47 protein-coding genes (1 of these 47 running past the window's edge) are annotated in these 57671 nt (G+C 65.4%); 30 read left to right on the forward strand and 17 right to left on the reverse strand.

Translation table 11 applies throughout. The features are described from left to right. Positions 1-362 precede the first annotated feature (362 nt). The 4 genes from NOF55_RS12425 (at position 363) to NOF55_RS12440 (ending at position 2741) form a co-directional block, all read left to right on the forward strand. Positions 363-800, forward strand: a complete 438-nt coding sequence (locus NOF55_RS12425) for an NUDIX domain-containing protein (RefSeq protein ID WP_306411701.1) — start codon at positions 363-365, stop codon at positions 798-800. 141 nt (positions 801-941) lie between these two features. Next, positions 942-1976, forward strand: a complete 1035-nt coding sequence (locus NOF55_RS12430) for an NAD-dependent epimerase/dehydratase family protein (RefSeq protein ID WP_306411702.1) — start codon at positions 942-944, stop codon at positions 1974-1976. Positions 1977-2106: 130 nt separating this feature from the next. After that, the gene (locus tag NOF55_RS12435; protein ID WP_306411703.1) at positions 2107-2340 is read left to right on the forward strand and encodes an AbrB/MazE/SpoVT family DNA-binding domain-containing protein; all 234 of its coding nucleotides are present in this window, start codon (positions 2107-2109) and stop codon (positions 2338-2340) included. Beyond that, the gene (locus tag NOF55_RS12440; RefSeq protein ID WP_306411704.1) at positions 2337-2741 is read left to right on the forward strand and encodes a type II toxin-antitoxin system VapC family toxin; all 405 of its coding nucleotides are present in this window, start codon (positions 2337-2339) and stop codon (positions 2739-2741) included. Before NOF55_RS12435 ends, NOF55_RS12440 begins: the two co-directional genes overlap by 4 nt. Positions 2742-2778: 37 nt before the next feature. On the opposite strand, the gene NOF55_RS12445 is transcribed toward NOF55_RS12440, so the two are convergent. Beyond that, positions 2779-3852 carry a D-alanyl-D-alanine carboxypeptidase family protein gene (locus tag NOF55_RS12445; protein ID WP_306411705.1) on the reverse strand — a complete coding sequence of 358 codons (1074 nt, stop codon included), beginning with the start codon at positions 3850-3852 and terminating at the stop codon, positions 2779-2781. Between NOF55_RS12445 and NOF55_RS12450 the strand changes: the two genes are divergently transcribed. Further along, positions 3851-4147, forward strand: coding sequence for a hypothetical protein (locus tag NOF55_RS12450; protein ID WP_306412228.1), 297 nt, complete (start codon positions 3851-3853; stop codon positions 4145-4147). The two genes, NOF55_RS12445 and NOF55_RS12450, sit on opposite strands and share 2 nt — an antisense overlap. Here the strand turns inward: NOF55_RS12450 and NOF55_RS12455 are convergent. Next, entirely contained in the window at positions 4105-5640 is a 1536-nt protein-coding gene (locus tag NOF55_RS12455; protein WP_306411706.1) for a S10 family peptidase, read from the reverse strand. The genes NOF55_RS12450 and NOF55_RS12455 overlap by 43 nt on opposite strands. Before the next feature lie 505 nt (positions 5641-6145). Between NOF55_RS12455 and NOF55_RS12460 the strand changes: the two genes are divergently transcribed. From NOF55_RS12460 to NOF55_RS12475, 4 genes are all read left to right on the forward strand, one after another. Next, entirely contained in the window at positions 6146-6670 is a 525-nt protein-coding gene (locus tag NOF55_RS12460) for an RNA polymerase sigma factor (protein ID WP_306411707.1), read from the forward strand. Between the two features lie 130 nt (positions 6671-6800). Continuing rightward, positions 6801-7829, forward strand: coding sequence for a FecR family protein (locus NOF55_RS12465; RefSeq protein ID WP_306411708.1), 1029 nt, complete (start codon positions 6801-6803; stop codon positions 7827-7829). Positions 7830-8001: 172 nt separating this feature from the next. Next, positions 8002-10878, forward strand: a complete 2877-nt coding sequence (locus tag NOF55_RS12470; protein WP_306411709.1) for a TonB-dependent receptor plug domain-containing protein — start codon at positions 8002-8004, stop codon at positions 10876-10878. Further along, positions 10851-13664: an insulinase family protein gene (locus tag NOF55_RS12475; protein ID WP_306411710.1), complete on the forward strand. Its 2814-nt coding sequence runs from the start codon at positions 10851-10853 to the stop codon at positions 13662-13664. The genes NOF55_RS12470 and NOF55_RS12475 overlap by 28 nt, the downstream gene beginning before the upstream one ends. Positions 13665-13668: 4 nt before the next feature. On the opposite strand, the gene NOF55_RS12480 is transcribed toward NOF55_RS12475, so the two are convergent. From NOF55_RS12480 to bcsN, 6 genes are all read right to left on the reverse strand, one after another. Next, the gene (locus NOF55_RS12480; protein ID WP_306411711.1) at positions 13669-14682 is read right to left on the reverse strand and encodes a sensor histidine kinase; all 1014 of its coding nucleotides are present in this window, start codon (positions 14680-14682) and stop codon (positions 13669-13671) included. Beyond that, the gene (locus tag NOF55_RS12485; RefSeq protein WP_306411712.1) at positions 14682-15386 is read right to left on the reverse strand and encodes a response regulator; all 705 of its coding nucleotides are present in this window, start codon (positions 15384-15386) and stop codon (positions 14682-14684) included. Before NOF55_RS12485 ends, NOF55_RS12480 begins: the two co-directional genes overlap by 1 nt. 45 nt (positions 15387-15431) lie before the next feature. Further along, positions 15432-16928 (reverse strand): DUF4153 domain-containing protein, encoded by a 1497-nt coding sequence (locus NOF55_RS12490; RefSeq protein WP_306411713.1) that lies wholly within the window; start codon positions 16926-16928, stop codon positions 15432-15434. A gap of 299 nt (positions 16929-17227) precedes the next feature. Further along, the gene (locus NOF55_RS12495; RefSeq protein WP_306411714.1) at positions 17228-19525 is read right to left on the reverse strand and encodes a cellulose biosynthesis cyclic di-GMP-binding regulatory protein BcsB; all 2298 of its coding nucleotides are present in this window, start codon (positions 19523-19525) and stop codon (positions 17228-17230) included. Beyond that, positions 19522-21711 (reverse strand): UDP-forming cellulose synthase catalytic subunit, encoded by a 2190-nt coding sequence (gene bcsA / locus NOF55_RS12500; protein ID WP_306411715.1) that lies wholly within the window; start codon positions 21709-21711, stop codon positions 19522-19524. The genes NOF55_RS12495 and bcsA overlap by 4 nt, the downstream gene beginning before the upstream one ends. Positions 21712-21777: 66 nt before the next feature. Continuing rightward, on the reverse strand, positions 21778-22743 hold the full coding sequence (gene bcsN / locus NOF55_RS12505) for a cellulose biosynthesis protein BcsN (RefSeq protein ID WP_306411716.1): 966 nt from the start codon (positions 22741-22743) through the stop codon (positions 21778-21780). 230 nt (positions 22744-22973) lie between these two features. Between bcsN and NOF55_RS12510 the strand changes: the two genes are divergently transcribed. The 11 genes from NOF55_RS12510 to NOF55_RS12560 all read left to right on the forward strand — a co-directional run bounded on the left by NOF55_RS12510 (position 22974) and on the right by NOF55_RS12560 (position 36396). Beyond that, positions 22974-25073: a cellulose synthase gene (locus tag NOF55_RS12510; protein WP_306411717.1), complete on the forward strand. Its 2100-nt coding sequence runs from the start codon at positions 22974-22976 to the stop codon at positions 25071-25073. 124 nt (positions 25074-25197) lie between these two features. Next, positions 25198-25935 (forward strand): NYN domain-containing protein, encoded by a 738-nt coding sequence (locus NOF55_RS12515; protein WP_306411718.1) that lies wholly within the window; start codon positions 25198-25200, stop codon positions 25933-25935. 468 nt (positions 25936-26403) lie between these two features. Beyond that, the gene (locus tag NOF55_RS12520; protein WP_306411719.1) at positions 26404-27924 is read left to right on the forward strand and encodes a 4-hydroxyphenylacetate 3-hydroxylase family protein; all 1521 of its coding nucleotides are present in this window, start codon (positions 26404-26406) and stop codon (positions 27922-27924) included. A 47-nt stretch (positions 27925-27971) separates the two neighbouring features. Beyond that, complete coding sequence (locus NOF55_RS12525; protein ID WP_306411720.1) at positions 27972-28493, forward strand: flavin reductase family protein; 522 nt, start codon at positions 27972-27974, stop codon at positions 28491-28493. Between the two features lie 24 nt (positions 28494-28517). Next, entirely contained in the window at positions 28518-28934 is a 417-nt protein-coding gene (locus NOF55_RS12530) for a RidA family protein (protein WP_306411721.1), read from the forward strand. Between the two features lie 18 nt (positions 28935-28952). Further along, a complete protein-coding gene (locus NOF55_RS12535; RefSeq protein WP_306411722.1) occupies positions 28953-29627 on the forward strand; it encodes a DUF1028 domain-containing protein in 675 nt (224 codons plus the stop codon). Positions 29628-29825: 198 nt separating this feature from the next. Further along, positions 29826-30776, forward strand: a complete 951-nt coding sequence (locus NOF55_RS12540; protein WP_306411723.1) for a LysR substrate-binding domain-containing protein — start codon at positions 29826-29828, stop codon at positions 30774-30776. Between the two features lie 185 nt (positions 30777-30961). Further along, positions 30962-32056 carry an ABC transporter ATP-binding protein gene (locus NOF55_RS12545; protein ID WP_306411724.1) on the forward strand — a complete coding sequence of 365 codons (1095 nt, stop codon included), beginning with the start codon at positions 30962-30964 and terminating at the stop codon, positions 32054-32056. 55 nt (positions 32057-32111) lie between these two features. Next, positions 32112-33176 (forward strand): ABC transporter substrate-binding protein, encoded by a 1065-nt coding sequence (locus tag NOF55_RS12550; RefSeq protein WP_306411725.1) that lies wholly within the window; start codon positions 32112-32114, stop codon positions 33174-33176. A gap of 84 nt (positions 33177-33260) precedes the next feature. Next, positions 33261-34592: an LLM class flavin-dependent oxidoreductase gene (locus NOF55_RS12555; protein WP_306411726.1), complete on the forward strand. Its 1332-nt coding sequence runs from the start codon at positions 33261-33263 to the stop codon at positions 34590-34592. Between the two features lie 28 nt (positions 34593-34620). Then, positions 34621-36396 (forward strand): ABC transporter permease subunit, encoded by a 1776-nt coding sequence (locus NOF55_RS12560; RefSeq protein WP_306411727.1) that lies wholly within the window; start codon positions 34621-34623, stop codon positions 36394-36396. A gap of 85 nt (positions 36397-36481) precedes the next feature. Here NOF55_RS12560 and NOF55_RS12565 read toward each other — a convergent pair whose 3' ends face one another. The 5 genes from NOF55_RS12565 to NOF55_RS12585 all read right to left on the reverse strand — a co-directional run bounded on the left by NOF55_RS12565 (position 36482) and on the right by NOF55_RS12585 (position 41141). After that, positions 36482-37765: a M20/M25/M40 family metallo-hydrolase gene (locus tag NOF55_RS12565; RefSeq protein WP_306411728.1), complete on the reverse strand. Its 1284-nt coding sequence runs from the start codon at positions 37763-37765 to the stop codon at positions 36482-36484. Further along, positions 37762-38733, reverse strand: a complete 972-nt coding sequence (locus tag NOF55_RS12570; protein ID WP_306411729.1) for an arginase family protein — start codon at positions 38731-38733, stop codon at positions 37762-37764. The genes NOF55_RS12565 and NOF55_RS12570 overlap by 4 nt, the downstream gene beginning before the upstream one ends. Positions 38734-38755: 22 nt before the next feature. After that, the gene (locus NOF55_RS12575; protein ID WP_306411730.1) at positions 38756-39421 is read right to left on the reverse strand and encodes an amino acid ABC transporter permease; all 666 of its coding nucleotides are present in this window, start codon (positions 39419-39421) and stop codon (positions 38756-38758) included. Positions 39422-39484: 63 nt separating this feature from the next. Next, on the reverse strand, positions 39485-40306 hold the full coding sequence (locus NOF55_RS12580) for an ABC transporter substrate-binding protein (RefSeq protein WP_306411731.1): 822 nt from the start codon (positions 40304-40306) through the stop codon (positions 39485-39487). A 34-nt stretch (positions 40307-40340) separates the two neighbouring features. Further along, positions 40341-41141 (reverse strand): amino acid ABC transporter ATP-binding protein, encoded by an 801-nt coding sequence (locus tag NOF55_RS12585; RefSeq protein WP_306411732.1) that lies wholly within the window; start codon positions 41139-41141, stop codon positions 40341-40343. Between the two features lie 145 nt (positions 41142-41286). On the opposite strand from NOF55_RS12585, the gene NOF55_RS12590 reads away from it, so the two are divergent. Together NOF55_RS12590 and NOF55_RS12595 are read left to right on the forward strand one after the other, a co-directional pair. After that, a complete protein-coding gene (locus NOF55_RS12590; RefSeq protein WP_306411733.1) occupies positions 41287-42183 on the forward strand; it encodes a LysR family transcriptional regulator in 897 nt (298 codons plus the stop codon). Further along, entirely contained in the window at positions 42173-43432 is a 1260-nt protein-coding gene (locus NOF55_RS12595) for a M28 family peptidase (RefSeq protein ID WP_306411734.1), read from the forward strand. The genes NOF55_RS12590 and NOF55_RS12595 overlap by 11 nt, the downstream gene beginning before the upstream one ends. Before the next feature lie 72 nt (positions 43433-43504). Here NOF55_RS12595 and NOF55_RS12600 read toward each other — a convergent pair whose 3' ends face one another. Together NOF55_RS12600 and NOF55_RS12605 are read right to left on the reverse strand one after the other, a co-directional pair. Continuing rightward, on the reverse strand, positions 43505-46621 hold the full coding sequence (locus NOF55_RS12600) for an efflux RND transporter permease subunit (protein WP_306411735.1): 3117 nt from the start codon (positions 46619-46621) through the stop codon (positions 43505-43507). Continuing rightward, positions 46618-47808, reverse strand: coding sequence for an efflux RND transporter periplasmic adaptor subunit (locus NOF55_RS12605; RefSeq protein ID WP_306411736.1), 1191 nt, complete (start codon positions 47806-47808; stop codon positions 46618-46620). The genes NOF55_RS12600 and NOF55_RS12605 overlap by 4 nt, the downstream gene beginning before the upstream one ends. 142 nt (positions 47809-47950) lie before the next feature. Here NOF55_RS12605 and NOF55_RS12610 point away from each other — a divergent pair, with 142 nt between their 5' ends. Then, positions 47951-48613, forward strand: a complete 663-nt coding sequence (locus NOF55_RS12610; RefSeq protein WP_306411737.1) for a TetR/AcrR family transcriptional regulator — start codon at positions 47951-47953, stop codon at positions 48611-48613. A gap of 177 nt (positions 48614-48790) precedes the next feature. Here the strand turns inward: NOF55_RS12610 and NOF55_RS12615 are convergent, their stop codons facing one another. Beyond that, on the reverse strand, positions 48791-49795 hold the full coding sequence (locus NOF55_RS12615) for a CobW family GTP-binding protein (protein ID WP_306411738.1): 1005 nt from the start codon (positions 49793-49795) through the stop codon (positions 48791-48793). A gap of 287 nt (positions 49796-50082) precedes the next feature. On the opposite strand from NOF55_RS12615, the gene NOF55_RS12620 reads away from it, so the two are divergent. The 6 genes from NOF55_RS12620 to NOF55_RS12645 all read left to right on the forward strand — a co-directional run bounded on the left by NOF55_RS12620 (position 50083) and on the right by NOF55_RS12645 (position 56551). After that, the gene (locus NOF55_RS12620) at positions 50083-51315 is read left to right on the forward strand and encodes a metal-dependent hydrolase family protein (protein ID WP_306411739.1); all 1233 of its coding nucleotides are present in this window, start codon (positions 50083-50085) and stop codon (positions 51313-51315) included. 55 nt (positions 51316-51370) lie between these two features. Further along, a complete protein-coding gene (locus NOF55_RS12625) occupies positions 51371-52618 on the forward strand; it encodes a metal-dependent hydrolase family protein (RefSeq protein WP_306411740.1) in 1248 nt (415 codons plus the stop codon). Then, entirely contained in the window at positions 52615-53448 is an 834-nt protein-coding gene (locus NOF55_RS12630; protein WP_306411741.1) for an ABC transporter permease, read from the forward strand. The genes NOF55_RS12625 and NOF55_RS12630 overlap by 4 nt, the downstream gene beginning before the upstream one ends. After that, the gene (locus tag NOF55_RS12635) at positions 53449-54507 is read left to right on the forward strand and encodes an ABC transporter ATP-binding protein (RefSeq protein ID WP_306411742.1); all 1059 of its coding nucleotides are present in this window, start codon (positions 53449-53451) and stop codon (positions 54505-54507) included. It abuts the gene before it with no gap. Between the two features lie 48 nt (positions 54508-54555). After that, positions 54556-55608, forward strand: a complete 1053-nt coding sequence (locus NOF55_RS12640; protein WP_306411743.1) for an ABC transporter substrate-binding protein — start codon at positions 54556-54558, stop codon at positions 55606-55608. Positions 55609-55684: 76 nt separating this feature from the next. Next, complete coding sequence (locus tag NOF55_RS12645) at positions 55685-56551, forward strand: ABC transporter permease (protein WP_306411744.1); 867 nt, start codon at positions 55685-55687, stop codon at positions 56549-56551. 20 nt (positions 56552-56571) lie between these two features. Here the strand turns inward: NOF55_RS12645 and NOF55_RS12650 are convergent, their stop codons facing one another. Next, positions 56572-57231, reverse strand: coding sequence for a GntR family transcriptional regulator (locus NOF55_RS12650; RefSeq protein ID WP_306411745.1), 660 nt, complete (start codon positions 57229-57231; stop codon positions 56572-56574). A 399-nt stretch (positions 57232-57630) separates the two neighbouring features. Between NOF55_RS12650 and NOF55_RS12655 the strand changes: the two genes are divergently transcribed. Next, a protein-coding gene (locus tag NOF55_RS12655) for a M24 family metallopeptidase (RefSeq protein ID WP_306411746.1) crosses the window boundary here: on the forward strand, positions 57631-57671 show its start. The gene runs 1177 nt beyond the window's last position; only the first 41 of its 1218 coding nucleotides appear in the window; it begins with the start codon at positions 57631-57633; its stop codon lies off the right edge, out of view.

The raw sequence follows: 57671 nt of genomic DNA on the forward strand, positions 1-57671 counted from the left end.
GGCCGTGACATCGTTGTGCTGGGCCAGAAGAATTGCGTTGGACAGACCGACGTAACCAATACCCGCAACGGCAATATTCACCATGACAATCCAATCTCCGATGACGATGACTGCTGGTATCCCGCAGTGCAACCGCACTTGTCAACCAACCCCGCCGCAAACAGACACACGGCTCGCCGCGATCCATACAACCCTTCCGTGACGGTTCGTTGGAGGGAGGAGGCAATATGTTCGCTCAAGGGCTTGAAATACAACGTGCGGAACCATTTAACCCGGGACGGAAATCTACACAGGAATATGCAACCATTGAAATTTCAGGGTTGCACGATATCTGTTTTGCATCATACCCTAAATTTAGGATTATGCGTATTTTTGAGGCATTGTTTCTGCGGGTTTTCTACATGACGCTGTGGCTGAAGCAGCGAACGACGCTCGGTGCCCAGATCGTCCTGATCGACAACCGCAAGATCCTGCTCGTCCGCCACACCTACAAGTCCGGCTGGCACCTGCCGGGCGGTGGCGTGGAGCCGCCGGAGCCTCCCGAAGCCACCGCTATGCGGGAATTGCGCGAAGGGGTTGGCTACGAGCTTCTCGACCACCCGGAACTCGTGGGCATCTTTCCGAATGTCTCCTCGGCGACGAAGTCCGATTATCTTGCCATTTTCGCCTCGACGGGCTTTCGCGCCGCCGCCGGCGAACGGCGTCACGCACTCGCGGAGGTGCGCTGGTTCGCCGTCGACGACCTGCCGCACGATGTCGTGCCGATCTGCCGCACGGTGGTGCGGGTCCTGATCGACTGAATTCCCGCTCGAAAAGGCAGTCCCGCCCGCGAACGGGATCGTTAAAATGCGAGTCTTTCATTTTAGGGGACCGCAATCGGTCGCATGCCATAACCCCTCGCAATCGTCGCGTACGGACGCATGAGGTGGAGGGTTGATGCAATGAGCGAAGCGATTGTCGTCTTTGGTGGGTCGGGCTTTGTCGGCACCCATCTCATCCGCAAGCTCGCAGCGGCCGGAGAGCGGGTCGTTTCACTGGACCTGAAGCCCCAGCGCGAAACGCTGGCGGGCGTCGATTATCGTATCGGCGACGTGCGCGACCTCGAGAACTTCCAGGTGGAGGGCCCGGTCAGGCGCATCTACAATTTCGCCGCGGTCCACACCACGCCCGGCCATCCCTTCTGGGAATATTACGACACCAACATCAACGGCGCGATCGAAGTGACCCGGTGGGCCAATGCGCACGACGTGCCGCAGATCGTGTTCACCAGCTCGATCTCGGTTTACGGTCCTGCCGAGGAGGTCAAGACCGAGGCATCGCAGCCAGCGCCGGAATCGGCCTACGGCTATTCCAAGCTGATGGCCGAAAGCGTTCACCGCATCTGGTTCGATGCCCGTCCGGGCCGGAAGCTGGTCGTTGCCCGCCCCGCGGTCGTCTTCGGTCATGGCGAGCGGGGCAATTTCACCCGCCTCGCCCGGCTTCTGCAAAAGGGCTTCTTCGTCTATCCCGGCCGCAAGGATACGGTCAAAGCCTGCGTCTATGTCGAGGACCTGCTGGACTCGATGGATTTCGCGCTGGCCGAGCCGGACGCCGCCATCACCTACAACGCCGCCTATCCGGAGCGCTACACGCTCGAGGAGATCGTCGACACGCTCCGGGCCGGCCATTTCCCCGCCGCCCGCACATGGATGATCCCGCGCATCGTCGTCGTCGGCGCGGCGGCGATCCTCGGCAGGCTCGGTGCGTTCAACCTCGGCATTCACCCGGAGCGGGTGATGAAGCTCGTGCGTTCCACCGATGTCTTTCCGGCCGTCCTGACCGGGCGGGGCTATCGTTTCCCTTTCAATCTCAAGGGCGGCCTTGCCCAATGGGCGCCCGTGACGGATGCCGCCGTCTGTCCCGCCGGGGCCGCGGCGCCAAGGCCGCGCGCCCGGCCGGGAAGCGGCAAGGCCAATCGCCCGGCGGATGCGTTCTGAAGCGGTGCGCGATGGCGGACCGGTTGAGAGGATATCGGCATTCTTCCGGTCGATGCATGGACCGCCGGGCATTGAAATCCGGCGGCCGAGGTAATACCTTTCGTAAATCAGGTATTACCGAGGTAGGACGATGACCACGATAGTCACGGCAAAGGGACAGGTGACGATCCCGAAACCGGTTCGCGATCTTCTGGGGATCACGCCCGGCAGCAGGGTCGATTTCCGCCGCGCCGCCGATGGCAGCGTGGTGCTGATACGTGCCGACGAGAAGCGACCTGCGAGCCGCTTCGCCAAACTGCGCGGGCACGCCGGCAAGGGGCTCGATACCGACGCGATCATGGCGCTGACGCGTGGCGAAAAGTGACGCTGGTCGACACCAATGTTCTGCTCGACCTTGTGACCGACGACCCGAAATGGGCGGACTGGTCGATCGCCCGGCTTGAAGCGGCCAGCCTGGCGGGACCGCTGCTCATCAACGATGTGGTCTATGCGGAACTGTCCGTACGGTATGAACGGATCGAGGATCTCGATGCGTTTCTCGACGAAGCGGGTCTCGAACGGGTTGCGATGCCGCGTGCCGCCCTGTTCCTTGCGGGAAAGGTCTTTGCGCATTATCGCAAGGCCGGCGGCTCGCGGACCGGCGTGCTGCCCGATTTCTTCATCGGTGCCCATGCCGCCGTCGAGGGGCTGTCCCTGCTCACCCGCGATATCGGCCGCTATCGCACGTATTTTCCTTCCCTGACACTCATCGCGCCGGAGCCGTAAACCCCGGCGACGGCGTCTTCCGGCCCGTTCGGGCCCGTCACATATGCGAGGGCCGTGGCACCGGTATGGGCACGGGAACGGTTTCCGTCACGGACACCGACCAGGTCCGGATCGCGCGGGTTTCGCCTTGCCCGGCCGGGCCGAGATAGCTCGTCTGTCCCGGCAGCCCCATCGGGTACATGGCCTCGCGCGTGCTTTCATAGGCGGCGGTCCGGTCGCTGCACAGTTTCATGCGCATGTCTTCCGGCTGGGTTCCCGCATCGTTCGGCAGATCGGACAGAACGGCGCCGACGGGCTGCAATTCGCCCGCGAATGCCTGCGTCAGGAACTGCGCGGCCCTCTCGTTGCGCTCGCGTTCGGTCGTGGCGCCGAGCATGACCACCATGACCTGCCGCCCCTGCCTTTCCGCAAGCGCCACGATGTTCTGGCCGGATGCGCAGAGGAACCCGGTTTTCATGCCGATGGCGCCCGGAAAGCGGGTCAGGAGTTCGTTGTGCGACTCCACTTCCTTGCCGTCGATGACGACGCGCGTCGTTCTGAAAAAGCGCTGATAATCGGGGAAGCGCCGGGCGACGGCGATGCCGAGGATCGCAAGATCGCGGGCCGACGAACGGTGCTCCCTGTCGAACAGGCCGTTGGGGTTGGCGAAATGGCTGGCGGTCATGCCGAGCCGGGCCGCCGCATCGTTCATCATCCCGACGAACGCCGCTTCGGAACCCGCGACCGTCTCGGCCACGGCGACGGCGACGTCGTTCGTCGATCCGACGATGACTGCGAACAGCGCATCTTCGAGCGTCATCGCGCTGCCGACGCGAAGGCCGGCATTGAGGAACCTCTGGTTCATCGCATTGCGGGAGAGGACGACGGTCGAATCCAGCGTGACGCGGCCGGCCCGCAGGCTTTCGAACACCACGAAGGCGGTCATGAGCTTCGTCGTCGATGCCGGATACCACAGGTGCCCGGCATCCTCGGAATGCAGCACCTGCAGCGTGTCCGCATCCACGACCAGGGCCGGCGTCGCGCGTGCGGGCGCGCCGGTGAGAAGCAGCGGAAGAAGGGCCAGGGCGATGCGCCGGGCGCACACGCGCGTGAAGGATGTTGTCTGTACCATGTCGCCAATTTACCGAACGAATTTGGAAATGTCGCTATTCCTGATTTCTTATCGGCTGCGAAGTCAACCGCCTTTCGACATCGCCCGGATGGACCGGATCGTGGAAGAAGGCCGGCCGGGTGAACCGGGCGCGCGCGACGGCCTGTTTGCCCGGCTGTGGAAGCGCCAGACCGGCGGTTTCATGGCCGCAGAGATCGGTGGGCCGAACGCCTTCCCCTCGCGCGCCTCCACCTCGTCCTTTGGGGCCGGCCCTCAGGAACGGGAGGGATGGCCTTGCCCGGCCAGCGCGCTGTAGAACCGTCGCACATCCTCCGTCATCTGCCGCCGGGAGGCGGGATCGACGTAGAACATGTGACCGCCGCGAAAGATCGCGAGTTCGGTGCGGCCTTCCGAAAGGGCAGGCGGCAGATGGTCGAGCACATAGCGGCTCGCTCCGTAGGGCGTCAGCACGTCGCTGTAGCCGTGATAGATCGCGACCCGGAACCGCGGGATGGTGGACAGGAGGTCGCGCAGGTTGCCGGAAGCACTGGCATTCGCCCGGCCCTCGCCGCCCCGGCCGTCGTTCCACTGCCAGCGGCGGTTCACGGCGGTATTGAGCAGGGAATAGGTCATGCCGGTGCGAAAGCCGAGTTCGTCGTGGGCATAGGCCGCGAAGGCGGCGCCGTAGGCGCGGGTGAAGCCGTCGAGGATCGGGTCGTCGTTGCGGTTCATGGTCGATTCCGGATAGGCGTCCGGCACCGTGTAGGCAGCGTCGTAGGGGCTGGCGACGCGCCCGCTGTCTTCCGACAGCCGGGCGTAGAGACCGCCCACGAAGCCCCGGGCCTTCGCCACCTCGTCCTTCGCTATCCCGGTGAGATCGGCGACGCGCTGATAGAAGGCGTCCGCTTCCGGGCCGGCGGGAGAAGGGCCTGCAAGCGTGACGAGATAGTCGGTCATCGCGAAGTGTTCCGCCTCCCGGAGCTTTCCGATATCGAAAGCGTCGCGTCGCTCCATCTCGGCGGCGGCAAGGGCCGGAAGCTGGAGGGCGGCGCTCACCGGGTCGTTGCTCGCTCCGCCAAAGATCAGGCGGCCCTCGACAAGCGGCGAGACCATCAGGATGCCGGAGACGAGAATGCCCTGCGTCTCCTTCAGCGCCGAGGCGACCTTGGCGGCCCGGAACCCGCCATAGCTCTCGCCGAGCAGATAGGCGGGGGAAGAGAGGCGTCCGTTCTTCTGCGTGTAGAGGGCGATGACCTTGGCGAGGCTTTCGGCATCCTGCTGCACACCGTAGAACCGGCCGGCCGCGTCGTCGCTGGCCGCGCGGCTCCAGCCGGTGCCCACCGGATCGATCAGAACGAGGTCGGTGAAGGGAAGCCAGCTATCCGGATTGTCCTTGAGGGACGGACGCGTGCCGTCGTCGCGGCTTTCCCCGAATTCCAGGACCCGCGGGCCGACGAGGCCGAGATGCAGATAGGCCGAGGCGGCACCCGGCCCGCCGTTGAAGACGAAGGTGATCGGGCGTTCCGGATCGCGCTCGCCGGCGACATAGGCGGTGTAGAAGACCTTGGCGGTCCGGTTGCCGTCCTGGCCGTAGAGGTCGAGCGTCCCGGCCGTCGCCGTGTAGGCGAGCGGGCCGTCCGGCGTCTCCAGCCTGTGTTCGGTGACGGAATCGTCGGGAATGAGGCTGAAAATGCCCGCTTCCGATGACGGCTGTCGTTGCGTCGGCGCGTCCGGCTGTTGGGCTGTGGCGGGAGAGGCGAGAACGGCAAGGTAAAGGCAGAGCCTGATGACGAAACGGGTAAGGGACAAAAGCTTCCTCCTGTGACGCTGCGAGGGGACCCACGCGGCGGCGTTGCAAACTCCGATGCGGTGCCGGTCCTTGGCGGCGGGCGCGGCACAAGGACGTCCAGACCCACGGACCGGAGCACGACCTTGCGCGGAATGTATGATGCCGCAGTCTGCTTGACGCCGAGAGGTGAGTCAAAATCTCTTGATCGGATCGTGTCCGGCGGGCCGCGACCGACGCCGGTTGCGATGTTTTGCCACGGCCTGCCGGAACACGGGCCCTTGAAGGCGGGGGAGGGCATCGAGGCACGAAGGGCGCCGCGGGAATTTCCCCGGTATTTTGAAAGGAGAACCGGCGTGACGGTCGCCATCCGCTGAAAGCGGCGGGAAAAGGGCCTCGCCCCGGGGGCGGAAGTTAAGGATTGCGCAACCGGAAGCGAGCGGATACTGAAACTTGATTTTTTGACTCCTGAATAAGCCGTTGCGGAGACACCGTGCTCACCGTCATCATCGAAGACCTCGTTTAGCAATGGACACCGACGCTTCCCGGCTGGACCTGGTTTTCCTCCAGATGCAGAAGATGCTTTTCCGCAGTGTGCTGCGCATCGTGCGCGATGCGCCGGTCGCCGAGGAATTGACGCAGGAGGTGTATCTGCGGGCCCGCAAGGCCGTCGAGACGACGGTTCCCACCCATATGGAAGCGTTTCTCTGGCGCACGGCGCGCAATCTTGCTTTCGACCACATCCGGCAGAACAAGGTCCGTTCGGCCTTCGAGCCGGCGGATTTCCCGGGCGAGGCGACGATGAACATCGCCGACGGCAAGCCTTCGGCCGAAGAGCAGGTCATCCAGAAAGACGATCTGAGGGTGTTTGGCGAGGCGCTGTCGAAACTTCCGCCGCGCACGCAGCAGGCCTGGCTGCTGAGCCGCGTCGAAGGGTGGCCGTATCCGAAGATCGCCGCCCATCTCGGCGTATCCCCGAACACGGTGTTCAACGATATCAAGATGGTGATGGGGCTTCTTTTCGATTTGCGCGCGAGGCTCGACCGGCAATGAACAGTCGCCTGATCTTTCACGTTCCGCCGATGCCGGCTCACTGTCGCGGCAGGAATTTTTGTGTGAATCCCGCCTTTGAAACGTCTAAACCTCTGGGGGCGCTCACAACCGGAAAATACGGATGGTGTCGATGAGTGAGGACAAGGCCGGCAATCACGACGTTTGCGAGGAGTATCGCCACGCCGATCCCGTCGTCGATCAGGCGCTGGAGTGGTTCGCGCGCCTGAATGCGGGCGAGACGGTCGATCCCGAAACGAGGTTGGCCTTCGAGGGCTGGCTCTCGGCCGGGCCGGATCACCGCATGGTCTGGGAGCAGGTCGCGGATGTATGGGCGGCGCCCGAGACGCTCCTCGCGTCGCAGCAGGTCGCGGCGCAGGCGCAGGCCGACAACGTCGTGAGGCTCGATGCGCATGAGAGACGTCCGGCCCCCGGCCGCCCGCGCTTTGGAGTCTATGCGATGGTCGCCGCCGCGGCGCTCGTGCTGGCGATAGCGACGCCGCAGGTTCTTCCGTCCCTTCTGCTTCGCTGGCAGGCCGATTACCGGACCGATGCCGGCAAGACGCAGGAACTCGTTCTGCCGGACGGCTCGCAGATGGTCCTGAACGGACAGAGCGCCGTGGCGCTCGATTTCGCCGATGGCCGGCGCGGCGTCCGCGTCCTTGCGGGGGAGGCCTGGTTCGATGTCGTTCACGACGAGCGGCATCCGTTCCACGTCGCCGGAAAATTCAGCGACGTGCAGGTGAGGGGCACGGCCTTTGCCGTCAGGGTCGATGGCGACGGGGATACGATCGTGCTGGAAAGGGGCCGGGTCGACGCGATCCACGATCGGGGCGACATCGCACCGGTTCATCTGTCCGCCGGGGAGATGGTGCGGGCCTCCGATGCGGCGATGTCGGCCGTGGCACCGTTCGACAGCGAGGAAATGCTCGGATGGCTCGAAGGGCGGATCGTCTTCTCGGCCAGACCGCTGGGCGAGGCGCTCGACGCCATCAAGCCTTATCTGAACGGCACGGTCGTCGTCCTCAACCGGGATCTGCTCGACGTGGCGGTCAGCGGGCATTACCGCACCGACAGCGCCGGCACGGCGATCGCCAGCATCGTTTCCGCGGCCGGCGGCAAGATCACCCGTCTTCCCGGCGGAATCATAATCATTCGGTGAACTCTCAACTTTTTTTGTGAGATCGGCGGGCCTCGAACGTCGATGCCTACTGAGGGGTGGCGGCCGCTTTTGCGGCCGCTGCACGGGCGTCCATCCGCGCAAGGCATGGCGTCCGGTCATTCGGCAATCGTCGTCTCTTTCCGGGACGGCGGCCGGCATTCAGGAGATGGAAATGGCACAGCAGGCGGGGACACGATTCGCCACGAGAATAGGGATTTTGCTTGCATCGTCGGGGCTCGTCCTCATCGATGCCGGCGCGCATCCGTCCTATGCCCAGACGGCGGACACGGGCACGGCCGCAGCGCAGAGCATCGGCTTCTCGATCCCGGCGCAGGGGCTGGATACGGCCATCAGGGCCTTCATCCGTGCCAGCGGCTGGCAGATCGGCTATCCGGCGGGCCTGCTCGCCAACAAGCGGTCGCAGGCCGTTTCGAGCAGCCTTGCGCCCCGGGCGGCGCTGGAGCAGCTTTTGTCCGGCACGGGCATCGGCATCCGCATGACCGGCGTCAACACCGTTACGCTCGTCGATGACACGTCCGCCGGGCAGACGGACGGCGAGGGGGCCTCGGTCCTGCAAACGATCGTCGTCAACGGCGCGCGCGGCGGGGTCGGCCTGGGAAGCGGCAGTCTCGCCGACACCGGTACGAGCACCGTCACCGGCGGGCAGATCGCGGCGCGCGCCGAAGGCAACGACGCTAACGGCATCCTGCGCAACCTGCCGAACGTCCAGTACCAGAACGATGTGAACGATGATGCGGGCACCACCGATCAGAGCGTGATCGACCTCAAGCCGCGGGAGGTCTCGATTTCCGGGGCCCGCGTTTACGAGAACAATTTCATCGTCAACGGAATGGACATCAACACCGTCACCGGCACGGCGGAACGGTATGGCAGCGCGGAGAACCTGACCGATTCATACACCCCTCCGGACGCGGCCCGCATCTTCGGGCTGCATTCCCAGTCGATCTATGTGCCGATCGATTTCCTGGAGAAGGCCACCGTCATCGACAGCAACGCCTCGGCCCGCTACGGCAATTTTCAGGGCGGCGTCGTGTCCTATGAATTGCAGGATGCTTCGAAGGACCGCTGGAAGGGCAGCGTCAGCACGGATTACACCACGAGCAACTGGACCGGCTTCAAGATCGGCACCGAAGACGGGCTCAACCCGAACGATGTCGCGACCAACGACTACATCAAGCGGCGCGCGTCGTTCTCGCTCAGCGGCCCGGTTACGGACAATGTCGCCGTGCTCGGCCAGTACAGCGTGCAGACGGCGGTGACGAACAAGGACAAGCAGTACCGGTATACGGAAACCCGGCGGGTCGAGGAGAATTCCCGAAACGATTTCTATCGGGCACAGGCGATAGCGGAAACGGACTGGGGCGATTTCACGCTCGAAGGCATGTACACCCGTTATAATCAGGACTGGGAAAACGCCAACTGGCGCAACATGCAGGTCAACCTTGCCACGCGCAGCCTGGTATCGAAGCTCCAGCACGACTACGCGTTCGAGGATTTCTACCTGGGAGGCGTTGCGCTTTCCAACGTCAGGCTGCAATCGAAGCTGGGCTACAGCAGTTCCAGAAGCCTGAACGACATGAACGGCAACGTGGCGCGCGCCTACAAGCAATCGGTCGTAAGCAGCCGTGTGTTGCGCTGGGAAGCCACCGAACTGTCCGACTGGTGCCGCACCGACCCCGCCATCACGATCAATACGTTATGCTACGATGGCGCCACCGGCGACAAGCGGCAGGGCCAGGAGCGACTGACCTGGTCGCAGGAGTTGACCGGCGACATCTGGCAGGGCTCCTTCGTTCTCGGCGGGGACTATACCCATACCGACGCTTACCGGCGCCGGCCTGAAGATGCCGTTTATTATACGAATTACATGTCGGTCTACGAGGCTTCGGGCATTTCCGGTTTCGTCTGCAACACGACGGAAGAATGCAGCGCCGAGCAGTTCGCCAATTCCAAGGCCGTTTACCAGGCATTCGACATCGGGGCGCAGCTGAACGCCTTCAACCTCTATGCGGAACTGGAACAGAGCTGGGACTGGCTGAATGTGCGCGGCGGCCTGCGCTTTTCCTATGACGATTACATGCACAATCTGGATATCGCCCCGCGTGTCGTGGCGACCGTGACCCCGTGGGACGATTTCTCGATCTCCGCCGGCTTCAACCGCTATTACGATGCCCAGAGCCTCTCCTACGCCATCCGCGACAAGCAGCCGAGGATGCAGACCTACATCCGGACCCGGGACGGCGCGGTCATCGACGATACATGGAGGCTGTTGCAGGACACGATCTATGCGAACAGCGCCTCCGACCTGAAAACCCCCTACACCGATGAAATCACCTTCGGCCTTTCGGGAACGGAGCCGCTGCTCGGCGGGCAATGGCGGCTGCGCTTCCTCGACCGCAGGGCCCGGGACCAGTATGCGTCCGAAACCACGGGAACCGGGGCGATCCTCACCAATGACGGCCGGGGCGCCTATCAATCCGTCAGCGCCGAATATTCCAGGGAACTGGACGTGCATGCGAAGGGGCTGGAGCAGCTTTTCTTCAACGCATCGGTCACATGGTCGAAGAGAGAGGTGTCCAACAGCAGCTATTTCGATGACAGCCTCGACGAAGATTATGTGTGGTACAAAAATCGCTCCCACACGCTGGCCGGCTTCAGCGTCGTGACCGGCAACATGGACATCCCCCTGCGCATGCAGGCCGGGCTTTCCAGCACGTGGCTGGACAACGCCTTGCAGGTCGATCTCTCGGCCAACTACAATCTCGGCTACACGGGCGTGAAATACACCGACCAGAACATCACCGTGGACGGACGGTTCCACCAGATCTGGGAAGATTTCGACTTCGATCCGACCCTGACCGTCGATCTCGCCGCAAGTTACGCCGTCTATCAGAAAGAGGACACGAATCTGACGCTGAACGTCAGGGTCAACAACCTGTTCAACGAGACCGGCAACGCCACGGCAACCGTCACGAACCCCTGGCTGATCGGGCGGACGGTGTGGGTCGGCGCGAAGGCGACGTTCTGATCATGCGCCGGGGAATGCCGGCGGGCGGCTTTCGCTCCTTCTGGATCGCGATATCTGCCGCATGCGTGCTGGTTCTTGCCGGCACGCATCCCGCCCGTGCCGGCGATGCCCGGTGGGACCCGCGGCTTGTGCGCGGCACGCTCGAAAACGGGCTTTCCTATATTCTCCACGACAGCGGCCGTGCGGAAGACCCCTTCAACATCCGGCTGGTGGTCCATGCCGGCTCGGTCGACGAGGAGACCCCGAGCGGGGTGGCGCACATCGTCGAGCACATGGCGTTCCAGTCCACGCGAGCTCATCCCGAAACCCTGCACCGCTATTTCCAGGCGCTCGGCTGGCGGACGGGCGTGCAGGTCAACGCCATGACGCGCGAAACCGAAACGCAGTACATGGTCCGCACACGGCCCGGCGATGCGCTCGACCTCGACGGCGCGCTCGCCCTCGTTGCCGACATCGCTTTCGGCGCGGAGCTGAAAGAGCAGGACTGGCACAAGGAACGGTCCGTCATACTGGAGGAGCTGAAGCAGGATGACAGCACCGCCTCCCGGTTGAACCGACAGAAAAAGGCGCTGCTCAGGGCCGGGTCGCGCTTTGCGGATCGCCCGACGATCGGCACGCGGGCGGGGATAGAGAAGGCGACCGTCGCGGATATCCGTGCCTTTTACGAACGGTTCTACGTCGCGTCGAACATGACGCTGATCGTCTCGGGCCGTTTCGATCCCGCCGGGGCGAAGGCCGCCATCGAGCGGCTTTTCGGCCCCGCCCCGAAAAAACCGCGCCCGGATCGCTCGTATCTCGCCTTTCCGTTGAAGTCGGGCCTGTCGGTCGGAACCGTGCAGGACCCGGCGGGCACGACGTCGCAGGCGGTCTACGCCTTCCAGATGGCGATGCCGGACAGGGTCGGCGAGGCGGGCCAGTTCGCCTGGCTGCAAAAATACCTGCTTGCGCGGCTCATCCGCGAGGCCGTTCATCGCTACGCGCCGCATTATGCGGCCACGGTCGAAAGCCTCACCTTTGTCGCGCAGGAACCGGCGGAAAGGCGGCTCGTGCTTGCCTTCAACGCCCGCGGCAGGGATCATGCCGCCGCGACCGCGGTGCTCCTCGAAACGGTCGAGCGCCTGCGGCGGGAGGGCCTGTCGCGCGGGGCCTTCGAAACCGAACTGGCCGCAGCCTACAGGACCGGCCGCAACAATGTCGAAGCCGCCGCCCGCCGAACCTTCGGCGAATGGGAGGATCGCATCGCTTCCGCCGTGCTGACGGGCTCGGTGCTCGAAGCGCCGGAAGAGCGCGCCGAACGAACCCGGCTGTTTCTCGACCGGATCGATTTCGAGGACCTCAAAGCGACGATGCGGGAGATGCTGGCCGCTCCCGATCGCGTCCTTTTCCATCAGGTGCCCGGCGACATGGAGACGCCGCCGGTTTCGGCGGCGGCGATCGAGGCCGAGCGCATGCGCCTTGCCGCGCTCGACCCCTTGCCGGCGCTTCCGCCGCGGCCAATGCCGCAGGTCGCCGCCGCGGAGCAACCGCTTCCCGGCTGGCCGGCGCAGGCGCGGCTTGAGCAGACCGGCACCCTCCTTGCCGTCGAGCGCCATGACGATCCCGAGATCGTCGAATGGGCGCTGTCGAACGGCGATCGTGTCGTCTGGCTGGTTCGCGACACGCCCGACGGCCGGGTCTATCTTTCCGGCCAGTCGGGCCCCGGCTACGGGAATGCCGAGTTCGGCCGTCTCGTCTCGCAAGCCGCCATCCAGCTCTGGATACAGAGCGGCTACGGGTTCTGGACGCAGGAGGACTACGATCGCTGGCGCAAGGCGCAGGCCGCCGACTGGAACTGGGTGCTTCAGGAAAGCACCCTCAATGCGGCGGTATCGGCCGCACCCGGCAGGCTTGCTGCCTTGCTGCGCCGGTATGCCGAAACCGTTCGTTTCGGGACGATCCGGGAAGCGGCGGCGAAGGATTTCCGGACGCAGATGGCCGAATCGCCCCCGGACGAGGCCGGTGACGAGGAAGACCTGTCCCGACGGCAATCCGCACCGGCGCTGGCCGGGACGAGCGCCGCCCGGCTGGAAGAGGCAGCGCGCGCCCTGCTTGCCGAACCCGTCACCTGGTTCGCGGTCGGCCCGGAGCCGGAAGCCGCCATCCGCGACGCCTTTGCGCGGATCGTCGGGGCGTTGCCGCGCGCGGCGTCGCTGACGCCGGCCCCGGCCCTCCAGCCCGAGGGCATCCACAGGATGATCGCGAAAACCCTTTCGCCCGACCGCGCCCGTGTCGAGATTTCGTTTTTCAGCCGGATGGAATGGACGCCCGAGGACGCATTTCTCGTATCGACGCTGACACCTCTGGCGCAGCAGGCGTTGAAGAACAGGCTGCGCAACGAACTGGGCGGCATCTATACGTTGGCCTTCGACCTGCGCGTGGCGCCCGACACCGACCGGGCCATCGGCACGCTTTCCTTCTATTGCCCGCCCGGGCGGGCGGAGGAACTGGCCAAGGCGGCCCTGGAGGTTTTCGGCGAGATGCCCGGCATTGCCCGCAAGGCCGATGTGCAGCGCCTGCGCGCGGACATCGACTTCGCCGAAAATGCGCGCCTTGCCGATCCGAATACGTGGCTTCGCCGGCTGGCGCTCAGCTATCGCCGCTACGGCGATGCGGGCTATCTCAGGCGCATGGGGCAGTTGAGCGGACAGGTGACGGGAACCTTGCTGGAAAATCGGGCGACGCGGATTTTCAGCACGCAGAACAGGACCGTCCGCATCCGGCTCCCCGGCGAGCCGACAGGGGGATAGGGCTTCACATCGCCGCGGGCGGCAGCACGATTTCGAAGCTCGTTCCGTTGCCGCCCGTTTCGTGGAGCCGGATGCTGCCCCCGTGCGCCGAAAGGGCGGCGCTGACGATGGCCAGCCCCATTCCCGTCCCGCCTTCGTCACGGCGGGTTGAGAAGAAGGGCTGGAAAATCCGCGCCCGGTTGCCTTCGGGAATGCCGCGGCCGTCGTCGCTGACATGGATGGCGATCGCCTGGCCGATATCGGCCGTCGCGATGGCGAGGCGCGTCGCGCCGTGCTGGACGGCGTTTTCGGCCAGATTGGCGAAAACGATGTCCGCCGCATCGCCCGGCAGGGCGATGGCGCCGGAAAAGGCATCGTCGAGTGTGACGGTCAGCGCCGGAAACCGGGTCCGCAGCGTCGAGGCAATATCCTGCATGGCGCTGCGGCCGGACGCGGCCGGAATTTCCGCTTTCGCCAGTTCCCGTAGCCGGGAGAGCAGGGCGTCGAGCCGTTGCGCATCGGCGATGATGTTGGCGAGGAAACGGTCGCGCTGCGCCGGGCTCATGGCACCCGCCTCGTCCTCGCGCAGCAGTTCGGCCGCCCCGCGGATGGAGGTGAGCGGCGACTTCAGTTCATGGGAGACATGGGCGGCGAAGGAGCGAACATAGTCTGAATGGTCGACGAGCTTGCCGGCGAGGTCGAGAAAGCTCTGGGAAAGGGCGGCGATTTCCTTCGTCCCGTAACGGTCGAGCGGCCGGATGGCCGCCCGCTCGCCGCGCGCGATCGCATCCGTCCGCTCGATCAGGGCATGGATCGGTATCGTCAGCGTGCGGGTCAGCACGTAGGCGACGAGAAGCGTCAGCAGCAGCACGACCGCAAGGGCGGCCAGTTCCGCCGGCGCCATCGCGCCGGAGGCGGCTTCGACGACGCGGAACCAGACGACCGTCAGCACCGGCAGCGTCATGACGGTCAGGAGAACGGCATGGACGATCAGGGCCAGCGGCGGCCGCCATTTCGGCTTGATCCGGGGGGAGGGCATCAGACGATCTCCCCGGTTCCGGGAGAAAGCTTGAAGCCGACGCCGTGGACGGTGGCGATGATGCCGCTTCCGCCGGCTGCTGCAAGCTTGGCCCGCAGGTTGCGGATATGGCTGTCTATGGTGCGGTCGGCCACATAGGTGTTCGCGCCGTAGGCGGCCTCCATGAGCTGCTCGCGGCTGAAGACGATGTTCGGACGCGCCAGCAGGGCGTCGAGGATGGAAAATTCGAGCGCGGTGAGCGTGATCGCCCGGTCCTCGAAGGTGACGCCGCGCGCGGCGCGGTCGAGGCGGAGCGCCCCGCAGGTGAGTACCGCCCGCGAGGCGTCGCCGCCGGCCTGCCGGGCGGACCGTTTCAGGATGGTTTTGACCCGCGCCACCAGCTCGCGCGGGCTGAAGGGCTTGGTGACGTAATCGTCGCCGCCGATTTCGAGCCCCAGTATGCGGTCGATTTCCTCGTCGCGGGCCGACAGGAAAAGGATCGGAAGGTCGGAGCTTCGGCGGATCTGCCTGCAAACCTCCAGACCGTCCATGTCCGGCATGCCGATGTCGAGCACGACGAGATCGATATTGCCCCGGTGAAAGGCCATCATCGCCTCCGTGCCGTTGCGGGCGGTCGTCGTGGCCATGCCCGCATGGTCGAGCGCGAAGCAGATGACGTCTCGGATGTTGGGTTCGTCGTCGACGACGAGAATGCGCTGCGTCATGGGATGCCTGCAAGTGGATGGAACCCTGTTTTGGTCGCTTTGCCCTCATCTTGCAATGGGTGCGGTTTCGAGAAGATAGGCGCGGATGCGCGCCTTGCGGAGCGTCCAGCCGCGCCAGTCGCTGCGAGGGTAAAGGACATCCCCGGCGAGCCGGTTGCGGATGACCGCCGCAAGCTCGGCCCTGAGGGCCGGCTGTGTCTTCCCGGCGGCGATGTAGGTGTCGAGCGCGGGGATTGCCGAAGCGCCCAGCCTGGAGAGGTAGTGGAGATCGAGCAGCCTGCCCTGGCCGGAAAGCTCCCGGCTGTGCGCCACGTTGAACCGCGCGATGAAGCCGGGAGCGTCGCCGAGTGCGCCGAGGAAGACGACGACGGCAAGCGATGCGCAGCCCGTCGCCACCAGCCATTCGTTCGATCGCCGCAGGACGATGCGCAGGAGAATGAGCAGAAGACATGTGGCGACGAGCCCCATCCACAGGCCGGCGGCAAGGCGGAGCCCGGTGAGCGAGTAGGTTTCGACATAGAGGTCGAGCCGCAGCATTGCCGAAAAGCACAGCAGCGCGTTCTGGGCGATCCAGAGGTAGACGAGGCGGCGGACGCGGGGGCTGCGGCTGCCCGGCCCGTCCGGGCGCATGGCCGCCAGGATGAGCGCGGCCGCGAGCAGGGCGGTGACGACCAGCGGATAGGCGCCGCGATGGGCGTATTGCGCGTGGCTCATCCCGTCCGGCAGGCGTGCGCCGCCCCAGAGATAGGTGAGGTCGAGGCCGGTCTGCACCGCGAAGACGGCGTTGAGAAGCACGAGCGTGCGGATGAGAAAGGCCGTGCCGAACAGGCTGTCTCCGCCGGCACGGTCCCCGCCCGCGCTTTCGTTCCGCCGTGCCGGCGCGCGCAGGAGGCGTGGACGCAGCAGCACGTGGACGAAAAGGCCGACGGCGAGCCAGAAGCCGATGCGTTGCGCATCGAGAGCCTGCGGCAGCCGGACGAGGCGTGCGAGCGTGGTCTCGATGGTCTTTTCGATCAGAGGGTTGGCGATGGCGAAGAGCAGGAGAAAGACCCCGGCCAGAGCAAGCGGCGCGATCCAGATGCGAAGACGTGATCCGAGGGCGGCGAGCCTCCCGCCCTTCGCCCCGGGCCTTGCCGGCCGCCGGGCGGGGCGCAAGAGCCGCACCGGCAGCGCGGCGACGAAGCGCAGCAGGACGGCCGGGATACGGACCGGCCGCGCCGGCGTCAGGCCGTGGGAGGCGAGCGAGACATAGGCAAGCCCCGCCAGACCGACGAGCACCGACATCCAGGTGACGGCTTCCATCAGCGGAAAACCCGTTGCGAGCGAAAGCGCGGCAAGCGCCGCCTTCGCGCCGGAAGAAAGGCGCTTGCGGGGAAAGAGCAGCAGGAAAAGGGCAAGCAACTGCACGAAGAGGAAGAGGTTGAGACCCGCATCGTAGCGGAAGATGAGGAAATCGGCCGCCGGGATCAGGACGAGCGGCAGGAGGAACCGGGAAAGCCTGTATCCGGGACGGACGGCGGCGGCATCGCCTGCCGCTCTCATGGCTTTGCCCCGTTCTTTGGTTCTCCTGACGCGCCATTCCGGCCGGAACGCGGCAATGCGGCAAAGGTGACGGCCGGAGCGGCCGGAACGTCTTCGAGCCACCAGCCTTCGGTTCGAAGGCGGTGGGGAATGAAGACGGGTGAAAGCGGTGGACGTCTGCGTGTGTTTTTCATGCCCTCAGCATCGGAAGGGCATGTGCAGATTCCGTGCAGCGGCCGGGGAGATGTTCAGGAAAGTGACGGCCCGTCCGTTCGCTTCACGAGCCACCGCCACCGGAATGCGATCCGTATCGAGCCGCCTCAACGATGCTCGCCGCGCCCCAACCGCCTCAGCAGGAGGTGGGTGGAAAGCCCGAGCGCGACGGAGGAGAAGACGAAGGCGAGCGCATAGGCCGCATAGTTCCCCGACAGCCAGTTCGTCAGGACGAGGCGCAGGTTGGTGAAGTTGCGCGGCTGCAACGACAGGATGGCCTGGTCCGTCGCGGGAACGCTGCTGAACGTCGTCTGCCGGGTATCGAGATAGCTGGTGCGCCCCTCGATGGCCAGCCAGTTCTGCCGGTCGCCGATTGCCGCGGTGCCCGTTTCGAGCAGTTCCGCGTTCGCGGCGCTGACGATGGTGCGGATCGTTTTCGAAGCGCGGTCGACCGTCTGGTCGACGAAGATGCCGGTGCTTTCGGGCAACCGGTAGGGCCCCCCGTCCCGGGACCAGAAGTTGAAGGCGGTGAGATCGAGATTGAACGTGTCCTTCAGCCACAGATTGACGTCGGAAAGCAGTTCGACAACGGGTCCGGAATCGACCATGTTCCGCCACGAGTCGACGTTCACGTTCCCCGTCTCCGGACCCGCCCCGCCATTCGGGTGAACGGCGCTGATATCGACGTTGCTGAAGGTTTCCGCCGGCAGATCGCCGGTCGTGCCGAAGATCAGGGCGTTGCTGCCGGCGGCGATGCCTTCCGTCGTCAGCGAAAGCTCGACCGGCAGGCTGTGGCCGGCCGCGAGCGCGAGCTTGCCCAGCACGGTGGTTGCCGCCGCCAGCGTCGTTTCGTCGTTGCGCGCAAGCACCACTGCCGTCGGCCTGTCCGGCGCCTGATAGGGGACGCCGAGACCGGCGGTGGCGGAAAGATCGGGCGCCAGCGTCAGCCGCGCGAAATCGGGAATCACCAGCTCCGAGGTATTGAAGATCGCAAAGCGCGCGGTCCGGTCGGCGGTGGCCCCGGGCGCGCAGGCGAGATCCTCGCGGGTCACGAGCGTGGCCTCCAGCCTGATCGTGTTAACCCCGGACCTGAAATGGCGCATCGTGACGCGGATCGGGTCGTGCCGGAGAACCGCGCCGCCCCGGGCGGTGATGGGGACGGTCGTCGCCAGATTGCCGTTGACGATGACGTTGATGCTGCTGCCGGGCAGGACCTGGCTCGAATAGGCGGCATCGAGAAGGATCGTCGCCGTGCCGTAGGCATTCGCGTAGAAATCGGCGGGGATGCCGATGGTGAATTCGCGCGAGAACCGGCGGCCGGAAAACTCCTGCGAGGCGATGCCCAGCGTGTCGAAGGAGAGTGTCGAGGCGCCTTCGACCATCGGCGTGTCCGCGGACGCCGAGGCGGCGCTGCCGAGCCGGCCCGGCTCGGCGCCGGCATTCGCGCTGACGGTCAGGAAATTGTCGACGATCGTGCCGATCGCGCTCCAGTCCGGGCCGAGGAAGACGAGCGCGGACGCGTCGGCAACGCCGGGCAGAGGCTCGAAGCCCGCCATCATCCGGCTTCGCTGCGCCGGGCTCGCGGGTCCGGCCAGCCGGTCCATTTCCTCCGGCGTTGCGACGATCACCACGATTTCGCCCGGCTGTACCGCCTCGGGCAGGGTCTGCGAGACGGAAAAGGACAGGTTGGCGGCGCCGCTCAGCAGGGAAAGCCCCTGGGCGAGTTTCAGCAGGCCGGAGGTCGCCGCGGGTTGCCCGAGGGAAGGGGCGACGAGCAGGAAGCGGCTGCGCCCCTCCGGGTCGACGCTCATGGCGCGGATATCCTCCAGACGGATCATCCGGTTGACGTCCGGCGACGCGAAGGTCAGGAAGGTCCCGGCCGCGTCGAACTCGGTCCACAGCGAATAGGTCGAGTCGACGGTGCAGTCGGTCCTGTGGCGCTGGTCGGCCTGGAACCGGATATGGTTGGGGCCGGGCCGCAGCACGCCGGCCGGCAGCGCGACCGTGAGGCGCTGGTCGAACTCGGTGCCGCGCGGCGGCTGGCTGATCACCGGAACGTCGTTGATGAACACCGACAGCCGGGAGGCCTCCGGGGCGATGACGACGGAGTTGCGGTAGCCGATGTCGAGCGTCGTTTCGGCCGCGGCCTGTTCGGGCGTCAGCATGAAGGACCAGCCTTGCACGGGTTCCTCGCCCTGAAGCCTGAGCTTCGGCGCCTGCAGGAGATAGCGCCGGTTGGTCTGCGCCTGCGGGCGGGCGTCGCCGGCGGGGGGCTGCTGTGCGCCGGCCGCCGGCGGGGCCGTCCGGCCGTCCGTGCGTTCCGGCGTCATGTCGAACGGCGCGGGCTGGGCCAGCGCCGTCGTGCCCAGTCCGGCCAGAAGAAGGGTGATCGCCAGCGTTTTCATCGGCCTGCACCCTTCCTGGCTTTCTTCGCCTCGACCGGCATCCGGAAGCGGATGAGATAGTGAAGGCCGCGGAAGGTCTGCCCGATCGACTGGACGAGGAACCGCAGCGTGCCGCGCAGGACGCCGGGATTGCGCCGGCGCGCCTGCTGGAACAGGCTCCATTGCTCCGAATTGGCGAAGATGAGATCGGCGACCAGCTCGTGATGGAGCGGGGTGCCGGGCAGGAAGCGGCAGCCGACGGTCACGATGTCCCCGTCGTGTTGGGCATGACGGATATCGACGGGCAGTTCGCCGGGCTCGCTGCGGCCGTTCGGCTGGAAGCGCATCCGGCCCGGCGCGTCGCGCTGGAAAGGTGCCGAATCCCTTGTGAAGACCTGGATGCTCGCGCCGTTGACGGAGACGTTCTCGATCATCGCCGGATACCACGTGTCGCCGATGGCGAATTCGCCGCGGCGGTTCACCGTCACGCGGCGCGACGACTGGCGCTCGCCCCGTTCGGCCACGACGCCGAGCGCGCAGCCGGCCAGCACGAGATTGAGCAGGTTCCACCCGCCGACCACCAGCGTGACGTCGAACTTGTAGGGCTCCGTATAAAGACGGTAGGCGGTGACGAAGACGGCGATCACCAGCACGAGGAAGATGATGAAGAACGGCCGGCTGATTTCCGAAAGGCGGCTTTCGGCGATCGATTCGTCCTTGGCCGTCACCTTGAATGTCGGCTTGCGGGGGTTGAACGCCACCGAAACCACGGCCGGCAACAGGTGGACCGACTGTATGTATTCGTAGAGTTCCGAGATCAGCGGCCAGCGGTACGAGCCGTAAAGGTAGTTCTGGATCAGCAGGTTCACCAGCATGTAGGACAGGGTGTAGGCCATGAACTCGCCGCCCGAGGCCGTGAAGATCTGCCGGTCGAAGAACAGATAGCACAGCGGTGCGATCAGGAAGATCATCCGCGGAAACGGAAACAGCCAGAACATGGTCGACGACATGTAGCAGAGCCGTTGCGCCAGCGAGAGGCCGCCCTTGAACAGCGGGAAGCGGAACCGCATGATCTGCATCATTCCCTGCGCCCACCGCGAGCGCTGGCCGATGAAGCTTGCGAAGGTGGCGGGTTGCAGGCCGGCGATCAGCGGCACGTCGACATAGATGCTGTTCCAGCCGCGCGAATGCAGCTCCAGGGCGGTTTCGCAGTCCTCGGTGATGGAAAGGCCGGAGAAGCCCTCGGCCTCGTTCAGCGCCTCGCGGCGCAGGACGGCCGCAGACCCACAGAAGAAGGCCGCGTTCCACTTGTCCAGCCCGCGCTGGATGATGCCGTAGAACATCTCGTTCTCACTCGGCATCGTGGAAAAGGTGTTGAGGTTGCGCTCCACCGGGTCCGGATTGATGAAGAAGTGCGGCGTCTGGACGAGGAACAGCCGCGGGTCGTCGTTGAAATAGCCGACGGTCTCCCGCAGGAAATCGCGCGCCGGCGCATGGTCGGCGTCGAAAACGGCGACAAGATCGCCCGTCGAATGCTGGAGGCCGTTGTTGAGATTGCCGGCCTTGGCGTGCTCGTTGCGGGCGCGCGTCAGGTAGCGGACGCCCAGCTGCTGGCAAAGGGCCTGCAACGAGGCGTGCCGTTTCTCCGCCGATTTCGCCTCCAGCAGGTTGGTGGAATGGCGCTTCTGCTCGGTCCCGCCGTCGTCGAGCAGCCAGACCGTCACCTTTTCCGGGGGATAGTCGATGTTGCGCGCGGCGGCCAGCGTGTTGGCCAGGAGCGATTCTTCCTCGTTGTAGCTCGGAACGAAAATATCGACGCTCGGCAGCTCGTCGTCGGCAAGCGTCCGGTAGGGCTTGCGCGGCGGCAGCGGCATGGACACGATGAAAAGGCTGAGAAACAGCATGAAGACGCTGTACATCTCGGCAAGATAGACCAGCAGGCCGGGAATGAAGTTGCTCGGCTGGTTGACGGGCGGCAGGGTGCTGGTCGTGCGCCAGTAGACGTAGCGCAGCACGATGGAGGTGCCGAGCGCCAGAAGCACCAGGCGGCTCGCCCCCTCCATCCGCAGGTATTTCATGGTGGCGACGATCAGAAGCACCAGGAAGGTCGTCACGAGCTGGGTTCGCGCATCGACCGGCAGGAACGCCAGGAAGACCATCAGCGCGGCGCATGGCGCCCAGAGGAGGAGGTTAAGCGACGCACGCATGGATCGCCGTCCTTCCCGTTGATGTCACGGACAGCGGCGGCCGGGCCGCGCAGGCATGGTTGCGGCTCATGGGCAGGCTCCTTCCGGTGGCCTTCCTCCGCCGAGGCAGGCCGGCGAGGGAACGACGGTGCCGGCATTCGCGACGGGGGCTGCGGATGTCGTGGACCTGGCAGGGGCGGCCGGTGCCGGAACGGGCGACGCGGCCGCCGCTCCGCCCGCGGGCGAGGGCACGACGACCTGAGGGCCCTGCGGGGCGGAGATCGGCACGGCGGGCTGCGCCGTCCGCGCCGGAGCGGCGGCCGGGGCCGGTGGCGGGGCGGGCAGCACCGTCGCCATGTCGCGCGGATAGGTCGGATCGCCGCTCTTGCCCAGCCGCTGCCGGACCGGCGCGGGCGTGCCGTAAGGGTTCCAGCCCGGCGCATCGACGGCAGCCGTAATGGTGAAGCCGTACATGAAGGCCAGCAGCTTTTCCTCCGTCGCCCCCCGGTCGCACAGGCGGACCCGGATCTGGATCGCGCCGGTGCCGATCGCGGATTGCCCGTCGGGCGAACGCAACTGCTGCCATGCATAGAGGCAAAGCTCGTCCGCGGCGGGACGGCCCACGGCATAGCCGAAGGGGCCGTAGTCGTTCTGGGTGACGAAGGGCGAGGGCACCATCGCGATGCCCGGCAGCGTGCCGCGCAATTCGGAATTGATGCGGCTTTCCGTCAGCGAGGTGAAGGCGAGCGTGTCGTCACCGTAGCGTGTCGGGCTCTTCGTGCCGAAGAGGCGGACCTGCACGACGTTCTGGCCCGGAACGCGGGAATCGGTCGACAGGAAGATTTCCTGCTGAAGCGCATTGTTGAAACGCTTCTGCGCCACGCCGGTGATGGCGAAGGCGCCGGGCGCCGGCATCAGCATGGCCTGATCCGCCTCGACGAGGCCCGTTTCGCCGGCGATGCGGACGGGTTGTCCGGCGCATGCCGACAGGACCAGCGTGAACGATAGGGCAAGAGCCCTGCCTTTGCGCTGTCGCTGCCGTTTTCGAATCACTGACCTTGCTTCCATAGGCTAGATGTAGCGCAGATATGATGATGCTCAAGCCGGAATTGACCTCGGACGATTTCCGGCCGAAAATGCGTCGGCGCATGCACGAAAAAGCCCATCATGGGGCATCTGCCTTGCCCCGGGCTGGACATTTAAGGGCTTCTTTACCCTGTCCGGTCCATAGTCGCGCTTGCGGACTGGAGTTTCCCGATCTCGGGCGGCACAAGGGAGCGACCATGCGCACATCCATCCTCGCAGTGACGGCGGTCGCGGCCGCAACAGCGGGTATTTCGGGTTTCAACAATTACGACCGGCAAGTGGGGCCGGGCACGATCCGGGCCAGCCTGGTCGGCCAGCAGCCGGAAACGCCCTCGCTGGCGAAGACCGCACCGGTCAGCCTGCCGGTGCAACTTGTCGCCCAGGCCCAGCCGGTGGCTCAGGCCCCGTCGGTGAATGGCGCTCCGGCGGGCGGCAACACCTCTCCCGCCGTGGACGAAAGCGCCCTGCGCTATTTCGCGGCCCAGGGCGATACGGTGCGTCTCCAGGCCGAAATATCCCGTCTGCGCGCCCTTTATCCGGGCTGGGAGCCGCCCCGCGATCCGCTGGCCATCGCCACGGGAGGCGATCCGCGCATCGACGCCCTGTGGAAGCTTTACGCCGAGGCCCGCTACGACGATCTCGACCGCGCCATCGCCGAGCGCCGCACGGCCGAGCCGGGCTGGACGCCCCCCGCCGAACTGGTCGACAGCCTGCGCCTTGCCCGCGCGCGGCAGAACCTCGTGCAGGCCTCCGACGCCGGCCGCTATCAGGCGGTCGTCGATCTTGCCGCCGCCGCGCCGCAGCTTTTGACCTGCGGCGAGGTGGACATATTGTGGCGCGTCGGCGAGGCGTTCGCCCGGACCGACCGTCCGGACCGCGCCCGCGATGCCTATGCCTATGTCCTCCAGAATTGCCACAACCCGCAGGAGCGTCTGGCGACGGTGCAGAAGGCGAGCCTTGTTCTCGACGCGCCGAGGATCGACGAATTGCTGCGTTTCGAGCAGCGCGGCGCCGACGGAGAGCCGGAATTCGACGCCGTTCGCGACGACATCGCCCGGTCCGTCATCTCCCGCGGCGGAGAAGACGCCGACGCCCCGATCCCCGAAAACTATGTCGAGCGCCTGAAAAGCATCGCCGGCCGGGATGAGCAGTCCTCCGACTCCCTGCTGCTCGGCTGGTATTTCTACCGCCGGGACGCATTCCCGGAGGCGGAGGAATGGTTCCGCAAGGCCTACGGGAAGGAAGAGAGCGCGTCCGCCGCCCAGGGGCTGGCGCTGACGCGCATCGAGCGCGGCGATCCTGCCGGGGCCGAGAGCGTGCTCTACCCGTTCAGGGACAGCAACGACGATACGAAGGCGACCTATCTTGCCGCCGTCGCCCATCTGCTGGGGCGCGATCCGCCGCAGCCCATCGACAACGACGTGCTCGCGCGCATGGCGCCGGTGGCGATTGCCGCCCGCAACGCCGAGACCGCGGAGCAGTTCGGCTGGTACGCCCGCTCCTTGCAGCAGATGCAGACGGCCGTCGACTGGTTCCGCCTCGTCCTGTCCTGGAACGCGGCCTATGAACCGGCGGCCTACGGTCTGGCGGTGTCGCTCGATGCCTTGGGCGACAGGGCCGGGGTCGCCCGCATCCAGTCGGACTGGGCGGGGCGCTCGGAGCGGATCGCCGCGTTGCGTGATGGCGCGAGGGCGCAAGAGGCGGTGCCCCGGGTCGTCGAGCACCCGCGTTCCGGGCAGAGCGCCGCGCCCGCTGCGCGACGCGAGGCCGGTGCGCCGCGCCGGCAATCGCGCGGCGCCGGCTGCCAGAGCACGGTCGACGCCGCACGGCTGGCGCCCGGCGTGGCTCTGGCCCGCGGCTGGTGCCTGATGGAACTCGGCCGGCCGATGGAGGCCGTGCCCGCGTTCGACCGGGCGCTGGCGGGCGGCGATTACCGGTCGCGGCAGGATGCCGCCTACGGCAAGAGCCTCGCCTATCTTCGCCTCAAGATGACGGACAAGGCCGCCGCCGCGGCGACGGCCATGCCGCAGGATGCCGCGCGGGCGTCCGAACTCCAGACCGCGATCCTTGCCGACCGCGCGGTCGGCGCGTTTCGGCTGGGCCGCTACCAGGAAACCATCATCGCCCTCGACCAGCGTTCGCGCATCGCCCCGGAACGGCAGGACCTGATGGTGCTGCGGGGATTTGCCTATCAGAAGCTCGGCTACATCGCCGAGGCGCGCCGGATTTTCCAGGCGCTTGCGAATGTCGGCAACACGGCGGCGCTGAGGGCGCTCGCCGATCTTCAACCCGGCTAGGTCCTGACCCTGGAGCCTTTCCGGGGACAGCGGTCTTCCGTTCGGAACGGCGCGCGAAAACAAGCAGTCAGGGCATGGACATCCGTCGGATGACGGATTGTGCCGGAACGAGGGAGAATACCGGATGGCATCCGAACAGCGGTCGCCGCGGCTTGCAGTGCTGATCGATGCGGACAACACCTCGGCGAAGATCGCCGACGGCCTGTTCGAGGAAGTGGCAAAGATCGGCGAAGCGAGCGTGCGCCGGATCTACGGGGACTTTTCCGGCTCGCGCTCGAAGAGCTGGGCGGACATCCTTGCCAAGCACGCCATCATTCCGCAACAGCAGTTCGCCTACACGACCGGCAAGAACGCCTCGGACATCACGCTGGTCATCGATGCGATGGATCTTCTGCACAGCGGCCGCTTCGACGGTTTCTGCCTGGTTTCCTCCGACAGCGACTTCACGCGGCTCGCCGCCCGTATCCGCGAGCAGGGCGTCGACGTGTTCGGCTTCGGCGAGCAGAAGACACCGGAAAGTTTTCGCCAGGCGTGCCGGCGGTTCTTCTATACGGAGAACCTTCTTCCCGGCAAGGCGAAGGACGAGGAAAATGCGGCATCGGCGGCGGACAAGCCGTTGCAGCCGCTGAGTGCCGCCGTCCCGCTGATCAGGAGGGTCCTGTCGCAGGAGGATACCGAGGAAGGCTGGGTCGATCTCGGCACGGTCGGAAAACAGCTTCTGAACCTGGCGCCGGACTTCGATCCGCGCACCTTCGGATTCAAGAAGCTCAGCGATCTCGTCCGCAAGGCCAACCAGCTCGAGGTTGCGCAGGAGGAGGGCGGCCCGATCCGGATCCGGCAGAAGCACGGGTCGCGGAAATAATCCCCACCGGGTTCCGAACGCGTTCGGGCCGGGACAGCCCGGGATGGAGCACCGACGCTTCGGCGTGCGGACGCCTCCTGCCGTCGAACGGCGCGATCAAACCCATAGGTTTTGACTAACCAGTCTTCAGAAATTTCATATTTTACATTTCCCCGACGACGGACCTCTAATTTCTCCAGCGACCAGCCGCGATCCCCGGTGCCACGGTGCCGGCGGCCCCGCCCGGACAGGGCGGCGCGCAACGATCGAGAGGAGAACCATGACGATCCCCCACGCCAGACGGATGCGCATCGATCCGGCCGACTGCGGTCGGAAAGGAAAGGCATTGCCGGTTTCGGGGCGGTGACGCCTCTGCTTCGCATTGTTCGAAGCAGGAGCAAGGAAACTTCTATTTTCCAGCCGCGACGAAGGCACGGATAATCCGCGCAACAGACGAAATTCCAGATCGAGACACTTGAAGGGTCCGAAATGATCAGAACGGGTTCAGAATACCGCGATTCCATCCGCGGCGCGCGCGAGATCTACATCAACGGCGAGCGCGTCAAGGACGTGACCGTACACCCCATGTTCAAGCCGCTCGTGGATATCCGCGCCCGCATCTACGACATGCAGCACGATCAGGCGACGCGCCACATCATGGCCTACCGGGAAGACGGCGAGTGGAACGCCGTCAACAACAAGCTGCCCCACACCCAGGCCGACTGGTGGGACAAGCGGCGTGCCACCGATGCCGTTCTGGAGGATGTCGGCGGCATCGTCACCCGCGTCGGCGACGAAACGATCGGCGAGATGTGGTCGCTGTTCGACGGTCAGGACGTGCTGAACGAGGTCGATCCGCAGTTTTCGGAAAATATCCGCAACCACATCCTGAAGGTGCTGCATCACGATCCCTTCCATGTGTCGGCCAACACCGACCCGAAGGGCGACCGTTCCAAGCCGCCGCAGGAACAGGACCCGGACATGCTGCTGCATGTCGTCTCGGAAACGGATGCCGGCATCGTCGTGCGCGGCGCGAAATACGAGACGGCCGCTGCCTACGCCAACCAGGCCTTCACCAAGCCGACCATCGCCAACTGGGGCAATTCGGCCTATTCCGACTACGCCGTCGGCTTCATCTGCGATCTCAATTCGCCGAACCTGAAGTTCATCTGCCGCACGGGCTTTGCCGGCCGCGCCCCGGCGGAAGACTATCCGCTGTCGAACAAGTTCGACGAGGTCGACACGCTGGTCATCTTCGACGACGTGCTGATCCCGTGGGAGAACGTGCTGTTCTACCGCCACACGAAGGCGGCCGTGTTCATCCGCGCCACGCTGCATCGCTATTCGGCCTTCGCCTTCACCCAGCGAAACCTGAAGCTGGCCGACATGCTGATCGGAGCCGCGCTCTTCAACGTGCGCCAGACCGGGCTCGACAAGCAGCAGGCCGTGCAGGAAAAGCTCGCCCGGCTCGCCTGCTACCGCGAAGGCATCAATGCCCACCTGACGGCCTCCATCACCCTTGCCGAGCGCTCGCCGGGCGGCCTCATCATGCCCAACCAGTCGCTGCTCTATTCGGGCCGCGTGCTGGCCTGCTCGCAGCTTCACGAGATGATGCACCTGACCCGCGAACTGTGCGGCGGCCAGATCTGCGTGACGCCGGACAAGGCCTCCTTCGACGCGCCGGAAACCAAGCCCTGGCTCGACAAGTTCTACACGATCAACGAGGACTGGGTGGCCGAGGACCGCCGCAAGCTGCTCGCCTTCGCCCGCGACATGCTGAACTCGGATTATGCCGGCCACCGGCTGACCTTCCAGCTCTTCGCCCAGTCGCCGCCCTTCGCCCACCTTGCGGCGGTCTACCGCAACTTCGACTGGGACGGCCCGATGGAATTCGTCAAGCACGCCGCCGGCCTGTCGGACTCGGTGCTCGGCGAGACGACCCGCACGCCGGGCGACAGCGCTGTGTCGCGCTGGTTCGACACGCAGGCCGCCCGCCCCGCCGCCGAGTGAGCGGCAGGCTCCGGTTTCGCCCCGGTTTCGACAAGGAAACAGCCATCATGGAAAACAGTCTCCGGAACGATTTCCTCGCCGCCATGAGCCGCGCCGCCTGCACCGTCAGCATCGTGACAACCGACGGGCCGGCCGGCCGCTCCGGTGCCACGGTCTCGGCCATGTCCTCGGTCTCGGCCGACGGCGAGGCCCCGACGCTGCTGGTCTGCCTGCACCAGAACAGCGTGACGGCGCAGGCGATCCGCGACAATGGCGGCTTCTGCGTCAACGTCCTGCGCGACGACCAGTCGGCGATCTCCGACCGCTTCGCCGGCCGGCTGGACACCACGGAGGGCAAGTTCGCCGGCGCGTGCTGGGAAACCGGGCCGACGGGCTTCCCCCGCCTGCACGGTGGCCTCGTCTCCTTCGATTGCCGGCTGGCGAGCGAACAGAAGGTCGGCACGCACCACGTCTTCATCGGCGCGGTGGTGGCCGTCACCGCCGAAGACGAGGGCCTGCCGCTCATCTATTCCGGCCGCGCCTACGCCCGTCCGGCCCGCCTCGACGCGACGGGCCTCCGCTCCGCCTGATTACAAGTCTCGAAAGGTTCTTTCATGCCTGTCCACAAGCGCATCCGCACGTTCAACACCCGGGACACCTATCCGGAACAGACGCTCGACAACGATCTCTGCCAGGCCGTCGTCGCGCGCGGCACGATGGTCTTCGTGCGCGGGCAGATCGGCCAGAACCTCGACACGGCGGAAAATGTCGGCGTCGGCGACGTGACCGCCCAGGCCGAGCAGGCGATGGCCAACATCCGCATGCTTCTGGAGGAAGCCGGCTCCGAACTTGCCCACATCACCAAGATCGTCATCTACATCGTCGATCCGCGCTACCGCGAGCAGGTCTATCGCGTCGTCGGCAAATGGCTGAAGGGCGTCTTTCCGGTCTCGACCGGCATCGTCGTCTCGGCGCTGGCCCGGCCGGAATGGCTGGTCGAAATCGACGTTACCGCCGTCATTCCCGATTGACCACCCGAAGGAAGCGCCATGACCTTCTCGATAAGCGGCCGCTGCGAAAAGACCGGAACCTTCGGCATCGCCATCGCCTCCTCCTCGCCCGCCGTCGCGGCGCGCTGCGCCCATGCCCGCGCCGGGGTCGGCGTGGTGGCGACGCAGAACGTCACCGATCCCTCGCTCGGGCCGAAGGGCCTCGATCTGATGGCCGCCGGTCTCGATGCGGAGGCGGCGCTGGCGAAGCTTCTCGACGGCTATGCGACCGCCGAATACCGCCAGCTCGTGCTGGTCGACGCCAAGGGCAATGCGGCCATCCATTCCGGCGCCCATACGCTCGGCACCTTCGCCACGGCGAAGGGCAGGCATTGCGCCGCCGCCGGCAACATGCTCGCCGGCACCGGCGTGCCTTCCCGCATGGTCGAGGCGTTCGAGGCGGCGCAAGGGCCGCTCGGCGACAGGCTGATCGCGGCCATGCAGGCGGGACAGGCAGCTGGCGGCGAGGCCGGGCCGGTGCATTCGGCCGGGCTCCTGATGGTGCGCGACGTGTCCTGGCCGATCGCCGACCTGCGGGTCGACTGGGCCGAGGCGGACCCGGTCGGCCGGCTCGCCGCATTGTGGACGCTCTACGAGCCGCAACTGGAGGACTACATCGCCCGCGCGCTCGAACCGGACGCCGCGCCGCGCTACGGCGTTCCGGGCGACGAGTGACCGGGATATCCGCTCCCGCCGCGCCAGACGGGATTGTGTCGTTGGAAGGTCCGATCCAATTCCATCTGCATGGTAAACGGGCCATCCTCTTGATTTCATGCGGGCTTCCGGCAGAAGGCCGGCCCGGTCCGCCGAAAGCCGTCCTCACGCGTGGAACGGCTTCTTTTGTCGGAAGCAAGGGGAGGGTATAGACGAGGCATGCGTTACACGCTTCGCCAGATCGAATATTTCATCGCGACCGCCGAGACCGGTTCCATCACGCTGGCCTCCGAGCGGGTGAATATTTCGCAGCCTTCCATTTCGACGGCGATCGCCCATCTGGAGCAGGAACTCGACACCCAGCTTTTCGTGCGCCGCCACGCGCAGGGCCTTGTCCTGACCCCGGCCGGCAAGGCGCTGCTGGTGGAGGCCAAGCGCCTGCTCGAACACGCGCAGCAGATCTATCAGGTCGCCTCCGAGGTCCATGACAAGGTGCGCGGGCAATTGAGCCTCGGCTGCATGGTGACGCTGGCGCCGATGATCATGCCGGAGCTTTCGCACGCCTTCACCTCGGCCTTCCCCTCGACGCGGGTGATGCAGGTGGTGGGAGACCACGACACGCTTCTCCAGAAGCTTGCGAGCGCCGAGATCGACATTGCGATCATGTACGACCTGCTGGTGCCCGACGGTTTCGACTTCGTGCCGCTCGCCAGCCTGCCGCCGCACGTGCTGGTCGGCGAGGTGCATCCCTTCGCGCGGCTTTCCGCCGTGACGGTGCAGGATATCGCGCCCGAGCCGCTGCTCCTCCTCGATCTGCCGATCAGCCGCGAATATTTCCTGGCGATCTTCATGCAGGCCGGGCTCGACCCGAACATCGGCGCGCGCTCGCCGCATCAGGATATCCTGCGCACGATGGCCGCCAACGGCTACGGCTACACGCTGGCCAACGTGCGCCCGCGCGCGGATGTGGCGCTTGACGGCCGCAGGCTGGTGCGCCTGCGCCTCGCTGGCGACCACAGGCCGATGGTGATCGGCCTCGTCTCGCTCAAGGAGCGCCGCAAGTCGCGGCTCATCGAACTCTTCGAAAGCCATTGCCGGAACCGCATTTCCGACGCCTACATTCCCGGCATGGTCGCCCCGGCGATGGAAAAACGCACCCGCCTGCCCTGACCGGCGCCGCGAAATTGCCAATAATTTAAGCACTGGCACATGATTAGACAGCGACTATGCATTGGGCCAGAATTTCATAATTTACACCCGCCAGCCCGTCCGGCTTACTTTCAGCGGAATCCGGCCGGCGCTCCGCCACCCCGCCGGCCGGCCCCAGGGCAGAGCCACAGGACGACAGTCGCACCATGAAGAACAGCGTGATCGACCCGACCACGGCAACACCGTTAAGCGCCCCGGCGAATGCCGCCGGGCTGAAGCTTCACGCCCAGGGGCTGTGCAAGTTCTACGACGGTTTCGCGGCCCTTCACCCGACCGATCTGAAGGTGCGGTCCGGCGAGCTTCTGACGCTGCTCGGCCCCTCGGGCTCGGGCAAGACGACGCTGTTGCAGCTCATCTGCGGTCTCGTGAAACCCTCGGACGGCATCCTGACGATCGACGGACGCGACCATACGGAAACGCTGGCCAGCCAGCGCGACGTGGGTGTGGTTTTCCAGAACTACGCGCTTTTTCCGCATCTGACGGTGCATGAGAATGTCGCCTTTCCGCTGCAAATGCGCCGCATCGCCCGAACCGAGGCCGCACGCCGGATCGGCGAGGCGCTGGAAATGGTCGGGCTCTCCCATTTCGGCAAGCGTTTCCCCCTGGAGCTTTCGGGCGGACAGCAGCAGCGCGTCGCCCTTGCCCGCTGCCTCGTCTATCATCCCTCGCTGATCCTGATGGACGAGAGCCTTTCGGCGCTCGACCGCAAGCTGCGCGAGGCGATGCAGATCGAAATCCGCCGCATCCATCGCGAAACCGGCTCGACCATCATCTTCGTCACGCACGATCAGGAAGAAGCGCTGGCCCTTTCCGACCGCATCTGCCTGATGAATGCCGGCCGGATCGAGCAGATCGGCAGCCCGCAGGAAATCTATGAACGGCCGGTCAGCCGGTTCGCGGCCGATTTCATCGGCGTTTCGACCATTTTCGAGGGCGCGGTGGAGGGCGACCGCCTCGTGTCCCCCGAAGGCGTGCTGCCGCTGCCCGCGCCGGCGAAGGCGCAGAAGGGCTTTCTGGTGATCCGCCCGGAACATATCCGTCTCGAAAAGCCCGAAGAAGCCCGGCTTGCCGGCCGTCTCGAAGAGACGATCTATGCCGGCCCGGAAAGCCGCCTCATCATCCGCCTCGACAGCGGCCTTGCCGTCACGGCCCGCCGTTCCTCCAGCCTGCCGCCGCTCCGGCACGGGGAAACTGTCGGCCTTTCATGGAATCCGGAGGATGCCCGCTTTCTCGACCGCTGACCGTTCATCCGCCTCGCATGCCAAATCATAAATCACAAACCAGAAGGGAACCCGCATGTCACCGATCCTCGCTCCTACCCGCCGCACTCTTCTGAAAAGCGCCGGCCTCGCCGCCGGCGCGCTCGCCACGCCCGCCCTCATGCGCTCCGCTTTCGCCGCCGGCCAGCTGACGGTCGCCGATGTCGGCGGCGCGCCGGGCGAGGCGATCAAGAAGGCCTTCTACGAGCCGTTCGAAAAGGAGACCGGCATCAAGGTCATCGGCGTCGCCCACGATCCCGACCCCGTCACCCAGTTCAAGCTGCAAGTCGACACCAAGTCCTATCTCTGGGACGTCTGCATGGTCACGCCGGACCATGTGATGCGCCTGACGGAGGACAAGGACTACACCGTCCCGCTCGAAATCTCCGGTCCCGAGACCGCCGACATCCTGCCGGGCATGCTGACCGACAACTGGCTCGGCTTTTCCGTGTTCGGCGCCATCATGGCCTACCGCACCGACAAGTTCCCGGATGCCGGCCCGGCCAACTGGGTCGATTACTGGGACGTGGAAAAGTTTCCCGGCCGCCGCGGCTTCTACAAGGGCGCCTGGGCGGCGCTGGAATTCGCGCTGCTCGCCGATGGCGTCGAGCCAAAGGACCTCTATCCGCTCGACATGGACCGCGCCTTCAACAAGCTCGAGGAACTGAAGCCGCATGTGGCGGTCTGGTGGACCAGCGGCGCCCACAACACGCAGATCCTCCAGAACGGCGAAGTCGATATGAGCGACACCTGGTCGGCCCGCGCCTATGCCGCCACGGCCGCCGGCGCCCCGGTCAGGACCGTCTTCCAGGGCGGCTACTCCACCGACGGCTGGTCGATCGTCTCCGGCGCGCCGAACATCGCCGCCGCGCAGAAGTTCATCGAGTTCTGCCTGAAGCCGGAGCACCAGGGCGCCTATTCCTCGATCGTCGCCAACGGCCCGACCAACAGGAAAGCCTTCGACTTCATGCCGGCGGAACGCGCCGAAGTGCTGCCGACCTCCGAGCAGAATTTCGCCAACCTCTACGAGATCGATTCGAAGTGGTGGTCGGCGAATTACGACGCCGCCGTCGAGCGCATGCAGGAATTCCTGCTGCTGTAGGCCATCTGCCAGCCGGGCCGTTCGATGGCCCGGCTCCTCCCTTCCGGCGGCGCGGCCGCGTCGTCCCTTCCAGAGTGCGGAACCATGACCAAGAAGAAGATCGTCCTGAGCTGCCTTTTTCAAGCCAACGGCTACCACAAGGGGGGCTGGCGCACGCCGGAGGCCGAGCCCGGCGCCGATACCGACATCGATCACTACATCCGCACGGCCAGGCGGCTGGAGGAGGGGCTGTTCGACCTGTTCTTCCTCGCCGACACGCCGGCGACGCGGACGGAAAATCTCGATATCTGGACGAAATCGCCGATCTACCAGAACGGTCTCGAGCCGATCACCGTCCTGACCGCGCTGGCGATGAGCACCACGCATATCGGCCTTGGCGGCACGATGTCGACCAGCTTCTTCGAGCCGTTCAACATCGCCCGCCAGTTCGCCGCGCTCGACCATATTTCGAAAGGCCGCGTCGCCTGGAACGTGGTGACGTCCGCCAATGATTACGCTGCCCGCAACTTCGGCCTCGACCGGCTTCCGCCGCACGGCGAGCGCTACGAGAAGGCGAAGGAGTGCGTCGAGGTGGTCAAGGCCTACTGGGACACCTGGGAGGACGACGCATTCATCTTCGACAAGGAGAATGCGATGCAGTTCGACCCGAAGAAATATCATGTGGTCGATCACGAGGGGAAATTCTTCAAGGTCTATGGCGGCCTGAACGTCGCCCGCTCGCCGCAGGGCCATCCCGTCATCATCCAGGCGGGCGCTTCCGACGCCGGCAAGGAACTGGCCGCCGAAACCGCCGAGATCGTCTTCGGCACCGGCTCCGGCATGCAGGCCGCCAAGGCCTTCTACGACGACCTCAAGGGCCGCATGGCTAAATTCGGCCGCGACACGAGCCAGCTCAACATCCTTTCCGGCTTCGACGCCGTCATCGGCGATACCGAGAAGGAGGCCGAGGAGAAGTTCGAGTATCTCCAGTCGCTCGTGCCGCCGGAACTCTCCGTCATGTATCTGAGCATGGACCTGGAAGCGAAGCTTCTCGACCTGCCGCTCGACGAGCCGGTGCCGCTCGACCGCATTCCCAGGACCTCGAACAACCATACGGTCTATTTCAACCAGATCGCCGAGCTGATCCGCGAGGGCAGGACGCTGCGCGAGATCGCCACCACCTATCGCCGCGGCAACCGCGTCATGCGCGGCACGGCCGAGCAGGTGGCCGACTTCATGGAGCAATGGGTGGAGGCCGGCTGCGGCGACGGCTTCATGATGCCGATGGGCTACTATCCCGGCAATCTCGACGACTATGTCGACAAGGTCATCCCGATCCTTCAGGAGCGCGGTTCCTACAAGACCGAATATGCCGGCACGACGCTGCGCGAGAATCTCGGTCTCATCCGCCCGAAGAACCGCCACGCGGCGGGCTGAGCCGCGGCAGGACAAGGGAGATGACCCGATGACGATGGCGACCACGACGCCGGCCACCGCCGGCCGCCTGCCCGGTTTTCTCAGGCCCGGCCCGTTCTGGCTGGCCGTGCCCGGCCTCGCCTTCATCCTCGTCTTCTTCCTGATCCCGACCGTGGACATGATGTCGGTCAGCCTCTTCGACAAGGCCGGCGACCTGACGCTCGCGACCTATGCGAGGATCACCGCGTCGAGCGTCTATCTGCGGGTGCTCAACACGACGTTTTCCGTCGCGCTTCAGGTCACGCTGTGGTGCCTTCTCCTGGGCTATCCGCTCGCCTACTGGCTGAGCGGCATGCCGGGCCGCCGCCAGCGCATCATGCTGATGTTCGTGCTTCTGCCCTACTGGACGAGCGCGCTCGTCAAGAACTTCGCATGGCTGGTGCTTCTCGGCCGCAACGGCATCGTGTCGGCCGTCATGGAAAAGGCCGGCCTGCCGGGCGGCGACAGCCTGCTCTTTTCCCGCGCCACCGTCATCTTCGCGATGGTGCATACCATGCTGCCGCTCGCGGTCGTCACCATGATGCCGATCATGAACCAGATCGACCGGCGCCTGACGATGGCCGCCGAAACGCTGGGGGCGAGCGGCGCGCAGGCCTTCTGGCAGGTGTTCTTTCCGCTGTCGGCGCGCGGCGTGGCGACCGCCGGCCTGCTCGTCTTCGTCTCCTCGCTCGGCTTCTTCATCACCCCGGCGCTGGTCGGCGGCGCCAGGGACACGATGATCAGCCAGTTGATCATCACCCAGATCAACCAGTTGCAGAACTGGCAGTTCGGCAGCGCGCTCGCCGTGATGCTCGTCGCCGCCTCGCTGCTGACCATCTTCCTCTACGACCGGCTGTTCGGCCTTTCCTCGATTGCCGGCGAAAGCAAACGCGGTTCTGCCGACGGCAGGCTGCGCCGGCTTGGCCTGCGCCTGACGGGCGGGCTCGGCCGCTTCTTCGCGAAGTGGGAAGCCTTCACCCGCCGCAACCTTCGCGGCCTTTCCGGCTCCGGCCTGCTCGCCTTCTATGGCTGGGCGGTGATTGCCGTGCTGCTGTTTCCCGTCGTCGGCGTCGTCCCGATGGCCTTTACGGAAGCGGAATTCCTCTCCTTCCCGCCGGTCGGGTTCAGCTTCCGCTGGTTCGAGGCCTATCTGGACTCGCCGGTCTGGGTTTCGGCGACGCTGCGCTCCTTCGGCATCGGCTTCGCGACCGCCTTCATCACCGTCGCGGTCGCCGGGCTGGCCGCGCTCGGCCTCGCCCGCTCGAAAAGCCGGTTTGCCGGTGTCGCCTTCCTGATCTTCATGGCGCCGATGGTCGTTCCGCCGATCGTCATCGCCATCTCGCTCTTCTATCTCTTCGCCAGCCTTTCGATGATCGCCACCGACAGCGCCATCGCCATCGGCCACAGCGTGATCGCGCTGCCCATCGTCTTCGTCATCCTGCTCGCCACCTTCAAGGAGCACGACTGGCGGCTCGACCAGGCGGCGGCGACGCTCGGCGCGTCGCGCCTGCAAGTCGCCCGGCGCGTCACCCTGCCGATGGTCAAGGCGGGGCTCGTCGTCGGCTTCGTCACCGGCTTCCTGCAATCCTTCGAGGAACTGACGGTCGCGCTCTTCATCGGCGGCGGGCTCAAGACGACGCTGCCCAAGCAGATGTGGGACGACATCACGCTCTCGGCCAATCCGAGGATCGCGGCGGCCTCGGTCTGCGTCCTCCTCGTCGTGATGATCCTGTTCGCCGCGATCGAATACGTCCAGAGACCGCGGGGCGGCACCGCCCGGCGCTGACACCCGGCAGGAAGCCGATGAAGCTGCAAGCGGATGTCATGACCGGGTCGTGGTGACGATTGGGCACACTGTTGCCGGAATTGCGCTAGCCGGGATTCGGCGTATGCAGAAAATCCAGAACGGTCAGGGCGAGAAGTGCCGTCAGTTTCGGCAGTTCGGCGATATCGAGCTTTTCATCGGCGGCCCCGAGATTGTAGGGCGTGAGGCCGCAGACGATGGTCGGCATGCCCGCCCGCCGCCACAGCCGGGCATCGGAGGCGCCGACCCGCATGTTGACGATGACCGGTTCTTCGAGCAGTTCCGTGGCGACTGCGCGGGCGCAGCGGACGATGGGTGCGTTTTCATCCGTCCAGGTGGGTTCGTAACGGCGCGTGATCTCAAGCGAGACCGACGGAACGGGCGACAGCAGGGCATCGATGCGCGCCTCCACCGTCGCGACGGACACGCCGGCCGGCAGGCGGATGTCGAGTTCGGCCCAGGCGTGGTCGGGCACGAGGTTGGGCGAGGTGCCGCCGCCGATCCGGCCGATATTGACGGTGACACGGCTCATCGTTTCCTTTTCGCCGGCGCCGCCGAGCGGTTCGGAAACGGGTTGGGCGGCATCCATGACGGCGACGGCGGGATGTGCCGGGTCCGTCCGGATCGACTCCAGCGTCTTCAGCGCGGCCAGCGCCACCAGAAGGCTTTCGACGGCGTTTTCACCGCGATGCACATGGGCGCCGTGGGAAGCCCGCCCGGCAGCCTCCAGGCGGAGCCAGATCATGCCTTTCTCGCCGAGCCGCAGGATATGGGGCGAGCCGACATCCGGCACGATCACCGCATCGCCCCGGCACTCGGGCAGTGCGTCGATCAGGGTCTGGGTGCCGCGCTCGCTCATCGCCTCCTCGTCACCGGCCAGCGCCAGCACGATCTCGCCGGGAAAGTCGGGCGTTTCCTCGGCGATCAGCCGCATGGCCATGATGGAGGCGGCGATGCCGCCCTTCATGTCGCAGGAGCCGCGACCGTAGAGGAAGCCGCCCTCGCTTCGCCCGTCGAAGGGATCGCCGCTCCACAGGCCGGCCGGTCCGGCAGGATAGGTGTCGAGATGGCCGGAGAGAATGATGCGCGGCCCCGGCCGCGTGCCCTTCAGCCGGCCGACGAGATTGGCGACCGGCTCTTCTGCCATGTGCAGCCCGATCTCGATGCTCGGTATGGTGCCCGCCAGTGCGGCGGCGACGTCGCGCACCGCCCGGGTGTCGCTGGGCGGCGTTTCGCTGGGCACGCGCACGAGCCTGCGCGTCATGTCCGCCACCAGGTCGCCGCAGGCAAGCGCCCGCCGCCTGAGCGCCGCACGGCGCTGCATCCGTTCCTCGTTCATCATGAGCGTCATGCGGAAACCCGGGCCGGTTCCCGTCCGGGACGGTCCAGAAGCAGCAGCAGGATCTCATAGATCATGGCAGCCGCCAGGAAAGCCGTCATGCCCTTGACGTCGTGCGGCGGGCTGACGGTATTCACATCGGCGGCGACGATGTTGAGCCCCGAAAGCGCGCGCATGAGCATCATGCCCTCCCGCGCGGACAGGCCGCCCCAGACGGGCGTGCAGACGCCCGGCGCGCAGGACGGATCGAACACGTCCATGTCCCAGGACAGATAGACGGGGTTGTCGGCGAATTCCGCCTTGAGCTTCGCCGCGAACGGGTCCGGACCGTATTTCCACAGTTCCTCGAGCGTGACGAGGTTGTAGCCGAGGCCGCGTCCGTGCTCGTGGACTCCGCCACGCATCGTCGTTCCGCGCAGGCCGACATGATAGGAGGCGCCGGTGCGGATGCGCTGCTCCAGCGCGGCATGCGTGAACTGGGTCGAGGCATCGTAGGGATAGGCCTCGTCGGCCGGATAGGCGTCGGTATGGCTGTCGATATGAAGGACGATCAGGCCCGGATGGACCCTGGAGGCGGCGCGCACCAGCGGCAGGGAAACGCTGCCGTCGCCGCCGAGACCGATCGGCACCGCACCGGCGGCGGCAATCCGGAAGGCAGCCTCCTCGATTGCGGCAAAGCTTTCGTCGATACGCCCCGAAGTGAGCCGCACATCGCCGCAATCCACCACGTCGAGCGCTTTCAGCACGTCGAAATCGGCTCTTTCCGGATGGAACCTGCGCACCAGCCCGGACTGTTCGCGAATGGAGGCCGGTCCCTGGCGGGCGCCGATGCGGAACGGATGGATGCCGCAATCGAAGGGGCAGCCGAGAATGGCGGCGCCGGCGCCCGTGGCATCGGTGGTGTAGGGCGTATCCATGAATGTCGGGGGACGCGTGTAGAGGCTGGCGGGTTCCGCGGCGGAAAGATTGGTCGTTTGCATGATTCCAGAATTCCGAACTCAATTACTGTCGTGTCATGCGCCGCTCCCAGAAGCGGATCGCCATAGCCAACGGCCAGCAGATGAAGAAATAGACCACCGCAACGAAGCTGAAGATTTCCAGCGGGCGGAAGGTCGATGAGGACAGCTCCATGCCGCGGCGGGTGATCTCGCTGACCGAGATGACGGATCCGAGCGACGAATACTTGATGAGCTGCACGAAATTGGCGGCAAGCGGCGGCAGCGTCATGCGGATGGCCTGGGGCAGCACGATGCGCCGGAAGGTTTGCATGCCGGAAAGCCCCAGCACCCTGGCCGCTTCCTTGTGGCCGTTCGGCACCGCCTGGATGCCGGCGCGGTATACCTCGCCGATGAAGGCGGAGGAATAGATGGACAGGCCGATGATCAGGGCCGTGAACGCGCTGAGATTGATGCCGAAGACGATGGGCAGCACGTAATAGGCCCACAGGAGTTGCACGAGAATCGGCGTGTTGCGGATGATCTCGCCGACACCCACGCCGATCACCCGCAGGGGCCAGTAGCGCGACATGTCCAGCATCGCGATCAGCAGGCCGCCGAGCATGGCGAGCACCAGCGTGATCGCGGAAATGATCAGGGTGTTTTGCAGGCCGGTCATGATGAACGGCAGGTTGGCCGCAATCACGTCCCAGCGGAACGTATAGGTGAACATGGTCGGATCTCACGGAACGGGGCTTCCGGCCGGGCGGGCCGGCCGGAAGACGGTTGGCGTCAATCAGGGGGCGACGATCGGACCGAGCTGGTGCTTTTCGGCAAGCGCCTTCAGCCGGCCGTCGAGCTTGATCGTGTCCACGAACAGGTTCACGTAGTTCAGCCAGATCTGGTCGCCCTGCGGCACGACGTAGGCATAGGGCGTGACGCGCAGCGGCTCGGTCGGTTCGATGATCTTCGCCCAATCGAATTCGTCCTTGACCTTGATGGCCGTCGGGTAGTCGGACATCACGACATCGGCACGGTTCGCCATCAGTTCGCCTTCCCGCGTCGCGGGCGGGGAAATGGCGTTGAAGCCCGCCTGCTTCAGGTAATCGCGCATGAAGGGTTCGATGTAGCTGCCGAGCGTGGTGACGACGTTGATGCCGGGCTTGTCGATGTCTTCCCAGCTGTTGACCTTGCCGTCCTGGCGGACGATGGCGTAGATGCTGGTCTGGAGGTAGGGCTTGGAGAATTCCACGGCCTGGGCGCGCTTCAGCGTCGCGCCGACGCCGAACATGCCGATGTCGCACTTGTCGGCCTGAAGATCGGCAATGAAGGTGGCGAAACTGGATTCGACGATCTCCAGTTCGGCATCGAGTTCCTTCGCCAGTTCCTTGGCGAGGTCGGCGTCGATGCCCTCGATCTCGCCGGTCGCCGGATTGCGGAAGGAGATCGAGTAATAAAGCGGGTACTGGCAAACGCGCAGCTTGGCGCTCTGCGTGATGCGGAAGAGCCGCGATTCCACTTGCTGCGCCTGGGTCGCGGCAGGGATCGCCGTCACGGCTGCGGCGGAAACGAGGGCCGTCATGACGGCGGCGCCGATGCGGGATTTTACGGATGTCATATCTGTTCCACTCCTTATATTTTTGGGATTGCAGTCAGTCTTGAATTTGCCTCAGGAAGCGCACGGCGCGCTCCGTCTGCGGTTTGTCGAAGAAGGACGCCGGCGCGCCGCTCTCGACGATGCGGCCCTGATCCATGAAGACCACCCGGGAAGAGACATTGCGGGCGAAGCCCATTTCGTGGGTCACGACGGCCATCGTCATTCCGTCTTCGGCAAGCTGCCGCATGACCCGGAGCACCTCGTGGCGCAGTTCGGGGTCGAGCGCCGACGTCGCTTCGTCGAAGAACATGACCTGCGGCGTCATCGCCAGGGCGCGGGCGATCGCCACGCGCTGCTGCTGCCCCCCCGAAAGACGCGCCGGGTAGGCGTCCCGCTTTTCGGCAAGCCCGACCTTCTCGAGAAGCTGCATGGCGAGCCCGGTGGCTTCCGCCTTGTCCATCTTCCGCACCAGCCGGGGTGCTTCGACAATGTTCTGAAGCACGGTCATGTGCGGCCAGAGATTGAAGTGCTGGAACACCATGCCGATGTCCGGGCGAACCCTAGCGGCGGCCCTGCGGACCTCCGGGCCGTTCAACCCGTCCGAAATGATCTTGCCGTGCATGGTGACGCGTCCGGCCGAAGGCGTTTCGAGCAGGGCCAGGCAACGCAGAAGGGTGGTTTTCCCGGAGCCGGACGGGCCGATGATGCTGACGACCTCGCCGCTGCGCACGCCGAGACTCACATCCTTCAGAACCTCCGTCGGGCCGAAGCTCTTGCTGACCGCTTCCGCCGCGATGATGGGTCCCCTGTCTTCCGGACGCGGGGGCGGGGACGCCGTGATGCTTGTTTCCATCATCAAAAAATTTCCTTATGATTTTTTGTGACTTCTGTTCTTTTTCAGGAGAAAGTGAGTCAAACATATGATATAAAATGATTATTCACAATAATAAAAATTTATGCAATTAGAGATCAATATCTGTGCAACGGAGGAAAAAAGAGGCATGGACTTCAAATTGCTTGAAGCCTTCCGCACGGTGGTCAGCAACAGCTCCATCACCAAGGCAGCGGAGATCCTGGGCGTGACCCAGCCCGCCGTGAGCGCGCAGATCGCCCGGCTGGAAGCCTCCATCGGCTTCAACCTGTTCACGCGCAACGGCGGGCGGCTGAGCCTGACGGGCGAGGGGCAGCAGTTCCACGCCCAGGTCGTGCATGCGCTCGACATGTTCCAGCGGCTGGACCATGTGGCGGAGGGCATCCGCGAGGGAAAGTCCGGCAAGCTCGTGATCGCCAGCCATCCGAGCGCGTCGATCTCGCTTGTCCCCGTTCTCATGGCGCGGTTCCGCCGGGATCACCCGGAGACCCGCATCCGCCTGATCAACCGCACGTCCGAGGAGGTGCGCAGCTTCTTTCCCGCCGCCTCCATCGATATCGGCATCGCCGAGCTTCCGACCGACATCGGCGGGGTGGAGGTGCGCAAATACGCGCTGAGCTGCGTCGCCATTCTTCCGAAAGGCCATCCGGCGGCGGAAAAGGCCTGCCTTTCCCCCGCCGATCTGTCCGGCGAGCCGTTTCTGGCCATGCCGCCGGAACGCGTGATCTCCCACCGCATCCGCGAGGCCTTCGCCGCCGAGGGGGCAACGCTGAACGCGATCGGCGAGGTCGACTTCTTCAGTTCCATCTGCGCGATGGTGGCCGAAGGCGGTGGCGTATCCATCGTCGATTCCTGGTCGGCGGCGATGTTCTCCGCCCTGGGGCTGGAGGTGCGGCCGTTCGAGCCTGCCATTCCCTATGAGATCGGCGTCATCACCAGTTCCGACTGGCCGCTATCGCGCCTTGCCCAGGCGTTCCTTTCCCTCATCGACGAAACCCTTCGCAAGGAAGCCCATCATGTCCGCTAGTTCATCCGCGTCCCGCGTGATGCGCGATCTTTACGCCCTGTGCGATTGCGGCGGCCGGCTATCCGGCACGCCGGGCGAGGCACTGGCCGCCGCTTTCATCATGGAGGCCGGGGCAGCGGCGGCGGGCGTGCCGCCCATCGTCCATACCGTCGATTATGCGGGATGGGAGCCGCTGGCGGCGCGGCTTTTCATGGCCGATGGAGAAGCCGTTCCGTGCCACCCCCTCGTCAGGACGGTGCCGACGCCGGCCGGCGGCCTCGACGCGGAGGTGATCGACCTCGGACGCGGCACGGAAGAGGAATTCGAAGCCCATCGCGCGGAGATTCCGGGGCGGATCGTCCTCGTGCGCCACGAGCTGATGTTCGCGCCCGGCACCATCCATCGCCGGGTCAAATACGAACGGGCGCGGGCAGCCGGCGCCATAGGGTTCCTGATTTCCGGGCCCTCCGCCGGCAGTCTGGTCGCCGGCTCATCCGGCCGCGAGGCCGGCGAGGGCATTCCTGCCGCCGGCATCTCGCCGGAAACGGCGGCGCGGCTGCGCCGCCGCTCCGGCGGATATCCGCGTGTCCGCCTCGCCATCGAGACGCGCGAAATGCCGGCGCAGACCCGCAACATCTTTTTCGACATGCCGGGCGAAACGGAAGAATGGGTGGTGCTTTCCGCTCATTACGACGGCCATTCGCTGGCGGAAAGCGCGATGGACAATGCCTCGGGCGTGGCGATCGCCCTCGAGACGGCCCGCCGTCTGCGCGCCGGGGGAAAGCCCGCGCGGCGCGGCCTGCGTCTCGCCTTCTTCAGCATCGAGGAGTGGGCGTTGACAGGCTCGGCCCTGTACGTGGCCGGGCTTGACGAGGCGGAGCGGGCGGCCATCGCGCTGAATGTCAACATCGATTCCGTCGGGTTCGACCACACGCTGACGGCCCTGGTCAGCGGTTACGCCGCGCTCGAGCCTTTCCTCCTGGGCATCGCAGAGCGGGAAAACATCGGCTTGCGGACATACCGGCCTTTCCAGCGTAATTCCGACCATGCGAATTTCGCAGCCGCCGGAATTCCCGCCTTCCGGCTGGTCGGCGGCTTCGATGACGCCAACGCGCCGGCGCGCCATGTGCTGACGGCTTTCGACACGCGCGACAGGCTTGACCCTGCCCACATGGAAAAGGCGGCCGGGCTTGTGACGTCGATCGTCGCAGCCGCGCTGGATGCGCCCGATGAGCAGGCCCGTCTCTGGAGGTCGTCCCGGGAAAGCTGACCCGGGTGGTCGCCTCGCAGCCGATGTGATCTCGAAAGTGCTGCGCCTGAAATCGTCCCGCCGGTTTCGCCCTCAGCGCCGGCCGGTCAGGCGGCTCACGGTGACGAACAGCAGCGGCACGAAGAAGATGCCGAGCAGGGTCGCGAAGATCATGCCGCCCAGGACGCCGATGCCGATCGCGTTCTGGGCGGCAGAACCGGCGCCCGTCGCGCGGGCAAGCGGCAGCACGCCGAGCATGAAGGCGAGCGAGGTCATGACGATGGGGCGCAGACGAAGCCGCGCGGCCTCGATCACCGCTTCCACGGCTCCCTTGCCCTGCGCCATCACGTCTTTCGCGAACTCGACGATCAGGATGGCGTTCTTCGCCGTCAGGCCGATCGTCGTCAGCAGGCCGACCTTGAAATAGACGTCGTTCGACTGGCCGAAGAGTTTCGCGAAGAGAAGGGCGCCGAACACGCCCACCGGCACCGCCAGGATGACCGAGAACGGGATCGACCAGCTCTCGTAGAGGGCGGCGAGGCAGAGGAAGACGACGATGAGCGAGACCGTATAGAGCAGGGCCTCCTGCGAGCCGGCCAGCCGCTCCTGGTAGGAGAGGCCGGACCATGACGCCGTATAGCCGCCATCGAGATCCGCGACGAGCCGTTCGGCCTCCGTCATCGCATCGCCGGAGCTGACGCCGGCCGCCGCCGAACCGTTGATCGAGACTGCCGCCGTGCCGTTGAAGCGGGCGAGCGAGGGCGAGCCCTGCACCCATTCGGTCTTCGCGAAGGCCGAGAACGGCACCATCTCGCCGCTGTCGTTCTTCGCCGACCAGCGGTAGATGTCGCCCGGCTGCATGCGGAAGGGCGCATCGGCCTGCACGTAGACGGGCTTGATCTCGCCCCTGTAGACGAAATCGTTGACGTTGGAGCCGGAGAAGGCCGTGGTGATCAGGCTGTCGAGGCCGGAAAGGCTGATGCCGAGCGCGGTCGCCTTTTCCTGGTCGATGTCGATCCGCAGCTGCGCTTCCAGCGTGCGGGTGTTGCCGTGAATGTCGGCGACCACGGCATTGCCCGCGGCGCTGTCGGCAAGCGTGTTGCTGGCGGCGGTCAGCGCATCGCGGCCCCTGTTGCCGGTGTCTTCGAGATACATCGAGAAGCCGCTGGTCTGGCCGAGCCCCTGGATCGCCGGGGGCGCCAGCACGAAGACCTCGGCATCGCGGATCTGCCGGAAATAGGCCGACGCGCGCTGCTGGACGGCGGAGGCCGAGAGCCGGCTGTCCGTCCGCTGATCGAAGTCCTTCAGGCGAACGAAGCCCATCGCCGCGTTCTCGCCGCTGCTGGCGAAGCCGAAGCCGAGCGTCATGAAGACGCTCTGCACGGCATCCTTTTCCTGATTGAGGTAATAGTCCCGCACCATGTCGATCACGGCCTGGGTGCGGGCCGCATTGGCGCCCGCCGGCAGGGTGATCTGGGTCATCAGCACGCCCTGGTCCTCCTCGGGGAGGAAGGAGGTCGGCAATCGGGTATAGAGCCCGTAGGCCGAGGCGAGAAGGATGGCGAAGACGAGGAACATGCGCAGCGGCCGCACCACCAGCTTGGCGACGACGCCGGCATAGCCGTTCGTCGCCCGCTCGAAGCCGCGGTCGAACCAGCCCAGCCAGCGGGTCATCAGGCCGCTATGGGTGGGTTTGAGCATCATGGCGCAGAGCGCCGGCGTGAGGATGATCGCCACCAGCACCGAAAGCAGCATGGCGCTGGCGATGGTGACGGAGAACTGGCGGTAGATGACGCCGACCGAGCCGGAGAAGAAGGCCATCGGGATGAAGACGGCGGTCAGCACCAGGGCGATGCCGATCAGCGCGCCGGTGATCTCGCCCATCGACTTTTCCGTCGCCTCGCGGGCCGAAAGCTTCTCGTCGCGCATGATGCGCTCGACATTTTCCACCACGACGATGGCGTCGTCGACCAGCAGGCCGATGGCGAGCACCATAGCGAACATGGTCAGCATGTTGATGGAATAGCCGAGCGCCGCCAGCACGCCGAAGGTTCCGGCCAGAACCACGGGCACGGCGATCATCGGGATCAGGGTGGCGCGCAGGTTCTGGAGGAACAGGAGCAGCACGACGAAGACCAGCACGATGGCCTCGATCAGCGTTTCCACCACCTTCTCGATGGAGAGTTCCACGAAGGGCGTCGTCTCGTAGGAATAGGCGATCTCCACGCCCTCGGGCAGGGAGCCGGCAAGGCTGTCGAGTTCGGCATGAACGAGGTCTGCCGTGGTGATGGCGTTGGCACCGGAGGCGAGCTGCACGCCGAAGCCGGCCGCCGGCATGCCGTTGAAGGTGGAGCTCTGGCCATAGCTTTCGAGGCCGATTTCGACGCGCGCCACGTCGGCCAGGCGAACGACGGCGCCGTCCGAGGCGGTCTTGAGGATGATCCCCCGGAACTCGTCCACGGTGGTCATCTGGGTCCGGGCGATGATGCTCGCCTTCAGCTGCTGGCCCTTGACGACCGGGGTCGCGCCGATGGAGCCGGCCGCCACCTGCACGTTCTGGGCGGAGATCGCCGAGGTCACGTCCGAGGGGACGAGCTGGTATTTCTCCATCTTCGCCGGGTCGAGCCAGATGCGCATGGCATAGCCCGAACCGAAGGACTGGACGGAGCCGACGCCGTCGAGCCGCTCGATGCGCTCCTCGATCTGGCTCGCCATGATGTCGGAAAGCTCGTCGGACGTATAACGGCCGTCGCGCGAAATGATGTTGCCGATCATCAGGATGCCGGAAGGCGAGCGGTTGACCTGCACGCCCTGGCTCTGGACGGATTCCGGCAATTGCGATTCCACCCGCGACAGCTTGTTCTGCACCTCGACCTGCGCCAGTTCCGGGTCGGTCCCGTTGGCGAAGGTGAGCGAAATGGAACCGGAACCCGTGCTGGAGGTCGATTCCATGTAGAGCAGGCCGTCGAGGCCGGTCATCACGCTCTCGATCTTCTTCGTCACGGAGTTTTCGACGGCCTCCGCGGTCGCGCCGGTATAGGTCGCGTTGATGCGGACCGTCACCGGCGCGATTTCCGGATATTGCGAGATGGAGAGCGAATAGATGCCCATCACGCCCGCCAGCATGGTGACGATGGCAAGCACGATGGCGAAGACGGGCCGGGCGATGAAGAAGCTGGCAAGCGCATTGCGCGGCGCGGAAAGGCTCATTGGCCCGCCTCCGTGCCCGTCTGCGGCGCCAGTTCCTGCCCGACGACGCCGTTGTCGTCGATGGTCGCCTCGACCGGCGTCACGTCGGTGCCGTCCGAAATCTTCTGGAAGCCGTCGACGATCAGGCGGTCGCCCTCCTTGACGCCATCGGTCACGATCCAGTCGTTGGCGCTGGTGCCCTCGGTGACGATCTCGCGCTGCTCGGCCTTGTCGTCGGCGGAAACGACGTAGACCGTCGCCTTGCCGTCATCGCCGCGCGTCACCGCCCGTTGCGGGATGAGGAAGGCGTCGGACAGGGTGCCGAGATCGATCGAGGCGGACACGAACATGCCCGGCACGAGCACCCTCTGCGTGTTCGGGAAGGTGGCCCGCACGATGAACGTTCCGGTGGTCTCGCCGATCACCATGTCGGCAAGCGAGACCTCGCCCTTTTCCCCGTAGGGCTTGCCGTTCTCGAGCGTCAGCGCCACCGTCGTCGGCGTGCCGCGGTCGCGCGACAGCCGTCCGGCATCGATTTCGTCGCGGACGCGCAGGAGGTTGGCGCTGGTGTCGACGAGATCGACATGGATGGGGTCGATCTGGCGGATCGTGGCGAGCGCATCGGTCTGGTTTTCCGTGACGAGCGCGCCGACGCTGACTGTGGAAACGCCGATCATGCCGCCGATCGGCGCACGGATCGTGGCATTGTCGAGGTTGATCCGGGCGGTTTCGAGGTCGGCCTTCGCCGCTTCCTCGGACGCCTGGGCTTGCAGCAGGGACGACTGCGCGTCCTCCAGCGCCTGCTCGCTGACGGCGTTCGTCTGCGCAAGCGCCTTGTTGCGGTCGTATGTCGTCTGCGCGCTGGCGGTCGCGGCGCTGGCCTTGCTCAGCGCCGCATTGGCGGCGGCATAGGCTGCCCGGAACTTGGCGTCGTCAATCTCGTAGAGGACGTCGCCGGCCGCGACCTCGCGCCCCTCTGCAAAGGCGATCCTGCGTACGATGCCGTTGACCTGCGGCCGTACCTCGGCCGTCGCCAGGGGCACGACACGCCCGCGCAGATCGAGCGTCTGCGGAACGGCCTCCGGCTGCACGACGATGTATCCGACCTCGACCTTTTCGGAGGCCGCAGTGCCCGGCGCTTGTTCCGCGCTACAGGCAGCCAGAGCGGAAAGGGCGGCCAGCAGGCCGATTTGCTTCACCAGCCTCATATGAGACCACCTCATCTCTTTGATTTCGAAAATTTTTCCGAATTACATTTCGAGGGCACGCCCGATTGTATGTTTACAGTAATTCAAATTACTGTAAATTTATCTCCCATGCCCTGTCAATGCATCAAGGCAGGCGATGGACTTGGACCAGACGATGAAGGCGACGGTTGGGCGACCGCGCGGCCGCCCGAAAACCGCGCCGGACGACACGCGCAGGAAGAGGATAACGGCGATGGCCCGCAACCTGTTCCTGGAACGCGGGTATGAAGGCACGTCTATGGGGGACGTCGCTTCCGCCGCCCGCGTGTCGTTCAGCACGATCTACCGGCTCTTCCCGGGCAAGGCGGATCTCTTCGCGGCCGTCGTCTCCCTGCACCGCCATAGCATGGTCGCTCTTCCCGGCGACTATGACGACCTGCCGATCGAGGATGCGCTGATGCGGATATTCCGCGTCGACATCGATACCGACGCCGAGCGGGAGCGCCGCGCCGTGATGAACATGTTCATCGCGGAAAGCCGAAGGGTTCCCGAGCTTGAGCCGATCCTGACGCGGCAGGGGCCTGCCGAGACGCATGCGCTGCTGTCCGCCTGGCTCGAACGCCAGCAGGCATGCGGGCGCATCGACATCGCCGACAGCGCCATCGCCGCGCGGATGCTGATGGACGTTGCCTTCGGCGCCCCGGTCCTGAAGGACGGCTGGGGCCACCAGTGGCCCGGCGATGCCGACCGGTCGCACTATCTCCGGCATTGTTTCTCGATGCTCGCCGCAGGCCTCAGGCCACGCGGCGCGACGCCGGGGGCGTGACAGGCTCTCAGGCAGGATCGGCAAAGGCCGGCGGCGCACCGGCCTCATGCTGCGGAACGAGATGGCGGCAGTAAAATGGCGCCGGAACTCCGGGATGCGCTGCCTGTCGATATCTTTCCGGAGCCGGATTGCAAAGAAAGTTCGTGTCCTGTCGGGACATGGAGGCGATGGAGCCGGTCAGCCTGCCGGCTCCATGACGCAGGCATCGAAGAGGGCCCTGAACGCGGTTTCGTCCAGGCTTTCCCTCCGGCCGATGGCCACCACGGCGCTGCCGGCCTGCGACAGGGCATCGGCGGCCGTCAGCCGGCTGCGCCTGCCCACCTGCTGGTATTCCAGAAGCCGGGTTCCGGCCTCTCCCCGGACACGCAGCACGCCCTTGGCGCGCAGCAGCGATGCCGGCAGGCTTCGCAGCGCCTTGCGCAGACGGATTTCGTCGACCGGCTGGTCGCTTTGCCATGACCAGGATTCGAATGCGTCGGTATGATGGTGGTGGTGGTGATCGTGCCCGCAGCCGGGGCCGCAGACATGATCATGACCGTGATGGCTGTCCTCGTCGTGTCGGTGCGCGGGGGCGGTCGCGCTTTCCGGGAGGTCGAACAGCAGTTCCATCGGAATGTCGGCATCGACGGCGGGAACGATCCGCATGCCGGGGATGAGGTCGTTCAGCCGATGCAACAGGGTGTCCAGATCGGCCGGAGAGACCAGATCGGTCTTGTTGAGCAGGACCATGTCGGCGCCGGTGATCTGGTCGATGGCAAGTTCCGTCGACACGTAGTCGAGCAGGGGGAAGCCCTCCGCATCGACCAGGCAGAATACGCCGCCGAGGCAGATGCGCTGCGCCAGTTCCTCGCACTGGAGGGTGTCCGCGATCGGAACGGAGCGCGAGACGCCGCTCGCCTCGATCAGGATATGGTCGAGACCGGGCGTGTTGTCGAGCATGCTTGCGATGGCGGAGACGAGGTCGGCCTGTATGGTGCAGCAGACGCAGCCGTTGCTGAGGGAAATCCGCTCGGCGCCCTTTTCCACGATGAGGGCCGCGTCGATGTTGATTTCGCCGAAATCGTTGACCAGGATGCCGAATGTCCGGCCGGCCGGCTGCGAAAGGATGCGTTTCAGCAACGTCGTCTTTCCGGCGCCGAGAAAGCCGGTGAGAATGGTCGCGGGGATGCGTTGTCCGGGCATGTCTCGTTCTCTCCTGTCTCGCGGGGCGCCGGCGTTTCGCCGGTCCGGCCAGCCGAAACCGCTCTTTTGCGCGCCGTGTCGCGGGAGGCGGTTCGGGCGCCGCAAAAAAATTTGACTCCAACGCAAATTGGATAAAATATGCACTAGCTCTCCAAAGGGCGGCAAGTAAAAAAATGCGGCGCAGCACGAATGCGTCTTCGAGGCAGATGGAAACCGGCGGGGAACCCGGCTCCATCTCATATTCCAGCAATGCAGGTGCGGCGTGTTGCTGCGCGCGGAGGTCGGCGTTGACCCAGAAGCTCTTCACGAATTTTTCGATGCTCGACCCCGAGCGGGACGAGATTGTCGGCGGACACGAGTTGCTCGTGGAGGATGGCTTCATCCGGGAGGTTTCCGACAAGGCCATCGCCGCCGCGCAGGCCGACGTCATCGATTGCGGCGGCCGCGTGCTGATGCCGGGCCTGATCGACGCCCACGTGCATGCGGTCCTGAACGAGGTCAATATCCGCGCCCTGGAAAGCCAGCCGCTGACCCTGATGACCGCCCATGCCATGCGGCTGCTCGGCAACATGCTCGATCGCGGCTTCACGACGGTTCGCGACACCGGCGGCTCCGACTGGGGGCTGCGCACCGCGGTGGAGGAGGGGCTGATCACCGGCCCGCGTCTTTTCATCGCCGGCCGGGCGATCGGCCCGACCGGCGGCCACAGCGACAGCCGCCGCCGCACCGATGTTGCGCTTCGCTGCCCGTGCTGCGACGCGCTGAGTTTTTCCATGTGCCTTGCCGATGGCGTCGGCGGGGTCCGCAAGGCCGTCCGCGAGGAAATGCGCCAGGGCTGCGACCACATCAAGATCATGATGTCCGGCGGTGTTGCCTCGCCCTACGACCCGCTCGATTCCCTGCAATTCTCCATTCCAGAGGTCAATGCCGCCGTCGAGGAAGCCACGGCCTTCGGCCGTTATGTCTGCGCCCATGCCTATTCGGCCGAGGCGATCACCCGGGCGGCCACCGCGGGCGTGCGCGTCATCGAGCACGGCAACCTGATCGACGAAGCCGCCGCGGCGCTGATGGCGCAAAAGGGCATGTTCCTCGTCGCCAACCTCGTCGCCTATTACGCGATGCGGGAGCGCGCCGCCGAATACGGCATGGATGCGGAGATGCTGGAAAAGAACGACCGCGTCATCGAGGGCGGCCTGCGCTCGCTGGAGATCTGCAAGCGCGCCGGCGTTCCCGTGGCCTATGGAAGCGACCTGCTCGGCCAGTTGCAGGTGGACCAGAGCCGCGAATTCCGGATCCGTGCCGAGGTGCTTTCGCCGCTGGAAATCATCCGCTCGGCGACGCTCGTCGGCGCGCGGATCGTCCAGCGGGAGGGAAAGCTCGGCTGCCTGCGCCCCGGCGCCCATGCCGATCTCATCGTCGTCAACGGCAATCCTCTCGAGAATATCGATCTGCTGGCCAGCGGCGGGCGCGACATCGGCGCGATCATGAAGGGTGGCGTGTTCCACAAATACGCCCTGTGACGACCGCCGCCGCCTTTTTCGCGACCATGCCCTTCGAGGGAGACGGGATATGACAATGACTTCACCCATTCTCTTCAGGAACCTGCGTCTTCTCGATCCTTCCTTCGACGAGGTGCGCGACGGTTACGAGGTGCTGGTCGAGGGCGACCGTATCCGGGAGGTATCCGACACGCCGATCCGTACCGAAAGCGCCCGCGTCATCGATGCCGGCGGCAGGGTGATGATGCCCGGCCTCATCGATTGCCACGTGCATTCCATGCATTCGGAAGTCTATACGCGCCGCATGGAGGACATGCCCCTGACGCTTGCCTCCGCGCGCGGCGCCCGGCGGCTGAAGCAGATGATCGACCGGGGTTTCACCACGGTCCGCGATGCCGGCGGCACGGACTGGGGCATGAAGGCGGCGGTCGATCAGGGTCTCATTCCGGGGCCGCGCCTGTTCATCGCCGGCCGTTCGATGGGGCCGACCGGCGGGCATAGCGACGGCCGCGCCCGCACCAATCCGGGCTATCCCTGCCTGTGCTGCAACGGGTTCGCCTTCCTGCGCCTCATCGTCGACGGCGAGGACGAGGTGCGCAGGGCGGTCCGCGAGCAATTGCGCCAGGGCAGCGACCATATCAAGCTGATGGTGTCCGGCGGGGTGGCGTCGCCGAACGATCCGCTCGAATCCGACCAGTTCTCCGATGGCGAAATCCTGGCGGCGGTCGAGGAGGCGGAGGCGTTCGGCCGCTACGTCTGCGCCCATGCCTACACGCCGAAGGCGATCAGCCGCGCCGTGTCGCTCGGCGTGCGGACCATCGAGCACGGCAATCTCATCGATGCGCCGGCGGCAGCCGTCATGGCCCGGCACGGCGCCTATCTGGTCGCCAACCTCGTCGCCTATGTGGCGATGAAGGAGCGCGCGGCCTCCTACGGCATGCCGGCGATCATGCTGGAAAAGAACGACATGGTGCTGGAAAGCGGTTTCCGCTCGCTGGAAATCTGCCGGGAAGCGGGCGTGAAGGTCGCTTACGGCACCGATCTTCTCGGCGAACTGGCCGAAGACCAGAGCCGCGAGTTTTCCATCCGCACGGAAGTGCAGACGCCGATCGAGGTCATTCGCTCCGCCACGACCATCGCCGCGGAAGTCGTGCGCAGGCCGGGGCAGCTCGGAACCGTGGCGCCCGGCGCCTGGGCCGACCTGATCCTGGTGGACGGCGATCCGCTGAAGAACATCTCGCTGCTGGAAGGGCAGGGCGCCCACATGCCGGTCATCATGAAAGGCGGTGTCTTTCACAAGAACGAACTGGAGGTCATCGCGTGAGCAATGTCATCGTGCCGCGCCGGAGACGCTGGAACTATCGGCGAACGGGGCTTCACGCCGCCGCCGGCGCCGTCTTCCTGTTCATCCTGCTGCCGTTGATCTTCGTGATCTGGCTGTCCTTCTACAGGCAGGAAATTCCGTCCTTCCCCCCGGACGGCTATTCGACGGCGTGGTATGCCGCCGCCATCGGCAACAGGCGTTTCATCGACGCGCTCATCCTCAGCGTGCAGGTCGGCGTCATCGCCACCGTGATCGGCCTGGCACTCGCCCTGCCTGCCGCGGTTGCCCTGACGCGCTGGACGTTCCGGGGACGCGGGGCCGTCAGCAACCTCCTGCTGATGCCGCTGATCATTCCGGGGATCGTGCTGGGCTTCGGCCTCTATATATTCCAGGTGGAAGGCGAGATCGCCACCGGTATTCCCCTGCTCGGCTCGACGGCGGGCCTCGTGCTCGGGCATGTGCTGCTGGTCATTCCGTGGAGCGTCCGCCTCATCACCGCAAGCCTCGTCGGCTTCGACCGCACGCTGGAAGAGGCGGCGCAGAACCTCGGTGCGACGCCGTTCGTCGCCTTTCGCAGGATAACGATGCCGGCGGTTCTTCCCGGTGTCGTCGCGGGGGCCATCTTCGGCTTCGTGTCGTCCTTCGGCAATCTGGAACTCAGCCTGTTTCTGGTCGGGCCGGGGGCGACGACCCTGCCCATCGCAATTCTCCAGTATCTGGAATGGAAGATCGACCCGACCATCGCGGCGATTTCCGTGTTGCAGATCCTCATCGTGATCGCGGCAATGCTGATCACCGACCGCTTCGTCAAAATCAGCCGGGTAGTGTAAATGGCAAGAGTGGAACTGGAATCGATTTCGAAGATCTACGGCGATTTCCGGGCCGCCGAGGACATCAACCTCGACATTGCGGACGGCGAGTTTCTGATCCTGCTCGGGCCGTCCGGCTGCGGCAAGACGACGACGCTGCGCATGGTGGCCGGCTTCATCGAGCCGACCGCCGGAACCATCCGCATCGGCGGCAAGGATGTGACCGACCTGCCGCCGTGGGAGCGAAGCACAGGTCTGGTCTTCCAGAACTACGCGCTGTTCCCGCATCTGACCGTCGCCCAGAACGTCGCCTTCGGGCTCGAAATGCGCAAGGTGCCCAAGGCGCAGATCCGCCCGCGCGTCGAGGAAGCCCTCCAGCTGGTGCGGCTCGGCCATCTGGCGGAACGCTATCCGCGACAGATGTCCGGCGGCCAGCAGCAGCGCGTGGCGCTCGCAAGGGCGCTGGCGTTCGAGCCGGACGTGCTGCTGCTCGACGAGCCGCTTTCCAACCTCGACGCCAAGCTGCGGCAGGAGGTGCGGGTGGAAATCCGCAATCTCCAGCAAAGGCTGGGCATCACGGCCATCATGGTGACGCACGACCAGGAGGAGGCCCTGACGATGGCCGACCGGCTGGTGGTGATGAGCGAGGGCCGGATCTGCCAGGTGGGAAGCCAGCGCGACCTTTACGACCATCCCAAGACCGAATTCGTGGCGTCCTTCGTCGGCCGCAGCAGTTTCCTTCGCGGCCGTTTCAGCGGCGGCAAATTCATCAGCACCGGCGGCCTCGAAATCGTTTCGGACCGCAAGCTGGTCGGAAGCGCGGTGATGGCCGTTCGCCCGGAGCGCGTGCGCATCGCCAACGAACCGGTCGCCGGGGCGGCAAACTGCTTCCCCGGTGTCGTGGAATTCGTATCCTATATGGGCGGCAGCATCGACATTCATGTCCGTCTCAACAACGAGGATGTCGTCATCGCCCAGGTGACGAACAATGAAGGCCTGGAACTGCCGGGCGTCGGCGATACGGTCCACGTGGCTTGGTCGTCGGGCGCGGCCGTTTTCGCGGACATGCCGAAATCCTGAGCGTTTTTCATGCGATAGCCAATTTCAACAATAAAAGGGAACAGAACCATGATCAGCCTTTCCAAGTTCAAGCGTCGTGATTTCATCAAGGGTGTCGGGGCCGGGGTCGGTCTCGCCGTGGCGATGGGCGTCCGGCCCGGCTTTGCGGCCGGCGGCCGGGTCGTCGTCGGCACCTGGGGCGGCGACTATGCCCGCCTGCTGAACAAGAACATCGAGCAGCCCTTCCTCATCCCGCAGGGCTGGGAAGTGGTGCAGGACCAGGCGGGCGACCCCGAACGCCGCGCCAAGCTGGCCGCCGAGCGGCGCCTGCCGCGCGGCTCGGTCGACGTGCATGGCCTCAACGGCTCCAACATGTATCAGGTCTTCCAGCTCGGCCTGACCCAGGAGATCGACTACAGCCGCATCCCGAACGCCGAACACCTTCTGCCGTCCATGCGCGACGGCTACGGCGTGCCGCACATCTATTCGGGCAAGGTCGTGCTCTTTAATCCCGAGCTGATCCCTTCCGCCCCTTCGAGCTATGCCGGCATCCTGTCGCCGGAACTGGGCAACAAGCTGGGCATCATCGACATCCAGTACCAGTATGTCATGCTGGCCGCGGCCCTTGCCGCCGGCGGAAATCTGACGGCGATGGACGACGGCAAGAAGCTGCTTCTGGAAATCCGCAAGGCGGGCGGCCGCATCTATCCGACCAACGAGGCCTTCGCCCAGGGGCTCCAGACGGGTGAGATCGGCGGCGGCATCATGTGGAAGGCCCGCGCGGTGCAATGGCAGAATGCCGGCATCAAGGTCGAGGCGGTGACGCCGAGCGAGGGCATCCTGCCCTACACCTCCGGCATGGTCATTCCGAAGAACGCCCCGAACGTCGAGGGCGCCTATGCCTATATCAACGCCTCCCTCGAACCCGCCGCCCAGCAGGCTTTCGCGGTCGACATGGGCTATGACGGAACGGTGGAAAATGCCGGCATCGACGCCGACCTCAAGAGCCGCATCGGCTTCACGCCGGAAGAAGTCGCGAAAATCCAGACCATCGACCAGGAATTCATCCTCAACAACGACGTGGAGATGAAGGATTGGTGGGACAAGGAGTTCAAGGCCTGATGCTGTCCGGCTCCATGCGCGTGGTCGCCACTCGCGACCGGATAACCTTTCGTCCGACTTCAGGGGAGGTCAGATCATGACGGGAGCCGGACATTCCGGAGCCGGGCGGTCGCTGACGGCGACCGCCCTCATCGGGCCGGCGACCTTCGTCGCCGCGCTCGGTGTGATCGGCCCCATGCTCTATCTGCTGCGCTACAGCTTCAACAGGTTCGATCCGCGGCTTCTGATGATCGACGCCTTCAGTCTCGAGAACTACGTGAAGTTCTTCACGGACACCTATTATCTCTCGGCCTATTACACGACGCTGTGGGTGGCGTTCATCTGCACCGCCATCTGCCTCGTTCTGGCGTTCCCGCTGTCCTATGTGCTGGCGAGAACGCAATCGCGCTACAAGAACCTGATGATCATCGGCGTCGTCGTGCCGCTTTTCGTCGGCAACGCGGTGCGTGCCGCGGGCTGGATGAGTTTCTTCGGCAATCGCGGTCTGCTCAACGTCACCCTGATGAAGATCGGCATCATCGATCAGCCGATCGAAATCATGTACACGCAATTCGCGGTCGTCGTCGGCATCATCGCGGTCAACCTGCCCTACATGATCCTCTCGCTCCAGAGCGTCATCGAAAGCATCAACCGCAATGTCGAGGAGGCGGCCTTCAGCATGGGCGCGCGTCCCATGCAGATGTTCAGGCGTGTCCTGCTGCCGTTGGCGTTGCCGGGCGTCGCCGCCGGCACGATACTGACCTTCATTCTGGCCATGAACGCCTATGCCACGCCGGTTCTGCTGGGCGGGCCGAGCTTCAGGATGATGTCGCCGCTGATCTACGACCAGTTCCGCCTGAACAACTGGCCCGGTTCGGCTGCCATCGCCTTCATCCTGATGACGACGACCCTGCTTCTGACGATTCTGGTCGGGATCATCACACGGCAGAAGTTCCGCGCCTGACACGACAGGGAGGCCGTGATTCACCGCTCGCTGGCGGCGACCTTCAGAAGATCGGTGTGAACGCTTCTGATATGCGCTTCGAGGGCCTGCTCGGCCTTGTCGAATTCCTTCCGTTCGACCAGCCTGATCAGGTCCACATGCTCCCGGATCGCGCGGGTCAGTGCCTCCGGGCTCGAAAGATGGATGCGGGTGTAGCGCTCGCTGGTTTGCAGCAGCGAGGCGACCATCTGTCCGGTGCGGGGCAGGTCGGCCCGCTTGTAAAGCGCCGAATGCAGCTCCGCGTTCAGTTCCCCGTAGAGGCTCGCCCGGTCCTGTTCAATGGCCTGCCGGTAGCGCGCCTCTATGTCCTTGACCTGCTCGATGTCGTCGTCCGTCAGAAGCGGCGCCGAGCGGCGGAAGAGCCGGGTTTCGAGCAGGAGACGCAATTCGAACACGTCGTCGATCTCCAATGCGGAAAGCTCGGAGACGACGGCTCCCCGGCGGGGAACGATGCGGACGAGGCCTTCGGCCTCCAGCTGGAAAAGAGCCTCGCGGATCGGAATGCGGCTGACGCCGTATTCGGTCGCGAGCCTGTCCTGCCGCAATTGCTGGCCCGCCGGATATTTGCCCGAAAGGATGGCCTCGCGGATCTCGTTCAGCAGGGCATCCGAGAGCGTTTGATGCTTGAATGACGGTTCCATGCTTTTTGCCCTGCCGCGCGTCGATGACTTAATTGATAGTATTTGTATACTGTATACAAATATAGCATTCCCTTTTGAATGATCAAGAGGGGTGCTCTCCCGGTCCCCACCAGAGGTTCGGCCCGCTTCCTCGTCTTCCCGTCATCGTTGTTATTCTGCTGAAAGCAGATGGACTACAGGGCTGGACGGTTCAGGTCAATCCATGCCGCTTTTCCGTCTCCGGGGGCCGTCCGGGCGGACAGAATCCGGCAAAGAGCGTTATTGTCATCGCCTGAATATGATATACATTATCCAGAAATGGATGTCGGTGCGGGCGGCTTGGGAAGCTGGGGTGGCCGTTTTCGGCAATGGCTTCGGACGATTTTCAACGTGTCTTGGACGTGATCAGGAGAGATCGGAATGACCAAAGGTGTGGGAGGCTCGTCTGCCGAAGCCGAACT

The sequence above is a fragment of the Ectorhizobium quercum genome (genome assembly GCF_026552795.1).
In the GTDB taxonomy this organism is placed as follows: domain Bacteria; phylum Pseudomonadota; class Alphaproteobacteria; order Rhizobiales; family Rhizobiaceae; genus Ectorhizobium; species Ectorhizobium quercum.

Bases quoted from the DNA above. Each gene is read 5' to 3' on its own strand.
- NOF55_RS12425 (WP_306411701.1), top strand. From the start codon at position 363: ATGCGTATTTTTGAGGCATTGTTTCTGCGGGTTTTCTACATGACGCTG.
- NOF55_RS12430 (WP_306411702.1), top strand. From the start codon at position 942: ATGAGCGAAGCGATTGTCGTCTTTGGTGGGTCGGGCTTTGTCGGCACC.
- NOF55_RS12435 (WP_306411703.1), top strand. From the start codon at position 2,107: ATGACCACGATAGTCACGGCAAAGGGACAGGTGACGATCCCGAAACCG.
- NOF55_RS12450 (WP_306412228.1), top strand. From the start codon at position 3,851: ATGTCGCCAATTTACCGAACGAATTTGGAAATGTCGCTATTCCTGATT.
- NOF55_RS12445 (WP_306411705.1), bottom strand. From the start codon at position 3,852: ATGGTACAGACAACATCCTTCACGCGCGTGTGCGCCCGGCGCATCGCC.
- NOF55_RS12460 (WP_306411707.1), top strand. From the start codon at position 6,146: ATGGACACCGACGCTTCCCGGCTGGACCTGGTTTTCCTCCAGATGCAG.
- NOF55_RS12465 (WP_306411708.1), top strand. From the start codon at position 6,801: ATGAGTGAGGACAAGGCCGGCAATCACGACGTTTGCGAGGAGTATCGC.
- NOF55_RS12470 (WP_306411709.1), top strand. From the start codon at position 8,002: ATGGCACAGCAGGCGGGGACACGATTCGCCACGAGAATAGGGATTTTG.
- NOF55_RS12480 (WP_306411711.1), bottom strand. From the start codon at position 14,682: ATGCCCTCCCCCCGGATCAAGCCGAAATGGCGGCCGCCGCTGGCCCTG.
- NOF55_RS12485 (WP_306411712.1), bottom strand. From the start codon at position 15,386: ATGACGCAGCGCATTCTCGTCGTCGACGACGAACCCAACATCCGAGAC.
- NOF55_RS12490 (WP_306411713.1), bottom strand. From the start codon at position 16,928: ATGAGAGCGGCAGGCGATGCCGCCGCCGTCCGTCCCGGATACAGGCTT.
- NOF55_RS12495 (WP_306411714.1), bottom strand. From the start codon at position 19,525: ATGAAAACGCTGGCGATCACCCTTCTTCTGGCCGGACTGGGCACGACG.
- bcsA (WP_306411715.1), bottom strand. From the start codon at position 21,711: ATGCGTGCGTCGCTTAACCTCCTCCTCTGGGCGCCATGCGCCGCGCTG.
- NOF55_RS12510 (WP_306411717.1), top strand. From the start codon at position 22,974: ATGCGCACATCCATCCTCGCAGTGACGGCGGTCGCGGCCGCAACAGCG.
- NOF55_RS12515 (WP_306411718.1), top strand. From the start codon at position 25,198: ATGGCATCCGAACAGCGGTCGCCGCGGCTTGCAGTGCTGATCGATGCG.
- NOF55_RS12520 (WP_306411719.1), top strand. From the start codon at position 26,404: ATGATCAGAACGGGTTCAGAATACCGCGATTCCATCCGCGGCGCGCGC.
- NOF55_RS12525 (WP_306411720.1), top strand. From the start codon at position 27,972: ATGGAAAACAGTCTCCGGAACGATTTCCTCGCCGCCATGAGCCGCGCC.
- NOF55_RS12530 (WP_306411721.1), top strand. From the start codon at position 28,518: ATGCCTGTCCACAAGCGCATCCGCACGTTCAACACCCGGGACACCTAT.
- NOF55_RS12535 (WP_306411722.1), top strand. From the start codon at position 28,953: ATGACCTTCTCGATAAGCGGCCGCTGCGAAAAGACCGGAACCTTCGGC.
- NOF55_RS12540 (WP_306411723.1), top strand. From the start codon at position 29,826: ATGCGTTACACGCTTCGCCAGATCGAATATTTCATCGCGACCGCCGAG.
- NOF55_RS12545 (WP_306411724.1), top strand. From the start codon at position 30,962: ATGAAGAACAGCGTGATCGACCCGACCACGGCAACACCGTTAAGCGCC.
- NOF55_RS12550 (WP_306411725.1), top strand. From the start codon at position 32,112: ATGTCACCGATCCTCGCTCCTACCCGCCGCACTCTTCTGAAAAGCGCC.
- NOF55_RS12555 (WP_306411726.1), top strand. From the start codon at position 33,261: ATGACCAAGAAGAAGATCGTCCTGAGCTGCCTTTTTCAAGCCAACGGC.
- NOF55_RS12560 (WP_306411727.1), top strand. From the start codon at position 34,621: ATGACGATGGCGACCACGACGCCGGCCACCGCCGGCCGCCTGCCCGGT.
- NOF55_RS12565 (WP_306411728.1), bottom strand. From the start codon at position 37,765: ATGACGCTCATGATGAACGAGGAACGGATGCAGCGCCGTGCGGCGCTC.
- NOF55_RS12570 (WP_306411729.1), bottom strand. From the start codon at position 38,733: ATGCAAACGACCAATCTTTCCGCCGCGGAACCCGCCAGCCTCTACACG.
- NOF55_RS12575 (WP_306411730.1), bottom strand. From the start codon at position 39,421: ATGTTCACCTATACGTTCCGCTGGGACGTGATTGCGGCCAACCTGCCG.
- NOF55_RS12580 (WP_306411731.1), bottom strand. From the start codon at position 40,306: ATGACATCCGTAAAATCCCGCATCGGCGCCGCCGTCATGACGGCCCTC.
- NOF55_RS12585 (WP_306411732.1), bottom strand. From the start codon at position 41,141: ATGATGGAAACAAGCATCACGGCGTCCCCGCCCCCGCGTCCGGAAGAC.
- NOF55_RS12590 (WP_306411733.1), top strand. From the start codon at position 41,287: ATGGACTTCAAATTGCTTGAAGCCTTCCGCACGGTGGTCAGCAACAGC.
- NOF55_RS12595 (WP_306411734.1), top strand. From the start codon at position 42,173: ATGTCCGCTAGTTCATCCGCGTCCCGCGTGATGCGCGATCTTTACGCC.
- NOF55_RS12600 (WP_306411735.1), bottom strand. From the start codon at position 46,621: ATGAGCCTTTCCGCGCCGCGCAATGCGCTTGCCAGCTTCTTCATCGCC.
- NOF55_RS12605 (WP_306411736.1), bottom strand. From the start codon at position 47,808: ATGAGGCTGGTGAAGCAAATCGGCCTGCTGGCCGCCCTTTCCGCTCTG.
- NOF55_RS12615 (WP_306411738.1), bottom strand. From the start codon at position 49,795: ATGCCCGGACAACGCATCCCCGCGACCATTCTCACCGGCTTTCTCGGC.
- NOF55_RS12625 (WP_306411740.1), top strand. From the start codon at position 51,371: ATGACTTCACCCATTCTCTTCAGGAACCTGCGTCTTCTCGATCCTTCC.
- NOF55_RS12635 (WP_306411742.1), top strand. From the start codon at position 53,449: ATGGCAAGAGTGGAACTGGAATCGATTTCGAAGATCTACGGCGATTTC.
- NOF55_RS12640 (WP_306411743.1), top strand. From the start codon at position 54,556: ATGATCAGCCTTTCCAAGTTCAAGCGTCGTGATTTCATCAAGGGTGTC.
- NOF55_RS12645 (WP_306411744.1), top strand. From the start codon at position 55,685: ATGACGGGAGCCGGACATTCCGGAGCCGGGCGGTCGCTGACGGCGACC.
- NOF55_RS12650 (WP_306411745.1), bottom strand. From the start codon at position 57,231: ATGGAACCGTCATTCAAGCATCAAACGCTCTCGGATGCCCTGCTGAAC.